The organism is Tolypothrix sp. PCC 7601 (genome assembly GCF_025677855.1).
Classification (GTDB): domain Bacteria; phylum Cyanobacteriota; class Cyanobacteriia; order Cyanobacteriales; family Nostocaceae; genus Aulosira; species Aulosira diplosiphon.
In genome coordinates this window covers 5,824,821-5,882,491 of the sequence record NZ_CP064879.1, presented here as the reverse complement: position 1 = coordinate 5,882,491, position 57,671 = coordinate 5,824,821, and the positions used below count along the sequence as shown (strand labels likewise).

40 protein-coding genes (2 of these 40 cut by a window edge) are annotated in these 57,671 nt (G+C 42.1%); 18 read left to right on the top strand and 22 right to left on the bottom strand.

Going from position 1 to position 57,671, the window contains the following annotated elements:
- Window positions 1-1,871 carry the 5' portion of a transglycosylase SLT domain-containing protein gene (locus HG267_RS24185; protein WP_045868349.1) on the bottom strand. 325 nt of this gene lie to the left of the window's left edge, so 1,871 of the gene's 2,196 nt are visible here — the first part of the coding sequence; it begins with the start codon at window positions 1,869-1,871; its stop codon lies off the left edge, out of view.
- Window positions 1,872-2,763: 892 nt separating this feature from the next.
- Between HG267_RS24185 and HG267_RS24180 the strand changes: the two genes are divergently transcribed.
- Together HG267_RS24180 and HG267_RS24175 are read left to right on the top strand one after the other, a co-directional pair.
- Window positions 2,764-2,952, top strand: a complete 189-nt coding sequence (locus HG267_RS24180; protein ID WP_155538996.1) for a hypothetical protein — start codon at window positions 2,764-2,766, stop codon at window positions 2,950-2,952.
- A gap of 33 nt (window positions 2,953-2,985) precedes the next feature.
- The gene (locus tag HG267_RS24175) at window positions 2,986-6,717 is read left to right on the top strand and encodes a PAS domain S-box protein (protein WP_052335067.1); all 3,732 of its coding nucleotides are present in this window, start codon (window positions 2,986-2,988) and stop codon (window positions 6,715-6,717) included.
- A 111-nt stretch (window positions 6,718-6,828) separates the two neighbouring features.
- On the opposite strand, the gene HG267_RS24170 is transcribed toward HG267_RS24175, so the two are convergent.
- The 3 genes from HG267_RS24170 to HG267_RS24160 form a co-directional block, all read right to left on the bottom strand.
- A complete protein-coding gene (locus tag HG267_RS24170; RefSeq protein WP_045868346.1) occupies window positions 6,829-8,073 on the bottom strand; it encodes an FAD-dependent hydroxylase in 1,245 nt (414 codons plus the stop codon).
- A gap of 449 nt (window positions 8,074-8,522) precedes the next feature.
- Window positions 8,523-8,732, bottom strand: a complete 210-nt coding sequence (locus HG267_RS24165; protein ID WP_045868345.1) for a hypothetical protein — start codon at window positions 8,730-8,732, stop codon at window positions 8,523-8,525.
- A gap of 1,241 nt (window positions 8,733-9,973) precedes the next feature.
- On the bottom strand, window positions 9,974-10,732 hold the full coding sequence (locus tag HG267_RS24160) for a YebC/PmpR family DNA-binding transcriptional regulator (protein WP_045868344.1): 759 nt from the start codon (window positions 10,730-10,732) through the stop codon (window positions 9,974-9,976).
- 56 nt (window positions 10,733-10,788) lie between these two features.
- On the opposite strand from HG267_RS24160, the gene HG267_RS24155 reads away from it, so the two are divergent.
- The 3 genes from HG267_RS24155 (at window position 10,789) to HG267_RS24145 (ending at window position 14,339) form a co-directional block, all read left to right on the top strand.
- Entirely contained in the window at window positions 10,789-10,977 is a 189-nt protein-coding gene (locus HG267_RS24155; RefSeq protein WP_045868343.1) for a hypothetical protein, read from the top strand.
- Window positions 10,978-11,132: 155 nt separating this feature from the next.
- A complete protein-coding gene (locus HG267_RS24150) occupies window positions 11,133-12,395 on the top strand; it encodes an ABC transporter substrate-binding protein (RefSeq protein WP_369792168.1) in 1,263 nt (420 codons plus the stop codon).
- Between the two features lie 483 nt (window positions 12,396-12,878).
- Window positions 12,879-14,339, top strand: a complete 1,461-nt coding sequence (locus HG267_RS24145) for a S8 family serine peptidase (RefSeq protein WP_045868903.1) — start codon at window positions 12,879-12,881, stop codon at window positions 14,337-14,339.
- A gap of 99 nt (window positions 14,340-14,438) precedes the next feature.
- Here HG267_RS24145 and HG267_RS24140 read toward each other — a convergent pair whose 3' ends face one another.
- On the bottom strand, window positions 14,439-15,593 hold the full coding sequence (locus tag HG267_RS24140; RefSeq protein WP_071989345.1) for an RNA-guided endonuclease InsQ/TnpB family protein: 1,155 nt from the start codon (window positions 15,591-15,593) through the stop codon (window positions 14,439-14,441).
- Entirely contained in the window at window positions 15,593-15,976 is a 384-nt protein-coding gene (locus HG267_RS24135; RefSeq protein ID WP_045868341.1) for a hypothetical protein, read from the bottom strand. The genes HG267_RS24140 and HG267_RS24135 overlap by 1 nt, the downstream gene beginning before the upstream one ends.
- A gap of 845 nt (window positions 15,977-16,821) precedes the next feature.
- Between HG267_RS24135 and HG267_RS24130 the strand changes: the two genes are divergently transcribed.
- Window positions 16,822-19,743 (top strand): pre-peptidase C-terminal domain-containing protein, encoded by a 2,922-nt coding sequence (locus HG267_RS24130; RefSeq protein ID WP_052335066.1) that lies wholly within the window; start codon window positions 16,822-16,824, stop codon window positions 19,741-19,743.
- A gap of 239 nt (window positions 19,744-19,982) precedes the next feature.
- Here HG267_RS24130 and HG267_RS24125 read toward each other — a convergent pair whose 3' ends face one another.
- The 4 genes from HG267_RS24125 to HG267_RS24110 form a co-directional block, all read right to left on the bottom strand.
- Window positions 19,983-21,479 (bottom strand): HlyD family efflux transporter periplasmic adaptor subunit, encoded by a 1,497-nt coding sequence (locus HG267_RS24125; RefSeq protein ID WP_045868339.1) that lies wholly within the window; start codon window positions 21,477-21,479, stop codon window positions 19,983-19,985.
- 171 nt (window positions 21,480-21,650) lie between these two features.
- The gene (locus tag HG267_RS24120) at window positions 21,651-22,526 is read right to left on the bottom strand and encodes an SDR family oxidoreductase (RefSeq protein WP_045868338.1); all 876 of its coding nucleotides are present in this window, start codon (window positions 22,524-22,526) and stop codon (window positions 21,651-21,653) included.
- Between the two features lie 289 nt (window positions 22,527-22,815).
- Window positions 22,816-24,048: an RNA-guided endonuclease InsQ/TnpB family protein gene (locus HG267_RS24115; RefSeq protein WP_045868900.1), complete on the bottom strand. Its 1,233-nt coding sequence runs from the start codon at window positions 24,046-24,048 to the stop codon at window positions 22,816-22,818.
- Window positions 24,049-24,191: 143 nt separating this feature from the next.
- Window positions 24,192-25,250 (bottom strand): M20/M25/M40 family metallo-hydrolase, encoded by a 1,059-nt coding sequence (locus tag HG267_RS24110; protein ID WP_045868337.1) that lies wholly within the window; start codon window positions 25,248-25,250, stop codon window positions 24,192-24,194.
- 335 nt (window positions 25,251-25,585) lie between these two features.
- Here HG267_RS24110 and HG267_RS24105 point away from each other — a divergent pair, with 335 nt between their 5' ends.
- The 3 genes from HG267_RS24105 (at window position 25,586) to HG267_RS24095 (ending at window position 27,681) form a co-directional block, all read left to right on the top strand.
- Window positions 25,586-26,812, top strand: a complete 1,227-nt coding sequence (locus HG267_RS24105; RefSeq protein ID WP_045868336.1) for a sulfite exporter TauE/SafE family protein — start codon at window positions 25,586-25,588, stop codon at window positions 26,810-26,812.
- The gene (locus HG267_RS24100) at window positions 26,787-27,398 is read left to right on the top strand and encodes a hypothetical protein (protein WP_045868335.1); all 612 of its coding nucleotides are present in this window, start codon (window positions 26,787-26,789) and stop codon (window positions 27,396-27,398) included. Before HG267_RS24105 ends, HG267_RS24100 begins: the two co-directional genes overlap by 26 nt.
- Window positions 27,399-27,546: 148 nt before the next feature.
- The gene (locus HG267_RS24095; protein ID WP_255325154.1) at window positions 27,547-27,681 is read left to right on the top strand and encodes a hypothetical protein; all 135 of its coding nucleotides are present in this window, start codon (window positions 27,547-27,549) and stop codon (window positions 27,679-27,681) included.
- On the opposite strand, the gene galE is transcribed toward HG267_RS24095, so the two are convergent.
- Window positions 27,663-28,661 carry a UDP-glucose 4-epimerase GalE gene (gene galE, locus HG267_RS24090; protein ID WP_045868334.1) on the bottom strand — a complete coding sequence of 333 codons (999 nt, stop codon included), beginning with the start codon at window positions 28,659-28,661 and terminating at the stop codon, window positions 27,663-27,665. The two genes, HG267_RS24095 and galE, sit on opposite strands and share 19 nt — an antisense overlap.
- Before the next feature lie 309 nt (window positions 28,662-28,970).
- Between galE and HG267_RS24085 the strand changes: the two genes are divergently transcribed.
- Window positions 28,971-29,708, top strand: coding sequence for a hypothetical protein (locus HG267_RS24085; RefSeq protein WP_045868333.1), 738 nt, complete (start codon window positions 28,971-28,973; stop codon window positions 29,706-29,708).
- Between the two features lie 257 nt (window positions 29,709-29,965).
- Window positions 29,966-31,717: an ABC transporter ATP-binding protein gene (locus tag HG267_RS24080; RefSeq protein ID WP_045868332.1), complete on the top strand. Its 1,752-nt coding sequence runs from the start codon at window positions 29,966-29,968 to the stop codon at window positions 31,715-31,717.
- Between the two features lie 287 nt (window positions 31,718-32,004).
- Here the strand turns inward: HG267_RS24080 and miaB are convergent, their stop codons facing one another.
- Together miaB and gndA are read right to left on the bottom strand one after the other, a co-directional pair.
- Window positions 32,005-33,369 carry a tRNA (N6-isopentenyl adenosine(37)-C2)-methylthiotransferase MiaB gene (gene miaB, locus HG267_RS24075; RefSeq protein WP_045868331.1) on the bottom strand — a complete coding sequence of 455 codons (1,365 nt, stop codon included), beginning with the start codon at window positions 33,367-33,369 and terminating at the stop codon, window positions 32,005-32,007.
- A gap of 638 nt (window positions 33,370-34,007) precedes the next feature.
- On the bottom strand, window positions 34,008-35,435 hold the full coding sequence (gene gndA, locus HG267_RS24070) for an NADP-dependent phosphogluconate dehydrogenase (protein WP_045868329.1): 1,428 nt from the start codon (window positions 35,433-35,435) through the stop codon (window positions 34,008-34,010).
- Between the two features lie 450 nt (window positions 35,436-35,885).
- Between gndA and HG267_RS24065 the strand changes: the two genes are divergently transcribed.
- On the top strand, window positions 35,886-36,680 hold the full coding sequence (locus HG267_RS24065) for a Ycf66 family protein (RefSeq protein ID WP_045868327.1): 795 nt from the start codon (window positions 35,886-35,888) through the stop codon (window positions 36,678-36,680).
- Between the two features lie 190 nt (window positions 36,681-36,870).
- On the opposite strand, the gene HG267_RS24060 is transcribed toward HG267_RS24065, so the two are convergent.
- Both HG267_RS24060 and HG267_RS24055 read right to left on the bottom strand, forming a co-directional pair.
- Complete coding sequence (locus tag HG267_RS24060) at window positions 36,871-37,401, bottom strand: CAP domain-containing protein (protein WP_045868326.1); 531 nt, start codon at window positions 37,399-37,401, stop codon at window positions 36,871-36,873.
- A gap of 238 nt (window positions 37,402-37,639) precedes the next feature.
- Window positions 37,640-38,416: an ABC transporter permease gene (locus HG267_RS24055; protein ID WP_045868324.1), complete on the bottom strand. Its 777-nt coding sequence runs from the start codon at window positions 38,414-38,416 to the stop codon at window positions 37,640-37,642.
- A 265-nt stretch (window positions 38,417-38,681) separates the two neighbouring features.
- Between HG267_RS24055 and HG267_RS24050 the strand changes: the two genes are divergently transcribed.
- Window positions 38,682-39,827 (top strand): DegT/DnrJ/EryC1/StrS family aminotransferase, encoded by a 1,146-nt coding sequence (locus tag HG267_RS24050; protein WP_045868323.1) that lies wholly within the window; start codon window positions 38,682-38,684, stop codon window positions 39,825-39,827.
- A 107-nt stretch (window positions 39,828-39,934) separates the two neighbouring features.
- On the opposite strand, the gene HG267_RS24045 is transcribed toward HG267_RS24050, so the two are convergent.
- Together HG267_RS24045 and HG267_RS24040 are read right to left on the bottom strand one after the other, a co-directional pair.
- On the bottom strand, window positions 39,935-40,678 hold the full coding sequence (locus tag HG267_RS24045) for a DUF561 domain-containing protein (RefSeq protein WP_045868322.1): 744 nt from the start codon (window positions 40,676-40,678) through the stop codon (window positions 39,935-39,937).
- A 600-nt stretch (window positions 40,679-41,278) separates the two neighbouring features.
- Entirely contained in the window at window positions 41,279-41,449 is a 171-nt protein-coding gene (locus HG267_RS24040; protein WP_155538994.1) for a hypothetical protein, read from the bottom strand.
- Window positions 41,450-41,558: 109 nt separating this feature from the next.
- Between HG267_RS24040 and HG267_RS24035 the strand changes: the two genes are divergently transcribed.
- Window positions 41,559-42,365 carry a hypothetical protein gene (locus HG267_RS24035; protein WP_052335065.1) on the top strand — a complete coding sequence of 269 codons (807 nt, stop codon included), beginning with the start codon at window positions 41,559-41,561 and terminating at the stop codon, window positions 42,363-42,365.
- 110 nt (window positions 42,366-42,475) lie between these two features.
- A complete protein-coding gene (locus HG267_RS24030) occupies window positions 42,476-42,703 on the top strand; it encodes a hypothetical protein (protein ID WP_155538992.1) in 228 nt (75 codons plus the stop codon).
- A 72-nt stretch (window positions 42,704-42,775) separates the two neighbouring features.
- On the opposite strand, the gene HG267_RS24025 is transcribed toward HG267_RS24030, so the two are convergent.
- Both HG267_RS24025 and HG267_RS24020 read right to left on the bottom strand, forming a co-directional pair.
- Window positions 42,776-43,462, bottom strand: a complete 687-nt coding sequence (locus HG267_RS24025; RefSeq protein WP_045868320.1) for a DUF305 domain-containing protein — start codon at window positions 43,460-43,462, stop codon at window positions 42,776-42,778.
- 167 nt (window positions 43,463-43,629) lie between these two features.
- Window positions 43,630-45,654, bottom strand: coding sequence for a WD40 repeat domain-containing serine/threonine-protein kinase (locus HG267_RS24020; protein ID WP_045868319.1), 2,025 nt, complete (start codon window positions 45,652-45,654; stop codon window positions 43,630-43,632).
- A gap of 389 nt (window positions 45,655-46,043) precedes the next feature.
- Between HG267_RS24020 and HG267_RS24015 the strand changes: the two genes are divergently transcribed.
- The 3 genes from HG267_RS24015 to HG267_RS24005 all read left to right on the top strand — a co-directional run bounded on the left by HG267_RS24015 (window position 46,044) and on the right by HG267_RS24005 (window position 53,739).
- A complete protein-coding gene (locus HG267_RS24015) occupies window positions 46,044-49,445 on the top strand; it encodes an NB-ARC domain-containing protein (RefSeq protein WP_045868318.1) in 3,402 nt (1,133 codons plus the stop codon).
- Window positions 49,446-49,715: 270 nt separating this feature from the next.
- Entirely contained in the window at window positions 49,716-52,880 is a 3,165-nt protein-coding gene (locus HG267_RS24010; protein ID WP_045868317.1) for a CHAT domain-containing protein, read from the top strand.
- A gap of 517 nt (window positions 52,881-53,397) precedes the next feature.
- Entirely contained in the window at window positions 53,398-53,739 is a 342-nt protein-coding gene (locus tag HG267_RS24005) for a helix-turn-helix transcriptional regulator (protein WP_045868899.1), read from the top strand.
- Between the two features lie 590 nt (window positions 53,740-54,329).
- Here the strand turns inward: HG267_RS24005 and HG267_RS24000 are convergent.
- The 3 genes from HG267_RS24000 to HG267_RS23990 all read right to left on the bottom strand — a co-directional run.
- Window positions 54,330-55,004, bottom strand: a complete 675-nt coding sequence (locus tag HG267_RS24000) for a polysaccharide deacetylase family protein (protein WP_045868316.1) — start codon at window positions 55,002-55,004, stop codon at window positions 54,330-54,332.
- Window positions 55,005-55,724: 720 nt separating this feature from the next.
- Window positions 55,725-55,961 (bottom strand): heterocyst-inhibiting protein PatX, encoded by a 237-nt coding sequence (gene patX, locus HG267_RS23995; protein WP_045868315.1) that lies wholly within the window; start codon window positions 55,959-55,961, stop codon window positions 55,725-55,727.
- A 109-nt stretch (window positions 55,962-56,070) separates the two neighbouring features.
- Window positions 56,071-57,671: the 3' portion of an FAD-dependent oxidoreductase gene (locus HG267_RS23990; RefSeq protein ID WP_045868314.1), read on the bottom strand. It continues 166 nt past the right edge of the window; the window shows 1,601 of its 1,767 coding nt (coding positions 167-1,767); its start codon lies off the right edge, out of view; the stop codon is at window positions 56,071-56,073.

The window sequence follows — 57,671 nt, the reverse complement described above, 5'->3', positions numbered from 1 at the left end:
CCATCAACCTTGATTTGTGGGGCGATCCATTGGGCTGTGGAGGGTAATACCTGCATTAAGCCCATAGCGTTGGCTACGGATTTGGCGTTGGCTTCAAAGCGCGACTCTTGGCGAATCAAAGCAGTTACTAGCAAGGGATTGATTTGGCGTTCTTTTGACCACTTTTCAATCTCTTGGACATAGGGAAAGGGATAACGGGCTTGCCAGTAAGTGATCTGTTGGCTAAGAGTTTGATATTCGGCTTTTTCTTCGGGAATTTCTCGGTCTTCTAATTTAGAAATTGTGTCGATTCCTAATTTATTTTCGCCTCTGGCTAGTTGCATTAAGCCTTCGGTGAATTGTTCGGCTACTGTGGGTTGGTCTTTATTGACAAATTCGGTTTCCCATTGCAACCAAGCATCTCTATCTTGTCCTAACAAATACAATTCTTTGAAGGTTTCAGAACCGGCTGGGGGGACGGGACGCTGGGGTGGGACAACTTCGGGCTGCATTTGCCGCAGGTTATTAAAGTTACCGACATTTAGCCCTAAGACTGCTGCCGATCGCCAAGCATAATAAGAGTAAGGAAACTGGCTAATGACGTATTCATAAGCGGTTTTCGCTTCTTGCTGTTTCCCTAACTGAGTTGCCCATTTACCAACCCAAAAACCTGCTCTAGGAGCCAAAATACTGGTAGGGTTGTTGGTGGGAATTGGTTCTGCCCATTGCCATGCACCGATATAATCTTTAGCGTTGGCTTTTTCTTGGGCGATTTTCCAGCGATATTCGGCGGCTTCATCGGAATTTGCGTATTTGCCAATCAGTAATTGCCAGGCTTGGGCAGCTGATTTATTATCTTTGAGGGTTTGGTAGATTTTGGCTTTTTCTACTACTGCTTGACTGGCGACATTAGGAAATTTTGCGATCGCTTGGTCAAGATAAGGTAAGGCATCTTTACGAGTTTTCGCCATTTCTGCTAACCGCAGTAAGGCTGTGCCGCTTTCTGGGGCTTCGGGGAATTGTTGTACTAATTGTTTATAAGTTGCAATCGCTTTATCTCTTTCTTTACCTGCTACTTGCAAACCACGTCCAGCACGGTAAAGGCTGCGGGGTGTCTTGGGTGCTTTGGCGTAAGCTTTTGCGGCTTTCTCAAATTGATTGTTTGCCCAGTAGGCTGTACCAATAATTTCCCAATCTTCAGGTTTAAGAGTTGACTCCTTAGCTAAATCATCCAATACTCCCACGGTTCCAGGTTGGTCAGCTGCATATTGGGCTAACTTTAACTGCAATTGTGGCTGTTGGGGATTTTCGTCTAAGCGTTTGCGAATAATTTCCCAGGTTAAGGGATGAGTGGGAAATTGTGCGATCGCAATATCTTGTTGTTTTGGTTGGGCGATTAAATAGATGGCTTTGACTGTGGCTGCTGTTTTGGGATACTGTTTCAGCACTTTCTGCCGCAAGTCTGAGGCTTTGCCATCTTCACCCAGCAAATCTTGAGCTTGTGCCTGTTTCAGTAATATATAAGGGGCGAGAATAGGATATTCTTTTTCTAACCCTTGGAGTAAAACTAGGGCTTTTTTCCCTTGAGTTCTTTCAACATAGTCACTCGCCAATAAATAACGTGCCCGTTCTCGGTCTGGAGAACGCGAATTTTCGGCGATTTCTGCTAATTTTGCCGCCCGTTCTGGTAGAGATTTGGATACCAGGGGATAAACGGCTGATTTCGCTTTGCTAGCCTCTGATATTTGCTCAGTTTTCTCGTTGCCGTACTTTAGCCATTGCCCTACAGATTTTCCAAGCTGAGGTGCTGAAACCATTGCCCCGGCTAAGAAAGCGCAGAGTCCAGCACCGGCAATTACAGGAATTGGATTTTTTTTAAGCTGCTTCAGCATGAATACCCGCTGAAATTTTCAGATGAAGTCTTTGAAACTTTAACATTAGTAGCGGTCAGTGTTGCCACTTTTCCATTTTTGCTTTTTAATCTGATGCACAAAGCTGTAAAGCCTGTTAATGATAGGTTGATCCCGGATTGTCATGAGTTTTATCTCATCAGCGATCCCATCAAATCTATCTTTCAGTATAGGATAGGCTATTCTAATCGAAAATTTCGCAATTAAATACACTTAATAAAAGTTAAGTTTTATTCTTTGTTCACTCTCAATTTGCTGGTAGTGGGCGATTCTTTTTGCCTGGAGCCTATTTGATAAATTAAATCTCCAACTTTTGATTAATGTTGTATTCACCATAGAGTAGGCAAAGCAGACGCAATCATAAATCTCAGCCAATTTAATAGATAATAGCTATTGACCATATTTTGATTGAGAAAAATTCTCCTGGCTGGTGAGTAATTCTTGAGTAAAATTGCTATCTTAATATGTAGAAATAAATTGTTATTATTTTTAATAAAAATAGCTTCAGCTTTTGGTAAATTATTTGTTTTGAAAATTTTGATAGTCATCAATTAATGCAAATTAAATCAAAATTATCTCAGTAATTTTAGGAATAATTATCTATGAAATGCTGGTAAGTTTATAGATATACAATCTTTATTAAAATATTAAATAATGGTTAAGATTAGAGCTAGAACTAATCTTAATAATTATCAAAACAATCTCTCAAAATACTCATGGCTTTTACTCAGCGATAAGCCTATGGTCTCTTCTGTCATCGGGAATATACATAATTAAGAATGATATTAATCATTAAAATATTTCTTAGGTAAGAGACCAAGAACACGAGATTTGTTTTAATCTTCAATCTATATATAAACATAAAAAACATAAGATGCCTGTAATAAAATATCTGAATTTTTCAGATTTAGGTTGTGTTCTGCGGCAGAAAATTTATCTGTCCACAGAACAGTTAACTACCCAATTAAGAGGTGCTCTCGAAACAGGAAACTGTCGGCAGAAGAGATGGAAACAACCATTACAGTTGCCTTTGAAGCAGATTGAGGAGTTACTGCACTCCTAGTCCAGGTACTTTTAATAATTAGGAGCTGAGACTGTGACTTGGGAAGCAAAGGTAAATACCCCTGCCGCCAAAATTTTCTTGGCTGACAACGGTACAGAAATGCGCCGCTTGCAGCAGCTGTTAAGCCAACGGTATGAGGTGCAGGTAGGAGAGGGACTAGATACCTTAAGTACAATCCAACAACAGCCGCTTCCTGACTTAGTCATCGCGGATGTGATGCTAGCAGGAAGCAATGAATGGGAGTGGATGCGATCGCTGCGTTCCCATCCCCAAACGCAAGATTTAACTGTCTTTTTGTTATCAGCAAAGGCTGAGGAAGAGATTTGTACAGCAGCATTAGCGGCTGGTGCTGATGATTATCTCAGCCAGCCATTTTCTGATTCTCAATTATTGGCAAGGATTGAAGTCAATTTGAAGATGCGTCAAGTGCGCCAGGCTACTTTACTGCACCAACAAGAATTAATAGATGAGCTAGCAGCCACCAAACAGCAAGTTACCAACATTTTAGAAAGCATGACCGATGCTTTCTATGCCTTAGATTGTAATTGGTGTATTACCTACATTAACCGAGGCGGAGAGTCTGTCATAGGTAAGCCTCGCCATGAATTATTGGGTAAAAATCTCTGGGAGTTGTGCCCAGTATTAGTTAATACAGAAGTTTACCAGCAATATCATAGATGTCTCGCCGCCAGAGAGGCGATTCACTTTGAATTTTATTATCAACCTTGTGACTGCTGGTACGATATCCATGTTTATCCCTCTGAGCAGGGAATAACGTCATATTTTCACAATATTAGCGACAAGCAAGTAGCGCTACGCGATCGCCAGCAAGCCGAAGCTGCGCTCAAAATCCAAGAACGGAAATACCGTTACATTTTTGAAGCCGCAGGTGTAGCAATTTTTGAAGAAGATTTTTCCCTCGTCAAAACAGCATTAGATACTTTAAAAGCCCAAGGTATTGAAGATTTTGCCACCTTCTTTGCGGAAAATCCTGATGTTGTGCAACAGTTAATTGGCACAGTGAGAATTGTGAATGCCAATAACGCCGCCGTCAAAATGTTTGGCGCTGAAGGCAAAAATCAACTGTTGGGTTCCCTGCACCGAATATTTGTCCCAGAAACAGTAGAAATATTTGTTCAAGAACTTTTGGTATTAGTTGCTGGGCAAAACTATTTGGAATCAGAAACAATTCTCCAAACCCTGCAAGGAAAGCAACTCAATATCTTATTTACAATTACCTTTCCGCCACCAACTGCTGAATTTGACAGTGTGTTAGTGACGATGATGGATATCACCGCACACAGACAAGCAGAAGCAGCAGTACGCGCTAGCGAAGAACGGCTGCGGAGTTTTTTTGAAGCGAATTTAGTGGGAATTATTTTTGGCGATGAAAACGGTAGTATCCGAGAAGCCAATGATGAGTTTTTAAGAATTATTGGTTATAGTCGCACCGATTTGCAAACTGGACAACTGCGGTGGGTTGATATTACACCACCAGAATACTTTGATTGTGATGAATTAGGAATTGCCGAAGCTCATGTTAAGGGAGCCTGTACTCCCTATGAAAAAGAATTTATTCGTAAAGATGGTTCCCGAGTGCCTGTGGTTGTAGGGTATTCCTTACTACGGGAATCACGTCAGCAGTCAGTGGCGTTTATTTTGGATATTAGTAGCCGTAAACAAACGGAAAGAGCTCTACACCAAAGCGAAGCGAGATTTCAGGCGTTTATGGATAACAGCCCAGCTGCCGCTTGGATTACTGATAGTAAAGGCAGGATAGTTTACCTAAGCCCTACTTACAGTAGCACATTCAAATTATTAACCAACGATGCGATCGGTAGAAGTATTTTCGACCTCTACCCGGTAGAAATTGCAGAAAAATTTCTGAAAAACATTCAAAAGGTAGCCCAGACAAATGAAGTAGTAGAAGCAATTGAGCTAGCCCCCTTGCCAGATGGCTCAACTGGCGACTTTTTAGTATATAAATTTCCCATTGCCGATCCCTCTGGGCAACGTTTAGTGGGAGGAGTCGCAGTTGATATTACTGAACGCGAACGGGCACTACGAGAACGCCAAAAAGCAGAACAAGCACTACAAAAGCATAGCGATCGCCTAAAACTACTCTCAGAAACAGCCAGCGATTTGCTCTCTACTGAGCATCCTCTAGAGTTGATGAGCGATTTATTCGCCAAACTCTCAGCGCAGATGGAATTACAGTTTTACTTCAACTATTTAATTGATACCCAAGAAAATCGGCAAAAACTGCGGTTGAAGTCGTGGAGTGGGATTGATGAGGAAATATTGCCATTGATTGAATCGCTAGAATTTGGGGAAGCAGTTTGTGGATTAGCAGCCCAAACGCGCCGACAAATTATTGTTAACAATGTGCAGCATTCTACCCATCCCAATACTCAAATACTCTGCACATTGAAAATTACAGCTTATGCAGCCCAACCGTTAATTGCGCGCGGTAAGTTACTCGGTGTACTGTCTTTTGGCAGTAGCACTCGCACTCAGTTTACCCCAGAAGAGATAGCGCTGTTGCAAGCCACTTCCGACCAGATTGCGATCGCGCTAGAACGTGCTGAACTGATGGCTTCATTACAGCAGCAAACAGAGCAATTAATTCAAGCTAACCGCGTCAAGGATGAATTTTTAGCAGTTCTCTCCCACGAACTACGTACACCACTCAACCCTATCTTGGGGTGGTCGCAATTACTGCGAACTCAAAAGTATGATGAAGCCACTACAGCCCGGGCTTTAGAAACTATTGAACGTAATGCCAAGCTGCAAACTGAACTGATAGAAGATTTACTAGATGTTTCTCGCATTCTCCAAGGCAAGCTGAGTCTAAATATTACTCAAGTTGATTTAGCAGCAACCATCAACGCTGCGATTGAAACTGTGCGACTAGCAGCAGAAGCCAAATGCATTCAGCTACAGGTTTCAGTGCAACCAAATATGGCTCCTGTGGTTGGTGATTCGGCGCGCTTACAACAAGTCGTCTGGAATTTAGTATCTAACGCCGTTAAGTTCACCCCCAAACATGGACAGATAGAAATTGCTGTAGAATACCAAGCTTCTCAAGTGCAGTTGCAGGTGCGGGATACAGGTAAAGGCATTAGCCCAGAATTTTTACCTTATGTGTTTGACTACTTCCGCCAAGCCGATGGCACCAGTACCCGGAAATTTGGCGGCTTAGGATTGGGGTTAGCTATTGTCCGTCACTTAGTAGAGTTACATGGAGGCACAGTCAAAGCCGAAAGTGCCGGAGAAGGGCAAGGGGCAACCTTTACCGTCACCCTGCCAATCATCCAGCTAAATTTAGCCAGCAATTGCAGCGATCCAGCAATCAACTTCTCGCCAGACTTGCAGGGTGTAAAAGTTCTCGTAGTTGATGATGAAGTTGATACCCGAGAATTAATTAGCTTCATTTTGGAAGAATCGGGAGCAGAAGTCATGCAAGCGCGATCGGCTTTGGAAGCGTTACAGGCTTTAACCCACTTTCAGCCCCATGTGTTATTAAGCGACATTGGAATGCCAGATATGGATGGTTATATGCTGATTCGGCAACTCAGATCCATGCCATCAGAAATAGGCAGACAAATTCCTGCGATCGCCCTGACAGCCTATGCCGGAGAAATCAACCAACAACAAGCCCTTTCCGCCGGTTTTCAAACCCACATTACCAAGCCCATCAACCCATCAGACTTAGCAGCCACAATTGCTCAAGCTGTAGGGCGGAATCAGTGGCGGAGTTGTTGAGGGGTTGGGGATTGGGGACTGGGGAAAGGTAAAGGGGGAAAGGGAAAAGGAGATAAATACCATTACCATGCCCAATGCCCAATGCCCCATGCCCCATGCCCCATAAAAATTTCACCTTTTCGCCAATTCTGGAGTTCTTCCTTTTAACCCAATCATCAATTTGAGAACGTTGATTTTGAGGATTGGGACTCGGCGCATAATCCATAAGCCTAGGCGACGCACTAACAACACGGGGAGGAAGTTATTAGAAAACATCCGATCTAATAAATCGGTGAAACCTAAAATTGTCAGGTTTTCTCGTTGTCGCCAGCGTTCGTAGCGTTTGAGTACCTGAATTTTGCCAATATCTTCGCCAGAGGCGTTGGCTTTCTGGATGACTTGGGCTAAGGCGGCGACATCACGAACCCCGAGATTTAAACCTTGTCCGCCTACAGGATGGCAATTGTGGGCTGCATCACCAACTAAAGCCAATCGGGGTAAGACATAGCGATCGCTTTGCATGAGTTGCACTTGAAAAATAAAGCGATCGCCTAATAGTTTCAATTTACCCATGTGATTGCCAAAGCGACGGCTAAGTTCTGCTAAAAATTGCTCGTCATCTAATTCACATAAGGCTTTAGCTTCGGCGTGGGGGGCTGTCCACACAATGCGGCAACGGTTCCCCGGTAAAGGTAAAATCGCGAATGGCCCGCTAGTCCAGAATTTCTCGTAAGCAGTATTATTGTGGGGTTTTTCTGGTTGAACAAAGGCGACGATACAAGATTGCCAATATTTCCAGCCGTGAGTTTTAATTTGCGCGGCTTGGCGAATTGGCGATCGCGATCCATCTGCGGCTACCACTAATTTACTGCGAACTGTGCGGATTTCTTCGGCTACCTTAATCTCTATAGCTACTATGTCCTTTTGGTACTCTGTTCTTAGTACCTCTGCCGGACATATATAAGTTACATTCGCACAATCTCGCACAAATTCTTGCAACGGCTGTAACAGCGCTTGGTGTTCTGCTACATAACCTAACTCTGGTGTACCTAAATCTGCTGTTTCAAATTCCACTACTTCTGAAAAATCAGCATCAGATAGGCGTACACGCTGATATTTAGCGATTTGAGGCAACATCTTGTCCCAAATCCCAATTCCCTGGTAAATCAGCGCCGAAAGCATGTGAATTGCGTAGGCTTGACCTTTAGCAACTGCGGCTGACGCTACTTTCGCTTCCACCAGCAGTATACTCAAGCCAGAATCTTTTAAAGCAGAGGCTAGGGTTAATCCAATAATCCCGCCGCCTACAATTACCAAATCATAGTCGTATCCCCGTTTGTCTGTGGATATTTGGGGAGGGGTGAGAGTTTGCGGCATTGTTAAGACAAGTTACAGCATCTTAACTATTATTCTTACGCGATCGCGTGGTCTAGAGCAAGTTATACCATTTTAGATTTTAGATTAATTAGATGTTCCACATTTAACTTGCATATATTGGGCGGGCAAGATGCCTACCCCACAAGAAATATATAATTTCAGATTATGCAAACTAGATGTGGTTTAGCTTACCAATGCTCTAAATCAGAGCTACAGATAATTCTCCCCCTGCTCCCTGCCCCTTTAACCCTTCCCCTCTTTCCCCTTCCCCTTCTTCATGCATCTGTTTAAACAAGAAAAAACCTCGCTAATGACTAACGCGGTAGCGAGGTTTAATATTCTGAATTTTGAGCGAAGATAAATAAAGAAAAAATTGGACACAAAGCAACTATAAATATTGGGTAATTGTTCCAATATTTCTGAAATCAACTCTTTAAAAAAGTAATAATTTACTTTTTGTTAATTTTTGTGCTTGTATGTTTCTTTAGATGGTGGTTGAGATGTTTATGCTTCAAAGATTTACCACTTTTAGTTTTAGAACTTACCAGATGATGAGTGGTATTTTGAGTGGCAGCTTCAGCTTGAAAACTTGGCGCAGCAATAGCTACAGGGGTAGCAATTACTAAAGCAAACAATACACCTTTAACGAATTTATTCATGGTAGCTGGAGATTTCCTTGATTCAAATCTGAACAATTTAACTATCCCAAAGGTATATGACTTTGTCTTGTTATTCCTATGAATTTTTGATGTAATTTGTTTGATAAAAAAAACTTATTTACATTATGGATTTACTAGTTTCTCACAATTTGCTTATGGCATAATTTCATATATTGTGTTGGCTTTTACCTAGACATAAAAAAATCTCATTAATTACGATGGATTCTGGAAATAGAAAACTCAGTAAAATTTATCTTCATGTTTAATAACAATGCACCAAAATTTAGCAACATGAGAATTGTCCTCTGATTGAGACTTCTGTAAATCTATCTGTCGCAATCATTTTTTTAATTGGTATCAAAAAGTTGCGATCTGCTGTAATTACTCAATCCAGAACACAAAAAAACCCGCTGCCAGAGGCACCAGGTCTAAATGGTATAGTGTGTAGTTACGGGAAAATCAAAAATTAATATATATCTGCTATCAAACTTCAAGATTAGCTTTAACAGTTTCTTGCTAAAGTCTGCTGCGTAGGAGCCTCAAATGACTTGGTCTTAAACAAGCTTGTGAGTAGCAGCTAAGGCTGAAGCGAGAAATTAAGTTCAAGCTAACGCCTCTCTCTGAGATGTTAATCTCATTCAATAACAGACAATATTAGTATGACAAAATACTGTGCCAATATCTTGTAATTTATATGAATTTTATATGTAGATTTTTATATTATTCTCTGAAGAAATTGTTTTTGCCGATAGCTATGTGACTACGTTTCCCGCAAATGCTATGTCTGGCTATGATTTTATTTATAGAAAAATTTTATACAATTATACCTTCCTTTTTGCTCGACAATAAAAATTACAGCATTTTTAACTTTGAATTCGATTTGAGGAAAAGCTTGCAGGGTAAGGGTTAAATGTTTTTTCTGGGATTTCTCCTTTTTTCCTTATCTTGGCATCAAGCATTGTGTGTTCTCTGTTCTCTTAGAGGTTGTTCATTACTCTGGTGACACTGTTTTAATAGCCATAGCAAATTTTATCTACTAGGTAATACTCTGAGCAAAAAAATCTTGACTAGGGCTGGAAGTGCGAAAACGGCTACAGGATTAGACAAATTTGGTGATGATTCATATATATATGAACAATCAAAGCATCCCATAGCCTTATGTCAAAAGTTTGCAATTTCTATGAAATTTGTATGTCTATTTTTAGCAATGTGATTTAGACAACAAATTAATAAATATTTAACTAAACCATACTCAAAGCCATCAGGTTTTCTGCCATTTCAAAATTAGATGTGACATTTTGTACATCATCCAAACCTTCTAAAGTATCAATTAATTTCAGAAGCGATCGCGCTTGATCGGAATCTGTCACTTCTACAGAATTACTAGGAATCCAGCGCAATTCCGCATCAGTTACTTTAAAGCCTTGATCTTTGAGGGTTTTGTTAAGAGTCTCTAAATTTTCTACTGCACTAAAAACTTCCGCCATTTCGTCCTCAGCCATTTCGTAAGACTCAGCCCCACCTTCTAAGGATGCTTCTAAAAGCTGTTCCTCATCAACTATGCCTTGGACTATACAAACGCCTTTTTGGTCAAACATCCAGCTAACACAACCAGTTTCACCAAGATTGCCACCATTTTTACTAAAAGCCACACGTAAATCCGCAGCAGTACGATTACGATTATCTGTGAGGGCTTCAATTAAAATTGCTACACCACCGGGGCCGTAACCTTCATAGCGAATCGCCTCAAAACTAGAGTTATCACCGCCAAATGTCCCCGCACCCTTAGCGATCGCCCGTTCAATATTATCATTAGGAATACCAGCCGCCTTGGCCTTATCAATCGCAGTCCGCAGTTGAAAATTCCCTGCTGGATCTGGAATACCGCTTCTAACCGCCACAATAATCGCCCGTGAAAGCTGAGTGAAGGTTTTACCCTTTTTGGCATCCACAACCGCCTTCTGACGCTTAATATTTGCCCATTTACTATGTCCCGCCATAACCTAAATTTATCTAGACTCTATCTCCAGATTAAGATATAGCCGGGCATGGGGGATTGGGGGATGAGGGAGATGAGGGAGATGAGGGAGATGAGGGAGATGAGGGAGATGAGGGAGATGAGGGAGATGAGGGGGATGAGGGAGATGAGGAAGTAAGGGGAGAAATTTTCATTACTCATTACTCATTACTCATTACTCATTACTCATTACTCATTACCCAATCCCCAATCCCTAACTTAAGATGATTGTGCAATCTGGGAATAAGGTGTAAAAAGTTGAGGCGATCGCTTTTGATAGTTGATGATTAATCAAGGCTATGTATAACTTTTTTTCGCCTCCTCGCCTTCCCCAGCGACACAGCAAGATATTTTCTCGCCACCTCAAACGCTGGTTGCTGTTGATGCTTGTAGGCGTATTAGTTGTCACAGGATGTCAAGTGATCCAAAGGCGAGTCGCAGATGCACAGGTGGTTCATATAACCTTATGGCAAGGGGTAAATCCACCACCAAATCGAGATGTATTGCAAAAACTGGTAGATAAATTTAACCAAACCCATCCCACAATTCAAGTAGAGTCGCTGTATGTGGGACAGCAGGATCAGCAAATGCCAAAAATTTTGGCGGCTGTAGTAGGTAATGCACCTCCTGATTTATTGTGGTACAACCCAACCATTGCTGGTCAATTAGTAGAACTTGATGCTTTAACTCCTTTGGATGAATTGCTAGAAAATTCCCCGATTAAAGACGAAATTGACCCCACATTATTTACATCAATGGAATATGAGGGCAAGATTTGGTCAGTTCCCTTTGCGACAAATAATGTTGGCGTTTTTTATCGTCCCAGTTTGTTCAAAGCTGCAGGAATTGAAAAATTACCCCGAACTTGGCAAGAGTTAAGACAAGTAGCTAAGAAATTAACTCACGATACCAATGGTGATGGGCAAATTGATAGTTATGGGATGCTGCTACCTTTGGGGAAAGGCGAATTTACTGTATTTACCTGGTTACCCTTTATGTGGAGTGGCGGCGGTGAATTGATTGGTGGAGAATCCCAGCAAGCCGCAAGTGTAAATTTAAAAGATAATCAAGGTGCGATCGCAGCTTTGCAATTTTGGCACGATTTAATTGCCGATGGTTCCGCTATGCTATCCGAACCAGAACGGGGTTATGAAATTAATGCCTTGGTTAGCGGTAAAGTTGCTATGCAAGTTACAGGCCCGTGGAGTTTGGGAGAATTCCAACAAAGTGGTGTAGATTTTGGAGTTTTTCCTATTCCCATTCAACAAAATCCTGCCACTAGTATTGGTGGTGAAAATTTGTTCCTGTTTAAAACCACTCCCCAACGACAAGCAGCCGCCTTTAAGTTTGCTGAGTATGCGGTTAGTGAAGCATTTCAAACAGAACTAGCCTTAGGCACTGGCTATTTACCTGTCAATTTAAAATCCCGCAAAAGTGCTAAATATCAAACATTTACTGGGAAATTCCCGCAACTTAAGGTATTTTTAGACCAAGCAAAATATGGGCGATCGCGTCCTATTTTTCCCAATTACACCAGGATTTCTGATAATCTAGGTCGGGCAATTGAATCTGTATTGTTAGGTAAAAATTCTCCAACAGCAGCCCTAAATATTACCCAGCAACGTTTAGATTTAATTTTTAAATGATACAAAACTGGGGTGTAGTGATACAGATAAGATATAGGACTCGTATTTAATTTTTGCAATTATGTCAGGACTTACGCAAGCAAAATTTGTCATTGCGACCGGAACGAAGTGTAGGGAAGCAATCCCAGAATTTCAGGCGATTACGTCGCTGCGCTCGTAATGACGTAATTAAGTGACTTTTGCGTAAGTCTTATATGTGCGTAATGCGTAAGATGCGTTAGCGATAGCGTAACGCATCTCTGGTCTAAATTTTCGTGCGTTACTGGTAATTGAGATTTTTTCATAACTCGAATCCTCTTCCTATATAATCCCAATTTTTTTACAGTTTTTCACAACTTCTTTGTAATTAAAATATCTTTTTTTTCTTTAATTTCATAGTAATTATTGGCAATACCAATTGTTGTTATTTAAAGCCTCTTAATGACAGAGGTTTTAAAAGTTTTGGCTGTCAAAAATTTTCTTATCTTTGAGGAAAAATTACTTATGCCCCTTGAGTATACTAATCAAAAATCATTAACTGATAACGGGCTAAATGTCACTCCTATCTCCTCAGTAGATACTTTTAATCCTCGAGATAACTACAGCTTAAACAACAGTAGCCGTAGTAGTTTTGACGCAACAATTAATAGTAACGATACTTTTAATACCCAAAGTTATGACTCTGCTACAGGCTATGGTCTGGTAAATGCGTCAGCAGCAGTTGCTAAAGCTATTGGTCAAAATACCTTTGCTGATGTTCCTGATGTTGGTGGCGAAAATTGGGGTGATGACTTTGTCAAAGCACCAGAAGCCTGGGCGAGAGGATATACAGGTCAAGGCGTTGTAGTTGCTGTTCTAGATACTGGGGTTGACTACAACCATATAGATTTAAGAAATAATATTTGGACTAATACTCGAGAAATTGCTGGTAATGGCATAGATGATGATGGCGATGGCTACATTGATGATATTCACGGTTGGAACTTTATAGAAAGCACCAATGAAGTCATCGATAGAAATGGTCATGGTACTCATGTTTCTGGCACCATTGCTGGAGAAAACAATGGTGTTGGTGTGACTGGCGTTGCCTATAATGCCAAAATTATGCCTGTAAAAGTTCTTAATGATGCTGGTTCAGGTTCGGTTAGCTCTATCGCTAATGGTATTTACTATGCTGTCAATCAAGGAGCAAATGTAATTAATCTCAGCCTTGGAAGCAATTTTCCTAACAGCACCCTAGCATCAGCCATAGAATATGCCAGCAAAAAAGGGGTCGTTGTGGTGATGGCTGCTGGTAATAATGGTCTACCCGTCATATCTTACCCCGGCAGCTATGCTGACCAGTGGGGACTAGCAGTTGGAGCTGTAGATCAGAACAATAAAATTGCTGACTTTTCTAACCAACCAGGAATCTCTCAACTCGCCTACGTCACAGCACCAGGAGTAAATATCTACTCATCACTACCTGGCGATCAGTATGGTTATTATAGTGGTACTTCAATGGCAACTCCCCACGTTGCTGGAGTAGTAGCGTTAATGCTGAGTGCTAATCCTCTGCTAACAGATGCTCAAGTCCGGCAAATTCTCACACAGACTGCAGGTAATAATAGCTCAGATCCCAACCTTGGCTTCGGTGCTGGTTCCGTTCTTAGTCAGTTCATTGCAGATATAGCAGCTAATAGTACACAACTGTCTACTTCTAGCTTTAATATTAGTCCCCTCAATGATAATCATCTCTCTGATTTCAGCTTGAATATTACCTCTGAGGCTGAAAGCAATTATAATTTTCAGGCTGCTAACTGGTCACAATTGCGATACTATGAGAGCGATTTCAATAGCAGCAGTTACAACAGCTTGAAAGATCAGCCAAAAAATGATGATGAGCCAGCAACCGATATAGAAAAAATTCTGCGACAATTCCAAGAACAAGTGGATGAATTGCGGAAATGGTTCGTTAACATTTAGCCTACAGCAAACGCTACTGTCCAGCTCCCCGACTTTTTGAGAAAGTCGGGAGCTAAATCTCGGTCAACCGCCCCACCCACAAGGGGATGGGGCTTGTAACTAACCGAAAGAATCGGCTGAAACGTATGGCATATTGACTGATGCCTGCTCCTCTGTCCCTTCTCTTGCAAAGTTCAGATCGGAGGAAACCTCCGCTCCGACTTTGCGCTGGGTAGAGGAGAGAATGTAATCATCCCTGACATTTTTTGCAGCATTGAGATCCGCGTGTGTCCGATGTCCACAGTTTTTGCAATGGAATCTAGACTTGTGGCGGTTCGTCCTGCGAATGTGCTTGCAGATATTGCATTTCTGGGAAGTGTAACGAGGGTCTTGATGAACTACTCGCTTACCCAGTGCTTCTGCCTTGTAAGTCAAGAATTGCTCTTGTTGGTAAAAAGCCCAACTGCCCAACCATTTATTCATTTTCTTGCCCCTTCGCTGTGTGCGAATGCTGGACAAATCCTCTAGCACAAAGACCGCTATTCCTGGTTGGTTGGCTAACTTTTTACTTACACAATGATTCGTATCCTTCATGAACCGCTTCTCACGACCAGACATCGCTTTTAAACGACGCTTGGCACTGCGAGTGCCTTTTTGTTGGAGTTTGCGACGATTGTATAAGTAACGTCTTTGCACTTTTCTAATTTTAGAAGAACTAAAAAATTGACCATTTGAGGTTACAGCTTGATGGTACAAACCTCGGTCAATTCCTTGAATCTGTCCTTCTATTTGTTGCGGGTCTTCTGTCTCAAAAACCAGTCTCACCCAAAATTGATTAGTGTTTTTGGTATAAGTGACAGTTGCCCCACAAAACTCCCAAGTCTCAAAAACCTCCTTGAAATAATCAGGCACATCAAGAATTAAGGTAACTCGCTTACCAATACAACTAAGAGTTAATTGTTTTCCTCTCAGCGTCATGGTGCGCTTATCATACCTTAATCCTGATGTTGGTTTTTTCTTGGGAAAGCTCTTAAACTTGGTTGCCTTAATTGCTTCAAGTGCATTATCTCTGACTGTTTGCAACAAAGCAGAAGGCACACTTGGATACTGAACCCTTAACAGGTGATACAGTTCGTTGTGTGCCTTATTTTTGTTGTAGGTACTGTTAGCGATAGCCCAATCAACGTGTGCGTTAAATATTTCTGCACACTGATTCATCAGAGGCAAAAGCCTTTCTGCTGGTAAGTCAACTGGGATACTAACAGTCCGTTTCATTATGCTGTCTGCCTTTCTTGTTCGATTTCAACAAAAAACTGAGAAGCGACTTGCAAATCTATTAGCTCTGGATTATCTCTGTATTGTCCAAACAGAAACCCAATAGCCAATCTTTCATCCTCTGAGTTCAGTCCATCTTCTTGTAGTTGTCTAAAAATTCGATTCATTGCAACTAGATGGTCTTGAGACTGAGATTGCGAGAAGGTTAGTGCAGGTTTTTTATATTTACGGATGAGTAAATTTGTCTGATAGTCTTTCGCCCATTGCAGTATTTGCTCTACAGCATTATCTGGCAATTCTACAGACTTCAAGAAATTCTTTTCTTGAAACTCTTTTTGACCATCAACTCTTACTTTGTGCCAAGTTCTAACTAATATTCTCATTTCACTCTCCTTCGTATTCTTCTGCCCAAGCGTCAAAATCAAAATTGGATTCACAGATACCAGTTTCAGATCCTTCGGTATCAGGAGTCCAATCGTTTCCATCCCACTTATCTCTACATTCTTCAAAGTGAGTGGTATTGACCCCTACCCATTTCTCGCATTCTTGATTCAAATTGGTATAAGCACACCAGCCTTTCAAAGTGCAGTACTCAAAATCTTTACTATGCGATCGCTTACGTATCCATAAATGAAAGCCATCGACAGATAAATTTCCCCATTTTATCGATTTTTGTATAAAAATTTACATTTATAAATTTTATTTTGATAAATTTTAAGTTTAAGTATCAAAAATATTATTTATTTAAGTAAAAATACCCTAATAAAACCTTATTCCTAATTTAAATTAATACATCAGTTATTTTTGACGAATTTATTAGTGTTCCAATACTACTCGGTTAAGCGTTGTGAACTCAAAATTGATGTTGGGGAAAAGGTTAAAGGTTAAGGGTTAAAGGTTTTTTCTTTTCCTTTTTCCATTCCCCTTGTTACCCGTGATATTTACTGAATACTATTGTTAATTTAAGACTTTGGGTATCAAGTATAAATATTGATTGCCGAATTTTAACATAGAAATAGCGCCATATTTTGGCTTAATTATTATCTACAAATAACGAAAATATACTGATAAATAATCATATTTTTATTTAAAAATGGGCAGGTATACCCAGGCTATTTTGTATTACTACAGCGCAGAATCAAATCAATTCTGTCTTTTTTTCCTGATGAAACCTTTAGCTAGCAAGGTCTTCAAGGGGGTAATTTAGCCCAATAATATAGGTATATTTATGCCTTCTGACAATGCAGGTAATACATTAAATACAGCTTTAGGTTTTAATCTTAATTCCGGCACCCAAAGCTTCACCGATTGGGTGGGAGTTGGAGATAATAACGATTACTATGGTTTGAATTTTACTAGTCGCAGTGCCTTAAGTCTTTGCCTCAATAATTTGACTGCCGATGCGAATTTAGAACTACTCAACAGTAGTGGTGAATTGATTGCTATTTCGGCAAATTCCAACAGTATATCTGAATCAATTAATAGTATTCTGGATGCTGGAAGTTATTACATTCGAGTTTACCAAGGTACTAATAATTCTGAGACTAATTACAGTCTTTCTGTATCAACTCAAAATCATCAAACAGACTTAGTGTGGCGCAACTCTGCTACAGGGCAAAATGCCTTGTGGTACATGAATAATGATACACTTCTCAACGGCGTGTTCTTTAATGGTGTGGCCGATACTAGTTGGAAAATTGAGGGAAGTGGTGATTTCAATAATGACGGTCATTCAGATATTGTGTGGCGTAACTCTGCTAACGGGCAAAATGCCTTGTGGTATATGAATGGCGAACAACTCCTCAGCGGTGTGTTCTTTAATAGCGTTTCTGATACTAACTGGAAAATTCAGGGAACGGCTGATTTTAATAATGATGGTTACTCAGACATCGTGTGGCGCAATTCTGCTACAGGGCAAAATGCTTTGTGGTACATGAAGGGCGATCAACTTCTCAACGGTGTGTTCTTTAATAGCGTTACTGATACTAACTGGAAAATTGAAGGAACGGGTGATTTCAATAAGGATGGCTATTCAGACATCGTGTGGCGCAATTCTGCTACAGGGCAAAATGCCTTGTGGTATATGAAGAGCGATCAACTTCTTAACGGTGTATTCTTTAATAGCGTTACTGATACTAGCTGGAAAATTGAGGGAACGGCTGATTTCAATAATGATGGTTACTCAGACATCGTATGGCGTAACTCTGCTAATGGGCAAAATGCCTTATGGTACATGAGTAGCGCTCAACTCCTCAACGGTGTATTCTTTGATGGCGTTTCCGATGCTAACTGGCAAATTACTGGCGTTAGTACTAACTGGAGCGAACCAACTGCTATTGATATTGCTGGTAATACCACTGCTAATGCTTTTAAGATGGGTACAGTGAGTGGTAGTGGTAATTTCCGCGATCGCCTCAGTGCTGTTGACTTGAATGATTATTATGAGTTCAACTTATCGACTTATAGCGACTTTAACCTCTCACTGAACGAATTAACTGCAGATGCTAATGTGCAACTGCTTAACAGTAATGGAGCAGTGATTCAAACTAGCTCTAATGCTGGCTCGACAGCAGAATCTATGAGCCTGAAATTAGGTGCGGGTAACTATTATATTCAAGTTTATCAATCGGGTAGTACTGCCACTAACTATAATTTGACTGTTTCTGCTACTCCTTCAACAGATCCAGGTAATTCTTTAGGTAATGCTGAAGTAGAAAACTCAGCCGTTTTCTCGCGGAGTGAACAAGTCAGTGCTACAGATATTAATGATTTTTACCGTTTTAGTGTGAATCAGTCTGGTGTGTTTACAGCCAATTTAACTGGTTTAACTAGCGATGCTGATGTTCGCTTAATTAAAGATATTAATGGCAGTGGTGCGATTGATACTGCTCAACTCTACAACTCTACAACTGGAGTTTTAGATACTGGAGAGATTCTCGCTTGGCAATGGGAACGTGGTACTATTAGCGAATCTATTCGTCGGTTTCTGGATGCAGGTAATTATTATCTGCAAGTGATGAGCTATAACAATCAAACTGCTAACTATAATCTCAGCACGGACTTTACCCCTACTGCTAGCGATAATTTGAGTTTTTCTCTTAGTCCTTCCTTTGGTAGCAACATCAACGCCACTGCACAAGCTACGATTCAAAAGGCAATTAACTTCTGGAAGGGTGCGATCGCTTATAGCAGTTTCAATACTGCTCAAACTTTTGCATTAACAGTTGTTGAAGACACTTCCATCACTGGCAGTACTTTAGCTCAAGGTAACTATTTAACCACAGCCACAGATGCTAAAGGTCATATCATACCGACTTCTGGGAAATTAACACTCAGTAGTGGCTATCTCAATACCTTAAATACGGTTGCTAATTATACTCCAGATATAATTATTCACGAGATTGGTCACGCTTTAGGACTTGTCGGCTTACTCAACAGTTCAGCTGTTGATCCAGCTACGGGAACTTATAAAGCCAATACTTATGCAGGCTGGGTTTATGGGGAATTAAGAGGAACATTTAGCCAAACAGCCATCCCCATGACAACGGGTATCGGCGAAGGTTCTGACTATATCCATTGGAAAGAGGAAGTCTTTGGTAGCGAAACCATGACTCATATCACCAAAGGCGCAACCTCGTCCTTTAGCCAATTGTCTCTAGCGGCGCTGCGAGATATTGGTTGGAATGTTAACTTTGGTGCAGCCCAACCTTATAGTTTGCCTTTAGGTGGAACTCCAAGTTCCCTGGCTAACGTGGTTTATAACTATAACAACGGCAATGTCGTAGCCGCAGGGACTAGTTTCACAGGCGGATATTATTCCTATGTCGTCAATAGCGAATTTACTGACCAACTCCACCGCATTCAACTAGGTGGTACAGGTACGATATCAGCAACTCTCGATAACTTGACTGCGAATGCAGATATGAGGTTAATTTACGATGCCAATAATAATGGCTTGATTGATACAGGAGAAGTCATCGCCACTTCTGCTAATACTGGTACCACATCAGAATCGTTTAATCTCTCTAATCTAGCTGCAGGTAATTACTATATCGATGTTTATGCCACCAACTATCTAGATTCTCTTGGCAACAAGCTGTCAGTGGATAGTAGTTACAAGTTGAATTTTAACAAGATAGCATCAGCATAAAGCTGTAAGATATTTGGTTAAGGGGAAAAGGGGAAAGGGTAATCAAACCTTTCCCCTTTTTACCAAATACAAGGAATATCAAAACTTAGCCAAAACCTATTGAATTCTCATCCAATACAACTCGGTTAAGCGTTTTGAATACAAAATTAGTTACGGTAAAAAGGTTAAAGGTTAAAAGTTTTTCTTTCCCTTTTCCCATTACCCTTTTTACCCTTAACCGACAATTATTAATTCTCATCCTACCTCACAGAAAAGGCCTCGCTAAAGCGTCGGGTTACTGGTTCCATAATGAATGTTAAAACCGACTTTTTACGAGTGACAATTTCACCATTAGCAGCCATCCCTGGGGTAAATGCAACTTCTTGACCCCGGACAGTAATTGAATGTTTATTGAGTTTAATTCTGGTGGGGAATACTAAACCTAATTTTTCATCAGTAACTGCATTGGGGCTAACTTGCACCACTTCACCTTCAATCACACCAAATTCTTGAAAGGGAAAAGTTGCCATTTTTACCTTTGCCTTCATCCCCTCGCGGATAAATCCGATATCGCGGTTGAGGACTTTGACTTCTAATAACATCTCTTCACCTTCTGGCAAAATTGAAAGTAACTCTTCACCAACTTGTACTGGCCCTTTAGTGGCTTTAATTTTGTAAATTGTGCCTGCAAAGGGGGCTTTAATTGTTTCATCGTCTTCTTGCTTTTTAGCTTGTTCTAATTGCCCAGCAACATTGGTGAGTTCTTCTTTGCGCTTGTTAATTTGGGAGAGAATTTCACTTTGGCGTTCTGAAGCTAAACGCTGTGCTTGATTGCGTGCGGCTTGATAAGCTTCTTCGGCTTGGCGAATTTCTTGGGCTTGGGCGGCGATATCTTTTTCTAAGGATGTAACTCTATCTTGTGCCTCGATAATTTTATTTTGAGCGTTAGTTACTTCATCTTTAGACCTGGTAATTTCTGTAGTAGCCCGATTTAATCTTTCTTGCGCCTCTAGGTAATCAACTCTGGGTACAGCACCAGGAGTCATCAAAGTGCGTAGGCTTTGTTCTCGTTTTTGCGCGATCGCCAAATTATTTTCTGTTTTCAAACTGATAGTTTTCGCGTTAATTAAGTTAGTTTTGGCATTACCTAAACTAGTTTTGGCATTAACGAGGTTTTCTTGTAACCGATTGAGTCGCACTTTAGCCTGAGCCATAATTGCTTGCTGGCGATTGGCTTCCGCTTCCGCAGTTGCTTGACGCGCTTGGAAGTCTGTAAGCCGCGAGTTTAACAACTCATCTTGGATTTTTGTCCCAGTACTTTTAACTCCCACACGTTCAGCATCCAAACGCTGTAAGTCTTCTTGAATCAACTGAGTAGACTTAGCCAGGCGATTCACATCACTTTGTTGTAAATCTGGATCGCGTTGAATTAAAACTTGATCCTTATTAACGCGATCGCCTTCTCTAACTTTAATTTTAATAATTGTGCCACCACCTAAAGAGGTGATGGGCCTGACTTGTGTAGATGCAATTAATTCCCCTGACGCGATCGCTACTTCATCAATTTCCGAGAAATGTGCCCATGCGATCGCCCCAAATACAATCAGGCTAACCGTTCCCGCCAACAATCTAGTGTATAACGGTGGCAATTCCTGTACTGCCTTACCCAATTCATAAGACAATTGTTCATCTGGTTTAGCAAATCGCTCTTTTGTCTGACGCGCTTGAGTAGCATTCGCAACTAGGGAATATTTCATAGAAGTTTTGTTATTTGTCCTTTGTCATTGGGAATGGGGCATTGGGCATGGGGCAAGGGGTAAACTTGGTAATTGGTAATGGGATTTGTCGTTTATTGTTTCTCCCACCCTGCGGGAAGCCGCAAAGCGTCTACATCTCCCTCATCTCCCTCATCCCCAATCCCTTATTCCTCAAACAGCTAAATAGCGCCGCACAAAATTTTCTAAAGTTTCCAATTGAAAGTTAAAAATCTTTTCTAAATTGGTTATTTCGTCTTTTGTGCAGAAAAATTCATTGGCGAGTAAAGTCCGATAGGTTCCCAAAGCTTGTTGTGTTTGGGGATTAAATAAACCCAAAGCACTGCGTAATCCATCAATAGCAAATAGGGGCGCATTAATTACTATTGGCTGTTTGTTGAAGATGCGACCAAAAATTTGCGGGATATCACCACGGGTTAAAATCTCAGGCCCTCCTACTGCTAAAGTTTGGTTACGAGCGCCTTCCACTGTCAAAGAATCGACCGCTATTTTAGCTAAATCATCTGTACTGACAATCGAAGTCCGATTTTTGGGATCGCCAATTAGCAGATACAACCCTGTTTCACGAAACCGTTCTGCTAATGGTAGCAAGTTTGATGCTAATCCGGCCGGACGTAAAATAGTGTAGTTCACGCCACTAGCTTCTAGATATTTCTCTACAGCGCGTTTAGCTTTGAACACAGGCGCATCTTCATAGCCTCTGTCAGCACCCAATACGGAAATCAAAACAAAATGCTTGACTCCATTAGCTTTTGCTTGGTCAATTAGCTCAATATTGGCGCGGTAGTCTAAGGATAAAGCATCACTACCGGAACCGTGAGCGCTGATAATATAGTCAACACCTTTACAAGCTTGTTGAATATCCTTATCTTGCCGTAAATCACCAATGAAGATTTCGGCTCCTCGGTGTTCTAATTCGCTGTAACGAGAACTCAGACGCACAAATGCTCGCACTGATTTCTCTTGTTGGCGTAATAGTCGCACGACTCTGCGACCAATTCCCCCGGTGGCTCCAGTGACTAGAATCATAGAATGACCTTATATCAATATTTGCAGTTTTGATAGTTGTCGGAAAGCTTGGTATGCGATCGATCAATGCTGGCACATGAAATCAGCTATTCCATATCGCTATTACATCAATTAGTTGGGTAAAATGCCCATCTTCATAAGATTTTGACGGCATAGATATATGCAAATTAGATGTTTTTTAGCCCATGAGCATATTTATTCAGTTAATCATCATGCTCAAGATATCCTCACACTAACTATAGAAATAGAAATAAGTCGCACTTTATCTATCTTATTGACACTCCCCTGCCTAAAGGTGAGGGGATTCTTGGTTCATCGACTCGCCGTTAGACAGCAGGCTTGCGCCAACCGCCCAAGAGGGCAAATCTCCCCTAGCGTAAGTTCCCGTGTGTCCCACGGTACTGAGTCCTAGCCTCAAAATGTTGATTGCTGCGTTGATATCTCTGTCTTCTGTGTATCCACAATGAGGGCAAACGTGAGTCCTAGTAGACAAAGACTTTTTCACTTTCTTGCCACAGTTAGAGCAATTCTGGCTTGTGTTGTAGGGAGGAACTGCAACACTCACCTTTCCATATTTGTGTCCAAAATATTCTAACCAACTGCGAAAAGTGTACCAGCCAGCATCAGAAATAGATTTAGCTAGATGTCGATTTTTAACCAACCCTTTCACATTTAAATCTTCGTAGGCTACCAAATCGTTAGATTGGATGACGGAGTACGCCAATCTCTTGCAATACTCTTTTCGCTGCCTACTTACTTTTAAATGCTTCCGGGCATATCTATTTCTAGCCTTGTGGTAATTGTTTGATTGCCGTTGTTTGGCTTTTTTCCTATCCTTGCTGAACTTCTTGGATTTTTGGCGATTGGCGCGGTTTAATTGCTTTTGTGACTTGCGGTAAAACTGGGGAGATGGTTCAACATTACCTTTGTTGTCAGCAATGAAGTACTTCAACCCCAAGTCGATACCCACTACTTGATTTGTAGGTTGAGTTGCGATTTTGACGTTAACATCAATCGCAAATTGGGCATAATATCCATCAGCACGACGCATTAAGCGCACCCGTTTAATTTGCTTGATGTCATAGTAATTAAGGTCATAGGTTCCCTTTAATTTCAGAGTTCCAATACCTTTATTGTCTGAAAAGGTGATGGCTTTCCTGCTTGATGAAAGCTTCCATCCAGTTGATTTATATTCCACTGAACGGCAGTTTTTCTTGAACTTTGGAAACCCCTTTTTACCTTTAACCTTTTTCTTGCAGTTATCGTAAAACCTAGCTATCGCACTCCAAGAACGTTCAGCCGCAGACTGCCTAGCCATTGAATTGAGTTCATCAGCAAAGGGGAATTCTGCAGCTAATACAGCGCAGTATTTATTCAATGCGTACTTATCTACTTTTGAATCTTTGTTGTCCATCCAGTAGCGTAAGCACTTATTTTGAATGAACTGGCTAGTACGAATTGCTTCGTCTATCGCCTGATATTGTTTGTCTTTTCCCTTGACTTTGAACTCGTAAACAATCATGGGCATCGACCAATTTACCACATGCTTATGCTAACATAAATAGCATAAGTATACCAAGGCATAGAAAGAGTGAATGAGGCGTAAACAGGGCTAAAGCCACAAGGTTTTCAACGAGTCTCCTTATAAATGTAGGTTGCAAAAATTTATGATGGTTGAGTCGCTAAATCCTGTTCACTCTCTAACAATGTATTAGTAGCATTCAAGACGATTTGCGCTGCACCTGTGAAAAACGATCGCTCGATATTTGCTGGTATATCAGTAGGCTCATGGTAGTGAGGAGTACGCAGATTAGCTGTATCCGTTACCAATACAGCACCGATTCCTTGATACCAAAACGGCGCATGATCGCTGCGTAGGGTGTCTGGTGCAACCAAGCCTTTAAGCGGAATAGGCAATTTCAGCACTGCTGGGAGATTGGTATCTGCTTTATTTACAGCAGTTGGGGAGATTGTTTGCGAGTTTTGAAAGGCATTTAATAAAGGTAAATGTTCTGTATCGCCAATTACTGCTAAAAAGTCGCCCTGATCGCTAGGTGGCGTAACTGGTAACCCTGTAGGATATTGCTGACATCCGGCAGTATAGCAAGCATAACCCACCATATCCATAACGATGACACCTCGGAGGTTTTGCAAGCGTTCTGCTTTGCTCACAAAAGCCTTACTGCCTAAAAGTCCGCCTTCTTCGCGATCAAAAAAAGCTAGTTGCAATGTTCTGGGTGTGGGACGTGAACCAAGAATTCTGGCAACTTCCAGCATTACAGCCACACCACTAGCATTGTCATCAGCCCCAGGAGAGACAGCAACTGTATCATAATGCGCTCCCACTAAAATTACACCAGCCGCTTTTTTAGTTCCTGGGCGTTCAGCAACAATATTTATCCCCTCAGAGAATTTTTCTAACTTAGGTGTCCAGCCTAATTTTCTCAGTTCAGTTGTAATATAAGTGCGAGTGCGCGATCGCGCTGCGATCGTGTAACGGGGAAAATTCAAATTTTGAATATGTTTCAATAGCTTGTCAGCAGACACTTGCAAATCATTAGCTACTGGCAAAGACTTCTGTGTGGGAATCTTTTCGGCTGGGATGCGCTCAACAATTACCGATGATGAAGGTCTATCAACTAACTGATTTTTCGCAGTACCTTTACTACTTACAATTACAACTACCACCAAAAGCAACAGCACCAGCCAAATCCATTTTTTCATGTGGGTTTATCCTTGCTTCTCAGACTCTTAAGGTAGCGCAAACAGCAAGTTTGACAGCTCGTCTTTTGACAGAGTCAACAATTTCCCCTAAATTTCCGCAGTAGGTAGTGCTGAGTTGGAGAGACACGATTAATCGCGTCTGTACAAGATTACTTCTTCCCTTACCCAGTCCCCATTACCCCTTATCCCCAGAGGGGGCCCCGAGTTCCCCAATCCCCATTACCCCTTATCCCCAGAGGGGGCCCCGAGTTCCCCAATCCCCATTACCCCTTATCCCCAGAGGGGGCCCCGAGTTCCCCAGTCCCCAGTCCCCAGTCCCCAGTCCCCAATCCCCAATGCTAGATTTATCACTCATCATCATCCTGGGTTTTTTGGGCAGTTTCGGACATTGTTTTGGGATGTGTGGCCCCTTAACAATGGCATTCTCTTTATCACATCAGCAAGAAAATTCTGATTGGCGACAGCAGTTAAAATTTCATCTTTTGCTGAATCTAGGGCGAATGTTGAGTTATACCCTAGTAGGCGCGGGGATTGGGGCGCTGGGTTCAGTGTTACTAGAGGGGGGACAGGTAGCTGGCGTTGGTAGCGATTTACGTCGCTGGATGGCCATTATCACTGGTTTGATGCTGATTTGGTTTGGTTTAGGGCAAATCAAACCAGATTTGCTGCCAAAAATTCCTGTTTTACATCCTTTATTACAAGGAGGCTTACATAATCATCTCAGTAAAGGAATGTTCAACCTTTCCTTACAAACCAAATGGTGGACACCAGCACTTTTGGGCATGACTTGGGGTTTAATGCCTTGTGGTTTTCTCTATGCTGCCCAAATCAAAGCTGCCGAAACTAGCAATTTATGGATGGGTGCAGCAACTATGCTGGCTTTTGGCTTGGGAACCCTACCGATGATGTTAGGCGCAGGAATTTCTGCGTCGTTGGTAAGCCAAGACAAGCGTAGTCAGTTATTTCGCCTCGGTGGTTGGGTAACTCTGGCAATTGGGGCAATTACTTTGCTGCGAACCGGCGACACAATGGCCGATTACACCGGACACGCTGCTTTATTTTGCTTGATTTTAGCCCTAATTGCTCGTCCCATTAGTGGAATTTGGGCATCACCCCTACGTTATCGCCGTGCTTTAGGAGTAGGAGCATTTGTGCTGTCTGTGGTTCACACTTTCCACATGATGGAACATTTATTGCAATGGAATCTTGCTGCCTTTTGGTTTTTACAACCAGATTTTCAGTGGAGCATAATTGCTGGTGCTGTCGCTTTGGTATTGATGACTCCAGCAGCCTTGACAAGTTTTGATTGGGTACAAAAATCTTTAGGCAAGCGTTGGCGACAAATTCATCTATTAAGTGTGCCAGCTTTGCTGTTAAGCGTAATTCATGCAGTTATAATTGGTTCCCATTATTTGGGTTCCTCACAATCAACTGGGGGAAATAAACTAGCAGTAGCTACAGTTGGGTTTGTTACCCTTTGTGTGTTGCTGCTGCGTTCACGTTGTTTTTGGTCAAAGTTAACCTTAGCAAAATTTTATGTTCCCCCAACTAAGTCACGCTAAATCTTCTATTCCTTTAATTTTCTTATTACTGCTATCCTTAACTCCCCTTAACGCCGCTTCTGCTCATTCAGTGAAAATCTCCGCAGATGTTGGTGGCACTCTACATATTGAACCGAATGATAATCCCCAAGCGGGACAACCTGCAAAAGCTTGGTTTGCACTCACTCGCAAAGGTGGAAAAGCGATCGCACTTAAAGATTGTGATTGTCGGTTGGCTATTTATGCTGAACCCCATACACCACAAGAGCCACCTCTGTTAGAACCTCCTTTAAAACCTGTGTCTGCTGAACGTTACAAAGATACGCCAGGTACAGAAATTACCTTTCCCAAGCCAGGGGCTTATCAGCTGGCACTTACTGGTAAACCGACTTCTGGGGAAAGCTTCAAACCTTTTGAGTTAAAGTTTCAAGTTACTGTGGCATCAGGTTCGCAAACTATACCACAAGCTCCCCAGAATGTCAATCAACCTGTCAATAATCAAGCCATAGAAACTCAATCTCCACCCTTACCCTTGTGGGCGATCGCCGCCGCTGTGTTTGCCACGTTAGGTATTGTCCTGGCTGTCATGCAGAAGCGGCGGAGGTGATTGGGGACTGGGGATTAGGGATTGGGGATTGGGGAACTCGGGGCCCCCTCTGGGGATAAGGGGTAATGGGGATTGGGGACTGGGGAAAAGGTAAAAAGGAAAAAAGGGACAAGGGGGATGAGGAAGGAGGATGAGGGAGATGAGGGAGATGAGGAAGCAGGGGAGAAATTACTATTACCCATTACCCATTACCCATTACCCATTACCCATTACCCATTACCCATTACCCATTACCCATTCCCCATGCCCCATGCCCCATGCCCATTATTTATGCCTCTTTTGATGCCATTGCCAGGCGTGGAGGACGATATCTTTGATGGCTGGATACTGGGGTTGCCAATCGAGGATTTTGCGGGCTTTTTCGCTACTGCCGATTAAGGATGGTGGATCTCCGGGACGGCGATCGCATTCTTTGACTGGGATGGTTAATCCGGTTACATCTTCGGCTGCGGAAATTACTTCCTTTACTGAGAAGCCTAGACCATTGCCTAAATTAAAGACTTCGCTGTCGTTGCCTTGTAATAAATATTCCAATCCTAAAACATGAGCGTCTGCTAAGTCGCTCACGTGAATGTAGTCTCTAATACAAGTACCATCTGGTGTGGGATAATCTGTACCGAAAATAGAAATCGATTCCCGCTTACCTAAAGCTGTCAGCAATACCAAGGGTATCAAATGGGTTTCGGGGTTGTGGTCTTCTCCTAGTAGTCCGGTAGGATCGGCACCAGCAGCGTTAAAGTAGCGGAAACGCACCGATTTTAAACCATAGGCAGTATCAAAGTCAGAAAGAATCCGCTCTACCATTAACTTGGTAGCGCCATAGGGATTAATCGGATTTTGGGGATGATTTTCGGGAATTGGTACAACTTCTGGCACTCCATAGGTTGCACAAGTAGAAGAAAATACAAATTTCTTAACAGATGCCGCTAGCATCGCTTCTAGCAACACCAGGGTACCTAAAACATTGTTGCGATAGTATTTTGCTGGGTCTGTAACTGATTCTCCCACGTAGGCGTAGGCAGAAAAATGCATCACTGCCGTAATATTGTGGGTTTGAAATAATTTATCAAGTAAAGGGCGATCGGCAGTATCACCAGCTACAAGCTCTACTTGCAACACCTGCTCTACTAAGTCACGATGTCCATACACGAGGTTATCAAGTATTACCACTTCATAACCTGCTCGCTTCAGGGCCAACACGGTATGGGAACCGATATATCCTGCTCCTCCTGTCACTAAAATAGTGGGCTTTTCCGGTGACATAGTTTATCCTTTTGAGTTACAGTTACTCAACTAATCTAATGTACTGGTGCCTCATTACTCATTGGGAAAATTTTAAATAATAGACGCAGTGTCAAAAAATTGCACTAAAATCACTACGACGGTAGTCTTTGGGTGTGAGGTGTGAGGTATTTTAAGTCAGGTAACAGTGCGTTTACAATTTGACGAGAAAATAAATCCGCTGCCCGAAACCTTGAGGCTGTCCCTTAAAGGAATGCTATTTGCTATATGTCGGGAACCCCGTCTACCGCAATGGCTCACTGCATCGGAAAATTTGAGAGTTAATCTACTATGTTTCTACTGTTAAGCCGAGTACTACTTTGGCTATTAATTGGCACTGTTGTATACTCTTTGTTCCAAAGATTCTATCCTGCGGGGAATTTTGTGGGACGATTAGTCATAGTCATCCTGTTGATTGTTGTAGCCCTGGCGTTTCTGAACCCTAACGAACCAGCTGTAGCATCTTTGTGGAGGATGGTATCATTTCCACTAAAACCTCTAGGTGCATCGGTCTTGATGTTGATTTTCGCGGCACAGAGAATCAAGGGGGGTGGAATCGATAAACCAGGAGGATATTTACTAGGTTGGGCGCTGACAATTTTACTGTTAGCAAGTACACCCGCTATTGCTTACTTTTTAGTCAGGACACCTGTTGCAACGGTGGGTAATCCTCAGTTAGCAGCGCTCGAAAGAGTTGAGTATATGAGGTTAGCGTCTGCGGCTTCCCAACTAACTCCTGATTCAGAAACTCTGGTGGCTTTAGGCCCAGCAAATACCATCGGTAATGTCTCTGATGTGGCAGCGAATGGTATTCTACCTCCAGCTGATATGAGTCAGTCAACCATAGCTTTAAATCAATTTGGTGTGAAAGTCCCGCCTTATTTGTTGCAGAATCCTCAGGACATCAGAAACCGTGGTTTACGCATTGAAGACTTTGTACCAAGTGCCGAAACCCTGCAAGTAACAACCCAAGTCTGGGAAAGTTATCTTAACCAGATTTATATTTTCTTGCGTGGTCGTCAAGGATAAGCCTAAAAGGTCATTAATCGCAAGGCCAAAGCACTATGTCTTGGTGGCTGGCCTTATTTAAATTGTTATTTCTGTCAGAATAGGAGGAGGGTGAGTAGTGTTGCTTGCAATAAGAGCCAGCGCTATGGGGGGGTTTCCCGACTTGTTCGCGTAGCGTCTCCCTTTGGGAGAAGTGACTGGCGTTCAAAATTTCTCAATTTTGAATTTTGAGTTGCTCATCTTCTGCTCCCCACTTCCCTGCTCTGTGCTAGTTCTGAATGTTACAATCTCGACGACTTGCTAAACTCAGTGCTTACCTGCGTCCCCATTGGCGGGAGGCAATTTTAGGCATTATAGCTTTGCTGACTGTCAATGGATTAGGCGTTTATATACCTTGGTTGATTCGCGGTTGCGTTGACAGACTTTCAACAAATTTCGACTGGTATGAAATTCTCAATTACGTAGTCGTCATTTTCTTGCTCAGTTCAGCAATGTGGTTAATTCGGATGTCTTCCCGCATTTGGCTGTTCGGAGTGGGAAGAGAGGTAGAATTTGATTTAAAACAACGGATTTTTGAACATTTACTGAAGCTAGAGCCTTCTTACTTCGCCACACATACTATCGGTGATTTAATTAGTAGGGCTACTAGTGATGTCGAAAATATCAAGCGGTTGTTGGGTTTTGCCGTCCTGAGTTTAGCAAATACATTTTTTGCCTACGTTCTAACATTGCCTGTGATGTTGGCAATTAGCGTAGATTTGACATTAGCCTCGCTGGCAGTATACCCCTTAATGTTCTTGTTGGTGCATTTGTTTAGCGATCGCCTACGTAAACAACAAACTGTAGTTCAAGAACAACTATCTGACATTAGCGAACTCATTCAAGAAGATATTAGTGGTATTGCCTTAATTAAAATTTATGCTCAAGAAGAAAACGAACGTCGCGCCTTCGCCGAGAAAAATCAGCAGCTATTGACGGCTAACTTGGAACTCGCAAAAAGCCGCAATACACTGTTTCCCCTGATTGGGGGTTTAGCCAATATTAGTTCACTGATAATTCTCTGGTTGGGAGCATCCCGCATTGCGGCGGGAAACCTAGCTGTGGGGGATTTTTTAGCACTCCTAATTTATGTCGAGCGTTTAGTTTTTCCCACTGCTTTGTTAGGGTTTACCATTACCGCCTACCAACGAGGTGAGGTGAGTATTGATCGCTTAGAATCAATTCTCAGCGTTACACCCAAAATTCAAGATGCAGATGATGTTGTTCATCTACCAAAAACCCAAGTTAAAGGGAAACTGAGAGCCAAAAATTTCACCTATACATATCCAGGCGCTACCACCCCAGCTTTAGATAATATCAACTTCACGATTAATCCTGGGGAAACCGTGGCAATTGTTGGTGCTATTGGTTCTGGGAAATCTACCTTAGCCAACGCCTTACCTCGCTTATTAGAAATTGAGCCAGGACAGTTATTTCTAGATGGAACGGACATTACCAAAATAGCCTTAGCCGATTTAAGAGCTGCGATCGCCTATGTCCCCCAAGATAGTTTTCTGTTCAGCACCACCATTAGAAATAATATCCGCTACGGCGACCCACTTAGCGAGCAAGAAAATGTAGAATACGTAGCGAAGATGGCGCAAATTGAATCAGAAATTAACAATTTTACCCAAAAGTATGACACTATAGTTGGTGAGCGGGGGATTACTCTTTCTGGAGGTCAAAGACAACGTACTGCTTTATCTAGAGCTATGTTAGTTGATGCCCCAGTGTTAATTTTGGATGATGCTCTTTCTAGCGTCGATAATCAAACAGCTACCCAAATCCTCAAAAATCTTTCGACTGGTACAGTCAAGAAAACTGTCGTTTTTATTACGCATCAACTATCGGCGGCGGCTGCTGCTGACCGAATTTTTGTGATGGAAAAGGGGAAAATAGTCCAAATAGGTACTCACTTAACTCTTGTGCAAAAAGAAGGCCTTTACAGAACTTTGTGGAGTCAACATCAAATAGAGGAATTACTACGTTAGTTTTTTGGTGTTTGATGTTTGGAATCCAAAGATGCAGCACGTAAATTCGATGCTATGAAGCTAGTTTAAGTCGGCTTTACCAGAAGCGATCGCATTTATATCAATACTTGTCGGTTAACGGGAAAAAGGGTAATAGGAAAAAGTAAGGAAAAAACCTTTAACCCTTAACCTTAATTTGAATTCGTAATTACGAATTACGTAGATGAGCAAAACCTACTCTCCGAGTTCTCCGTTGGGCGTAGCCCTTCTCGTAGAGTAGGAGTACCGCAGGGTATTACGAACTATGCCTAAACTGAAACAGCTTGGCGCACTTCTATAGGTTCGCCAGTTAAGCTAAAGGCGCGAACTTCAGTAATTTTGACTTTCACTAATTGTCCTTTGAGTTCTTTAATATCGCCAGTAAAGAAAGTCAGACGATTACCGCCTGTGCGTCCCATTACTTGAGTTGGATCTTTGGGGTTTTGGTCTTCTACTAAAACTTCCTCAATGCGTCCAAAGTAACGTTGCGATCGCTCGGCTGCTTTGATGCCCACTAAATGATTTAATCTTTGTAGGCGATCGCTTTTGACTTCTTCGCTCAACTGATTTTCCCATAAAGCCGCTGGTGTACCAGGACGGGGAGAATAGGCGGCTGTATTCAATTGGTCAAAGCCAATATCTTCTACCAGTTTCAAGGTATTCTCAAACTGTGCTTCTGTCTCTCCAGGGAAAGCGACAATTGCATCTGCACTAATCGATGCATCTGGCATATATTGGCGAATGGTGTCAATTATGCGGCGATATTTCTCATGGGTATAACCACGCCCCATCGCTTTTAATAATTCGTTATCCCCAGATTGAAAGGGAATATGGAAGTGTTCGCAAACCTTGGGTAATTCCGCACAAGCTTTAATTAATCGCTCAGTAAAATAACGAGGGTGACTAGTAGCAAAACGTATTCTTTCAACTCCTGGCACATCATGCACGTAATACAGTAAATCTGTGAAGGTATGCAGATGTCGTCCTTCTGGTGTCACCCCTGGTAAATCACGACCATAAGCATCAATATTTTGACCCAGTAAAGTAATTTCCTTGTAACCTTGCTTTCCTAGCTCTACCATTTCAGCACGAATGGCTTCCGGCGTGCGGGATTGTTCTACACCACGCACATTAGGAACTACACAATAAGTGCAGCGTTCGTTACAGCCATAAATCACATTCACCCAAGCGGTAACTTTACTATCCCGTCGCGGCTGGGTGATGTCTTCCATAATATGAACTGGCTCAGTAGCCACAACTTGATTACCTTCAAATACCGATTCCAGCAAATCTTTGAGGCGGTTAGCGTGTTGCGGCCCCATCACTAAATCTAATTCGGGGACACGCCGCAACAGGCTCTCACCTTCTTGTTGAGCAACACAACCAGCAACAACCAAAGTTAAATCAGGTTGCTCGTGTTTGCGCTTGGCTTGTCTACCCAAGTAAGAATATACTTTTTGCTCGGCATTATCCCGAATTGTGCAGGTATTGTAGAGAATCAGATCTGCATTATTGGCATCTTCAGCAAACTCAAAGCCCATGTCTTCTAAAATGCCAGCCATGCGCTCTGAGTCGGCTTTATTCATTTGGCAACCAAAAGTAGTAATGTGATAGCGGCGTTTAGAAGTTGTCATGGGAAATTATGATAAGTCAGCGTAAATTATATAAGCTTTCTTTCTAATCTATCAAAAACAATACGGAAGGATGATTATAAAGTTTATAGCGGTTCTCAATTGCTGAGAATACAGATCATTATTAGGGCACAGCATTGTTCCCTATGATGTGATGCATAAACGAAAACAGCCATACATACAAAAATAAACAATACACTTCAGTTAAAAAAATTTAGGACTTACGCAAAAGTCACGTAATTACGTCATTACGAGCGCAGCGACGTAATCGCCTGAGATTCTGGGATTGCTTCCCTACACTTTGTTTCGGTCGCAATGACAAATTTTGCTTGCGTAAGTCTTGAAATTAATCGACAACAAACCTCAAAAACTAGTTACTCAACAAAAAAACACAAAAAACAGCAGCCTAATTTTGGAGGGGGTTTGGGGGACGCAACCGTCACCCAATCGGGGGTTTGGGGGAGAATCCCCCAAGTCTTTGCCTTTCAACCAACTAACAAATCAATCTCTAAATACCTGAACCCAAGCGTATTAAGCTATGGAATATTCCGCCTGAAACACAAGGCAAAAAAGTGGCTCTGAAAATCAGAACCACTTACCAAGTAAATATTGAAGCTTTCTACACCATCACAGAATGTAGTTTACTTTTTCTCATCAATGGGAACCCACTCAGTGTGGAAGCTTCCAGGCTTATCGGTACGCAGGTAGGTATGTGCGCCGAAGTAGTCGCGTTGTGCTTGAGTGAGGTTTTGAGGCAAGCGATCGCGGCGATAGCTGTCAAAATAATCTAAAGAAGCGCTAAACGCTGGAACTGGAATCCCCAATTTAGCTGCTGTCATGATTACTTCCCGCCAAGCTGCTTGTCTGTCGAGAATTGTTTGCTTAAATTCGGGAGCTAATAGCAAGTTAGGCAATGCTGGATTTTCGTTAAAAGCCTTCTTAATCTTATTCAAGAAGCCAGCGCGAATAATACAGCCACCTTTCCAAATCCGCGCCATTTCGCTCAGATTCAGATCCCATTTATAAGTGGCGGAAGCTGTAGATAGCAGCGCCATCCCTTGAGCGTAAGAACAGATTTTTGAGCAATACAGCGCATCACGAACTTTGTTGATAAAGTCTTTGACTTGCCCATCATACTTACCGCTAGGGCCTGTCAAAATTTTCGAGGCTGCTACCCGTTCTTCTTTAATAGAAGAGATAATCCGAGCATTAACGGCGGCGGTGATGGTGGGAATCGAAACGCCCAATTCCAATGCAGTCTGCACAGTCCAACGTCCAGTTCCCTTTTGCCCTGCTGCGTCAACAATCAAATCTACTAGAGGTAGATTTGTTTCTGGGTCAATGTAAGGGAAAATATTCTTCGTAATCTCAATCAAAAATGAATCGAGTTCATCGGTGGTGTTCCATTGAGCGAAGACTTCATGCAGCTGATTATGGTCAAGTCCAGCCGCATTCTTCAGCAAATCGTAGGCTTCAGCAATTAGCTGCATGTCACCATACTCAATGCCGTTGTGCACCATTTTGACGTAGTGACCAGAACCACCAGGCCCAATATAAGTTACACAAGGGCCATCATCGACTTGAGCCGCAATTTTGTTAAAAATTGGTGACAGATACTCATAAGAGCTTTTTGTACCACCAGGCATTAGGGATGGGCCATTGAGTGCGCCTTCTTCGCCACCACTCACACCCATACCCAGATATCGCAAACCTGTAGGCTCTAATTCCTGGGTGCGTCGTTCTGTATCTTCAAACCAAGAGTTGCCACCGTCGATAATGATATCGCCTTCGTCTAGCAAAGGTCTGAGTTGAGAAATAACTGCGTCTACTGGCTTACCAGCTTGCACCATCACCAAGATTTTGCGGGGACGTTCTAGTGCAGCTACGAATTCTTCCAGGGTAAAGGCGGCTTTAACATTCCTTCCTGTCGCGCGTTGAGCCATGAAGGCATCGGTCTTTTCTCTGGAGCGGTTATAAACTGCAATTGGGAAGCCATTACGCTCGACGTTTAGAGCGATATTTTCGCCCATAACGGCTAAACCAATCACACCAAAGCTTTGTAGGGTCATAAACTATGTTTGGCTAACTCTTGCAGATCCTTTTATCTTTAAGGGTAGTCCGAGATATTAGCTTCTCTCCTAAAGAAGATCTTAAGAAAGGATTAATCTCAGCGAGATTAATCCGCAGCTAACATAGGTGATTAATTTTAATTTGTATCTAAATCAACAATTAGGTTGCAAAATTTGCAAAATTAAAATATCTGATCAAAGGGGCGAGGAACTTAGAGAATGGGGCCTAGTACTGCTGCGACAAAGTCAAAAGCAGCCAGCACGTTACGCGGGGAACCCCGTTGTAGCAAAACTCAAAAGTCAAACGTCAAACATTTTGCCTATCAAGGCTTTGGCCTAATTCCAATGGTTGCTTGATTGGCGCTGTTTTGTACTAGGGAATAGAGTGATGTTTCACCCCTCAGCCCTAAACCCTAACCCCTAACCCCTAGTAAAAGGAGAAACCAAATAATGCTGGCATTTGTCCTAGCTTTGGCGGTGGGCCTTGGTAGCTTAACCATTTATTTAGCAGCTTTCTTTTTTCCAGAAATCCATCGGAAGAATGACTTTATCTGGAGTGGCGTAGGGCTATTCTACGCCTTAATGTTATGGGTTTTTGCACCACGTATTAATGGCGGTCTTTTACTGGGTCATGTAGCTAGTGTCGCGCTTTTAGGCTGGTTTGGTTGGCAAACTTTCTCATTACGCCGACAAGTGACACCAAAGGCCCAACAAACACCTGTTCCCAGTTCCGACGCTGTGAAAACTTCTATTCAGCAGCAGGTTACTAAGTTGTCACTCACAGAACGCTTGGCGCAGTTGCAACAGGGTGTTGGTAACACCTTGAGCGGTGTGAAAAATCGATTCCAAAAAACTGATAAAAAAACCTCACCAGTTGCGAAAACTCCAACAACTACCCCTACACCCAAAGTTCCGCCTACTGTAGAAATTATTGACAACACCACAGCTACACCAGAAACACCACAAGAGGATGTGAACGCAACTAGTGAAGCTCCCACTTTGATACTAGAAACACCAGTAGATGAGGTAGTCACAACTAACGAAACCACCACAACCAGCGAGACAATACCAGAAGTAATTCCTCCAAATCCCCCATCTCCCGAATTAGTGGAAGCTGCACAACCACATACTGAGGCTGAGGATAAAGAACCGATTCCCGTCGAAGAAGTTGCACCGGATGCTGTACTGGCTCCCCCAGCCGAAGCACCACCAGAACAACTACCGCCTAATAATCCAGCTAGTTAAATCTAGTGGGCGATCGCAAAAGTGATGAGAATTGGTGAGGGGTCAGATCCCCGACTTCTTTAAGAAGTCGGGGATCTTGCAGTCCAGCAAAGTTGGGTAAAGGGGAAAGGTTTTTGTCCATTACCCTTTTCCCTTTAACCTTTACCCAACCTCCACCTAACATTTTTGGTTTGGCAGACTACTAGTAGTTTTAACCCCGTAAAAATAATTGGGTAATGATGTAGGTATTACCCTTACGCCACACTCCTACACCTGTTTCTCTAAAGACTGGACGGAGAATATTTTCTCTGTGTCCTGGACTTTTTAACCAACCATCAACGGCAGGTTGTACAGGCTGAGAAATATTTTTGCTTCTAAATAAGTTTTCTCCTACCATCCAATAGGAGATTCCGCCAGCGCTGACTCTATCGCTGAGGGTACTACCATCAATTCCGGTGTGGCTGAAGAAGTTTTTTTCTGCCATCTGCTGACTGTAATTGCGGGCTACTTGCGCTAATTTTTCATTATTTTTTAAAGGCTGAAGCCCATTTTTTTGGCGTACTTGGTTAATTTGTTGGCGAACTTGTGACTCAATTTCGGCAGTTTGGGGAGTTTGTGCTGGCTGTGGCGGTTGTGGTGGTTTGTTGGATGGGATTTCAATGTGTGGTAAGGGTGGCAAATACTCGATCGCTTGCTCACATCCTGTTAAACAAAGTGCGATCGCAATCCATCCTGCTCCCATTATTTTCGATAAATGGCTTTGGCGCTGCAATATCCTGCGGTATATTTGCTTAGTCACGGAATACTTCTTGCTGCTTGATTTCCACTTTCACAAACAAATGTAACAAAAATGGGAGGTTGGCATTTGGTAATGGGTAATGGGTAATGGGTAATTGGGTGTTTGTTATTTCCCTTCATCTCCCTCATCCCCCTCATCCCCCTCATCTCCCTCATCTTCTTCATCTCCCTCATCCCCCTCATCACCTTACCAATTGGGCGGTGGAGTTGAAAAACTGACGACATAAACCTCTGGTGACTAACAGTGTTGTGAGCAAGTTCGCAAAAGCAACCATGAATAACAATAAAATTTCGTAGGATACAGCGTCGGGGGGTTGTACGCCACCGAGTAATTGTCCGGTGGTGATTCCTGGGAGTGCAACCATACCGATGAGCATCATTTGATTTAAGGTAGGCATTAAGCCAGCGCGAATGGCTTCTTTGCGGTACTGGGTAATAGCTTGCTGGGGAGTTGCGCCTAAGCTTAAGTGAGTTTCGATTTCTAAATGGGAAGAGTTGATGGTATTTACCAGACGTTCCCCTGCGATCGCAGCTGCATTCATGGCATTACCTAAAACTACCCCAGCTAGCGGAATTATATACCTTGGTTCGTACCATCTTTCTGGTTGAATAATCAAAAAGATGCTATAAAGCACAGTCAATGCTGTACTAACAAAAATTGACCCCCACACCCAAGGCAACACAAGGGGAAGTTTTTGACTGATGCGGTTTCGTGCGACAATCGCCGTAATCGTCAGCATGATTACTAAAATTGCCAAAACCCCCCAAACGTTGTTTACAGCAAAGATGAAGTCCAAAACGTATCCCAAGACGAGTAGCTGGAGAATAGTTCTTCCAGTAGCGAAAACCAAGCTCAACTCTAGCCCTAACTTTTCCCAAGCAGATAAACCAACTGCGATCGCCATCAAGCCAATTGCGATCGCTAAATCAGCTAAATCTAATTTGATCAAATCTGGCATTAGTTACCTCCTGGGGATTGGGGACTAGGGATTGGGGACTGGGGAACTCGGGGCCCCCTCTGGGGATAAGGGGTAATGGGGACAAGGAGAATAGGGGAAATAACAAACACCAAACACCAAACACCAAATTACCAAATGCCCAGTATAAACCCTCAATAATAAGTATTTTCAACGACAGTCTGCTGTGATTTTCTAATTGACAATTTAATCAGCAACAATTGGCTGTCGAAGTGCATCTTTTGTATTTCCAGATTCATAAAAACTCATGATCCAAAGTTTAAATTCCGTTCCTGCCTTTGATATTAAACAGCAATACTCGACTATAGAAGCAGAAGTGAGTGCTGCTGTTTTAGAAGTTTTGGCTTCTGGTCGTTATATTGGCGGGCCTGTAGTAGAAGGTTTTGAAAAACAGTTTGCTGCTTATCATGGCGTAACTGAATGTGTAGCTTGTAATTCTGGTACTGATGCACTTTTTCTCGCGCTACGTGCTTTAAATATTGGTGCAGGTGATGAAGTAATTACGACAACTTTCACTTTTATTGCTACGGCTGAGGTAATTAGTGCTGTAGGTGCCAAGCCGGTTTTTGTTGATATTGATGATACTTTTAATTTTGATTTACAACAGGTAGCAGCGGCAATTACACCCAAAACTAAAGCTATTATCCCAGTTCACCTGTTTGGGCAACCTGTAGATATGACGGCGCTAATGGCGATCGCACAATCTCATAATTTGGTGGTAATTGAAGATTGTGCCCAAGCTACAGGCGCAAGTTGGGGCAATCAAAAAGTAGGTAGTATTGGACATATTGGTTGCTTTAGTTTTTACCCCACAAAAAACCTTGGCGGTTGCGGTGATGGGGGTGCAATCACTACTAACGACCCAGCTATTGCTAGTCAACTGCGGGTATTACGTGAGCATGGTAGCAAAGTTCGCTACCTTCATGAAGAAATTGGCGTAAATAGCCGCTTGGATGCAATACAAGCAGTGATTTTGGGAATTAAACTGCGTTATTTAGATAATTGGAATGAAAGACGGCGGGCGATCGCAGCTTATTATCACGAATTCCTCAGCCAAGTTCCCGGTTTAATCGCGCCTCAAGAATTAGCCGGGGGCGCTGGGGTATGGAATCAATATACAATACGCGTCTCTGGTAAAGGGCGCAATGGTGCTACTGCCCAATATCGAGACTCAGTGCGCCAGCAATTACAGGAACGGGGCGTAGGTTCAATGGTTTATTATCCCCTGCCTTTACATTTGCAGCCAGTTTATCAAGACCTCGGCTATCAACCAGGATACTTACCAGTATCAGAGCAAATCTCTCATGAAGTGATTGCTTTACCCATGTATCCAGAACTCACGCAAGAACAACAAGACCAAGTGATTTACGCCCTGAAAGATTGTTTGGGATAGAAGAGTGCTGAGTGCTGAGTGCTGAGTAGAAGAGAAGGGAGTAAGGAGTGCAGGGACAAGGGAAACAAGGGAAAATAATTAATGCCCCATGCCCCATGCCCCATGCCCTATTTAACCTCTACTTTAGCGGTTGCTAAGGCTTCAACGATGCTGCGAACGGCGGCAATCATGGCTACTTCGCTGTTGAGTTGGTTAATGGCGGAACCAACACCAACACCAGCTGCACCAGCAGCGATCGCAAGTGGTGCTGTGACGCTAGAAATGCCGGAAGCGCACAATACTGGTACGGAAACTGCACGGGAAATTTCAAAGGCTGCTGCCAAGGTGGGAGCAGCTTTTTCAATTAAGCCTAAGGTTCCGGGGTGGGCAGGGTTGCTGCTAGTGCCGCCTTCGGTTTGGATAATATCAGCGCCAGCTTTGACTAGTTCTTCTGCTAGTTGTACCTGTTGATCTAGTGTCAGGATGTGGGGAACAGTAACAGATAAGGTGATTTCTGGCAGTAAGGCGCGGGTTTGGTGAGTTAGTGCGAGAACTTCCTCAGCTTCAAATCTACGTCCTTGAGCATAGAAAGAATCAAAATTTCCGATTTCAATTAAATCTGCACCAGCTGCCACAGCTTGCAAAAATTTTTCTGGCTCTACTGCTGACACACAGATTGGTAAATTGGTCAATGTTTTCGCTAATTTAACTAAATCAGCATCGGCAGCGATATCGACAAATGTAGCACCGCCTAAATCGGCGGCTTTGATAGTAGCGGCGACGCGATCGCTATCAAAGTTATTTAAACCGCTGATCGCCTTCAGGACACAGCGGTTAGCAAAAGCACGTTGAAGAGAAGAATGCATTGTCATACTTCGTTGTTTGAAGCTACGAAAATTAGGTATATTCTACCGTTAGTCCTCATCGTTCGCGTAATCGATTCTGAAAATAAAGAATTCATCAAAATGGTTAAAAGGCTTACAAAAAAAGGATTAATCGCATCAAACTTTTATCCATATACCCTTTAGAGGCGTGGTTAGTTCACAGTGCGATGACGGTGCGATCGCACCGATACATTCAGATTCCTACTGAAATCTTTGAGGGAAATCGGGTAAGTGTAAGCTTTCTATTCTGATTACCAAAACCAAAGCTATATATAGTAGGAATTTCATGGTTTTTTGGGAATTAATTATTTCCGATTTGGATTACGCGAATGGTGAGGGGAGCAACGTGATTTGGTAATGGGTAATGGGTAATGGGAATTTCTTCTATGCTTTTGCATCTCTCACCCTACGGATTCGCCGTTAGCGTTCTCGTACCCCTACGGGGAAGCAAGCGACGCGAACACTACTACGCGTCTACATACCCTTTATCGCTACTTCCTGCTGACATTGTTAATGTAGCGAGTTCACTTAGGGACTTCCAAGAAATAAATTATTCCATCTTGTGGGGCGGGCATCTTGCCATAGGTGTCAAGTTAAGGCAGAAGCCCAAATGTCAAGCGACCTGGCGGCGTTGCGTCGGTGTCGCTGACGAACAGCTTTGACTAAGCCCATAGAACGCTGATGCTCAACCAACCAAGGAATGAGCTGTAGTTGTGAGTTGTGCGATCGCAAAACGATTGACTTTGTTTTAATGATCAATTTATTTGAATTTGTGGCTGTAATTAATATTTAGTATTAATTCGGGTGCTGATAATTTTTACGAATGTTATATATGTCTGTATATTTACTATATACAACGTCATCTATAATGGCAGAATATTGTACAGTCTTAGGTTGCAACCAGTTAGTTTCAAAGCCAGGTTATAAACTTTGCTACAAGCATTGGAAAGTCAATAATTCAAAAGCAAATAACTCTATAGATTCTCAAGCTGCTTCTACATCTCATGCTCATAGTCTGGCTTCTACTGCTACATTAATATCAGCTACCAAAATCAGTGAGCGGCTTGGTGTATCGCGGAATGCTATTAATCCTATCCTGGCTGAACTCGGATTATTAGATAAAGTTCAGAATGGTTGGATAGCTACAAATTTAGGGTTGAACTTTGGAGGAGTACAAAAGTATGATGACAAAGGCAAAAAACCTTACGTTGTTTGGACAGAGGAAATCTTCAATAATCAAATTTTTCTGGATACATTTCGCAAAATTAGCGAATATGATGTGGAAGCAAACTTAACTGTTGATAACGGTAAGTCAGACTTTCGCGAGAAGTTTCATGCTGGTAATTATCGCGCTACAGATGGACATTGGGTTCGTTCCAAAGCTGAATTGTCAATTGATAACTGGCTTTACATGGCTGGTTTAGTTCATGCTTATGAGCGAAAACTTCCTGTTGCAGAAGAAGTTTACTGTGATTTTTATATTCCTGCTGGTAGAGTTTATATTGAGTATTGGGGCTACGATAATGACCCACAATATGTATCACGTAAAAGAGAAAAACAGGATATTTATCAGAAATATGATTTGAATTTGATTGAACTTACGGATGAACATATTAAGAATCTTGATGATTATTTACCCACAATGCTAAGAGGATTTGGCATTATTGTGAGCTAGAAGCTTAGTATTGATTTATGAAATTCAAACGATGGCACTACCTAAATCTTCTTCATCTTCTACTAAGAGAACTCGCATAGGTTACTGGGGATTGAAGACTAGGGAAGTTAATGTATAGAGTCACAATCACAATGCATCGCCTCGCATTGTTAATGTATGGGGTAACAATGGCAATGTATCGCCCTGCATTGTTAATGTATCGAGTCACAATCGCAATGTATCGTCTTGCATTGTTAATGTATCGAGTCACAATCGCAATGTATCGCCTTGCATTGTTAATGTATCGAGTCACAATCGCAATGCATCGCCTTACACAAATTCATAAGCAACTTTTGTAGGCTAAAGACTTACATAATTACCCATTCCCCCTTCCCCAATCCCCAATCCCCAATCCCCAATCCCCATTCCCCTCACTTGTTATACCAAGCCTTTCGCCACTGTTTCATTTGGTTAATTTCAGCGTCTTGTGCTTTGATAATTGCTTGCGCTAATTTCTTCATCTCAGGACGCTTGGTTTTTTGCAAAGCATCTTTAGCCATTGTCACAGCGCCTTCATGATGGGGAATCATCGCATCAATAAAGCGGAGGTCGAATTCTTTATCGGCTGCACCTAAGTCCATGCTCATCATCATGGCTTGCATTTGCTCTGATGACATCTCCATCATCTTACCTTGTTGAGCATCATAAGCCATTGGTTTAGCCTCCGCTTTGGGATACCAAGCTGTGCGCCAGGTTTGCATCTGGCTAATTTCTTGATTTTGGGCTTTGATAATGTCGTCTGCTAGCTTTTTGATTTCTGGGCGTTTTGATTTTTGCTGTGCTTCTTTCGCCATCACAATCGCGCCTTGATGGTGGGCAATCATGCCATCAATAAAGCGTAAATCATAATTAGCATCGGCTGGCCCTAAATCCATTGCCATGCTGTGATTCATCCCACCACCGTGATGCATCATACCCCCGTGATCCATCTGGTGATCGTTATTGGTATGGTTTTGGGCGGTACTTTGGGAACAAGCTGTTACCAAGTTACTAGATACAGATGCGATCGCAATTAAGCTTAATGACAAAAAACTATTTTTCCAGTGAGAGAATCGCATAGGGATTATGTTTATGAGTAATTTTGTGTATTACTCATAGTTTGGCAATTCAAAATGAAATTACGATGAAATTCAACCAGATTTCAGATTGTACAACACACCCTTGTAGAGACGCGATTAATCGCGTCTCTAATTAATCGCGTCTCTACAATTTGCGCTTGCTATCATCAGGGCAAATGCCAAATTTTAATCGTCTTATCCTTGCTACCACTGACTAAAGTTTTACCATTGGGACTAAAAGCCACAGCGTACACTTCGGCTGTATGTCCTTGAAAAGTCTTGATGACTTCTCCTGTGGTTTTTTGCCAGACTTTTACAGTTTTGTCATCGCTAGCACTAGCAATATACTCGCCGTTGGGACTAAAGGCGATCGCATTCACATCGGCTGTGTGTCCGTCAAAGGTACGAATTAGCTTGCCTGTATTTAGATTCCAGAGTTTAATGGTTTTATCATCGCTGGCGCTGGCTAATAACTGTCCATTGGGACTGATGGCTAAAGCGTTGACATCGAGGGAATGTCCTTTGAGTGTGTGTATTTCTTTCCCTGTTTTTAGCTGCCAAATTTTGATAGTTCTATCAGCGCTAGCACTAGCAATTTTCTCACCGTCGGGACTGATAGCTACAGCTAAAACTTCTCTTGTATGTTCTTTGAGGGTGCGAATTTCCTTTCCTGTCGCCAAATCCCAGATTTTAATAGTTTTATCGTAACTACCACTGACTACAGTTTGCCCATCTGGGGTAATCGCCACAGAATTAACTAAATCGCGATGTCCCTTGAGAGTGCGAATTTCCTTACCAGTATTGAGATTCCAAATTTTGATGGTGTGGTTTTTATAACCTGCGATCGCAGTTTGACTATCTGGGGTAATTGCCACAGCATACACCCAACCAGAATCCGCTTTCAGGGTACGAATTACTTGTTTTTGCTGCAAGTTCCAAATTTTAACTGTTTGATCGTCGCTACCGCTAGCTAATATGCCTTCTTTTGCTGTGGCTATTTGCTGTAAGGGTAACAGCGCCACATTTGGTTGTTGACGTTGAGATCTAGAAGATGGGGAAATTGGCACAAAAGCCAGGGTATTAACTTCTCCACCATGTCCAGTTAGCGGTAAACTTTGCCAATATCCATATCCTGCCCATCCTAGCAGCACAATTGCGCCACCCATCAGCAGTTGATATGGTAACTGGGTTTTACCTAGCAGCTTTTGCAGATGAGTTGCAGCTTTGAGGTTCAAGCCTGAAACCTTGATTTTACCCGTACTATCCTGTAGTAAAGTTTTTTGTTGCGTTTGCTGTGGTAAATCTTGCAAAACTGCATTTGCTGATTGGTAGCGATGCTCAACTTCTTTTTGTAATAGCTTGTCTAATATCTGTTCTAATTGTGCAGATATGGGATGTTTCAGATGTTCTCGCCAACTCTTTACCCAGTTATAGCCAGCTTCCATATACAGATGCGATGGCTGAATTCCCGTCAACAGCGAAAAGCAAGTTACTCCCAAACTAAATAAATCGCTAGCTGGCGATGCTAAACCATACTTCATCTGTTCCATTGGCGCATAGCCATAAGAACCAATGCTAGTACCTGTCAATTCCATCGAGGTAGCAGTTACTTGCTTGGATACACCAAAATCAATCAACACTAAATTCCCCCCGGTGCTTTGAGACTGGGGGGAACGACGCATAATATTATCTGGCTTAATATCGCGGTGAATTACCTGATTTTCATGGACAAAATCGAGTACAGGTAATAATTCACCTAAAAGTTGCCAAATTTTGGCTTCGCTAAAAGTACCTTGTTGTTTTAGTTCCTGTCGTAAACTTTGTCCTTGGATAAACTGCTGTACTAAGTAGAGGTAGCTATCTTCACCAAAGTAAGCATACAAAGTAGGAATTTGAGGATGTTCTCCTAGCTGCTGCAAACGTCTTGCTTCTTCTTTAAACAGTTCTGTAGCTTTACGTAGCGCATTAGTGCCTTTTACTTGCGGTGATAGCTGCTTCACCACGCAATGTTCTTTTAGCTTATCTTCATCTGCTGCTAAAAAAGTCCTGCCAAATCCACCGCCTCCCAATGGTTGAATAATGCAATAGCGATTCCGCAATAGTGGTGTCAATTTTATCCCACAACCTTGGCAAAAATTGCTATCTTGTGGGTTTACAGGTTGATCGCAGTTGGGATTCAGGCAGTAGGTCATTGTTCAGTATCTATCAGCCCTCGTAAGTATATGATAAATACTCTTGTGCATTTATTCCTAATTGCGATCGCGTTTCTCTACAATTTCCCCTCACAGTTCGTAAGTAGGTGCGATTTATCCGAAATATGTCAAGCTTTATAGGGGAAAGGTGAAAGGGGAAAGGGTAAGGGTAAAAAGGGAAAAGGTTTTTATCCCCTTCTCCTTTCCCCCGCTTTCCTGGGCGAATGTTAAATTTAAATCAGAAATTTCCTCAGTAGGGAAATGAATACCTCAACATAATTAATTACCAAAACTTCTTTTCCGTTCCCCATTCCCCAGTCCCCAGTCCCTAGTCCCCAGTCCCCATTCCCCCTTCCCTCTCTCCACCTTTTGCACAACTACTTAAAAAGATGGATCCTATCTCCGCGACAATCGGCTTTATTGTGGGCTTAATTGGCTTTATTGCTAGCACCGTGCAAGTTTTAGATTATATAGATAAACGGCGCGAAAGGCAGCCAGCAATTGCATCAGTAGAGAATCCACGCCCTATCCCCCAGCTAAAGCCTCAAACTGCACATCGCGTTGATTGGGGTGAGGCGGTGGATGTACTAGCATTTTATGGGCGCGCTGAAGAACTTAGTAAGTTAACACAGTGGGTTGTGCAAGAACGCTGTCGTGTGGTAGCGCTGTTGGGAATCGGGGGAATTGGCAAAACTTCTCTGGCTATTAAGCTGGTACAGCAGATTCAGGATGAATTTGATTATGTGATTTGGCGTAGTCTGCAAAATGCGCCACCGATACAAGAAATTTTGGCGGAGTTAATCAAATTTCTTTCGCATCAGCAGCAACTTGATATCCCAAAAGATAGTAATGATGGTATTTCTTTATTAATTGATTATCTCCGCTCCTCACGCTGTTTATTAATCCTAGATAATGCCGAATCAATTTTGCAGACTGGTGCTTTAGCATATCGCGCAGGTTATGAGGCTTATGGAGAATTAATCAGACGCATTGGTGGTATATCTCATCAAAGTTGCTTAATTTTAACGAGTAGAGAAAACCCTCCAGAAATCGCCGCGTCATCTGGAGAAAATCTACCAGTCCGCGCTTTGCAATTAACTGGATTAAAAGCCGTAGATGGCGAAGAAATTTTCCAGACTCAAGGACTTTCAGGTACAGATGCAGAACAAATTAAACTCATCGAATTTTATAAAGGGCATCCTCTAGCTTTAAAAATTATTGCCACAACCATTAAAGAACTATTTGATGGCAGAATTGCCGAATTTTTATCACAAAATACCGTAGTGTTTGGTGGTATCCGCGAACTGTTAAATCAGCAATTTCATCGCCTATCAGATTTAGAAACAGAGGTGATGTATTGGCTGGCGATAAATCGTGAGCCTGTAGGGATTAGCGAATTACGAGAAGATATAGTTGCTTTACCATCACAATCAAATTTGATGGAAGCTTTGCAGTCATTAGCTAGACGTTCGTTAATTGAGAAAAGTAACGCCCTCTTTACCCTGCAACCTGTGGTGATGGAATATTTAAGCGATCGCCTGATTGCAGAAGTGTCAGAAAATCTCATTAGCGGCGAAGTTACTTTTGCTAATCGCTATGCTTTAATGAAGGCGACGGCGAAAGATTATATCCGCGAAGCGCAAATTCGATTAATTGTTAAACCTCTAGCAGAAAGACTACTCGATAGGCTGGGAAGTCAGAAAAAACTGGAAGCGCAGCTAAATCAAATTATCGCTACATTACAATCAAAATCTCCCCAACATCCAGGGTATATTGGTGGGAATATTTTAAATTTATTTTGTTACTTAGAAACAGATTTAGGCAATTATGATTTTTCGCATTTAGCACTGTGGCAAGCATATCTCAAAGGTGCTAACTTGCAGAAACTCAAATTAAACAATGCTGCCATAGAAAGGTCAGTTTTTACCGATATTTTGACAACTATTTTCTCCGTTGCCTTCAGTCCTAATGGTAAAATTATCGCTACAGGTGATGCTAATGGTGAAATTCGGCTATGGCAAATAGATGATGGTCAACAAATTTTAATTTGTAAAGGTCATACAGGATTTGTGCGGTCAGTCGCATTTAGTCCCGACGGTCAGACTTTAGCTAGTGCTAGTGTGGATAAAACCGTTAAACTCTGGTCAATCAGCGATGGTAAATGCATCAAAACTTTACAAGGACATAGCGATCGCATAGAGTCATTAGCAGTCAGTCCCGATGGTCAATTGTTAGTGACTGGCAGTATTGACAAGACTTTGAGAATCTGGTCAGTTAATAATGGTCAATGCTTGCAAGTTCTCGCAGGACATACTCATCACATTTGGTCAGTCGCCTTTAGTCCTGATAGCCAAACTGTCGCCAGTGGTAGTTTTGACCAAACCGTGAGACTGTGGTCAGTTAACGACGGTAGCTGTTTGCAAGTCTTCCACGGACATACTGATGGTTTACGGTCAGTCGCATTTAGCCCTGATGGTAAACTGCTTGCTAGCGGTAGTCACGATGAGACAGTTAGGCTTTGGTCGCTGAGTGATGGTCAATGCTTACAAGTGCTAGAGGGACATAGTGACAGAGTTTTATCAGTCGCCTTTAGTCCCGATAGCCAAACTGTCGCCAGTGGTAGTTACGACCAAACTGTGAGACTGTGGTCAGTGAGTGATGGACAACGCTACCAAATTTTTCAAGGACATGGCGATCGCGTTTGGTCAGTGGCATTTAGTCCTGATGGTAAAATTCTCGCTAGTGGTGGTTATGACCAAACTGTAAGGCTGTGGTCTGTGAGCGATGGTCATTGCCTGAAAGTTTTTCAAGGATACCTCAATGGTGTAGAGTCAGTAGCCTTTAGTCCTGACGGTCAAACCTTAGCTAGTGGTAGTTTCGACCAAAAAGTCAGGCTATGGTCACTGAGTAATCACCAATGTCGCACCACTCTCACTGGACATACTCAGCAAGTCAGGTCAGTGGCTTTTAGCCCGAATGGAGAGATTTTAGCTAGTTGCAGCCATGACCGCACAATCAGATTATGGTCAGTGAAAAATTGCGAGTTTCTCAAAATCTTAGCGGAATATACCCATCGAGTCGGGTCAATCGCCTTTAGTCCCGATGGTGAAATCTTAGCCAGTGGTAATTATGACAGCACAATCAGGCTATGGTCTCTTAGTACAGGTAAATGTCTGCAAGTTTTACACGAAAATACTAATCAGGTTTGGTCAGTAGCCTTTAGCCCAGATGGACAAATTTTAGCTAGTGCTGGTTATGACCTCACAGTCAGATTATGGTCAATCAACGATGGTACAATAGTTAAAATCTTGCAAGGGCATACAGGGCCAGTTGGGCCAGTAGCATTTAGTCCCGATGGGCAAATTTTAGCTAGTGGTGGTAACGACCAAACAGTCAGACTGTGGTCACTCAATGATGGCAAATGTTTGCAAGTTCTCCCAGGACATACAAATTGGATTTGGTCAGTCGCATTTAGTCCCGATGGGCAAACCTTAGCCAGTAGCGGCGATGACCAAACAATCAAGTTATGGTCAGTCAGTGACGGTAAATGCATCCGGACTTTATCAGGACATATCAACAGAGTTTGGTCAGTAGCATTTCATCCTGATGGACAAACCTTAGCTAGCGGTAGCGGCGATGGCACAATTAAACTCTGGAATATCAACACAGGCGAATGCTGGGAAAATCTCAGAGTAGAAAGACCTTATGAAGGTATGAATATCGCTGGAGTAACAGGTTTAACCCAAGCGCAGAAAGCCACACTCAAAGCCTTGGGTGCGGTGGAAAAATAATTGTAATTCGTAATTCGTAATTCGTAATTACAAGAGGGTAAAGGTTAAGGGGGAAGGGGGAAAGGTGAAAGGTTAAGGGTTCAAGGTTTTTTCTTTCCCTTTTCCCATTCCCCTTTTTCCCCTTAACCGAAAAGTATTGAAGAGGGGGAAAGGTTTTTTATCCCTTAACCAATCCCCAATCCCCAATTTCCTAATCAAAGTTTTCTAACTTTTTGATTTTCCACGGAAGTACTAGAGTTATCTTAAGTAGTAAATATAAAAATATTACTTATGCGACTACGTCTAATTACTGTCAGCATTTTGCTGGCATTAGCTTACCCTACCTTACCCCTTAAGACTTCCACACAGGTTCTCGCCCAAGCACCAACACCAACTGCAGAAGAAAAGATTACAGAGGCGATTACCCTGAATAATAACGGTGAAGGTATTGTATATAAAGATTTAGTCGGTTTAAGTGACTTGCAAGCCGGGTTAGAAATGTTTCAGCAAGCCTTGGCTATTTTCAAAAAATACAATGCCAAAGCTGGAGAAGCTAACAGTCTTACCAATATTGGCTATGTTTATTTGCGGAAAGGGGAATATTCTAAAGCCTTGGACTTTTTGCAACAGTCTTTAGCAATTCGCAAACAAACACGCGATCGCCAAAATGAATGGATACCTCTGTCCTATATAGGTGAAGCATACATCAATCTGGGTCAATATCCAAAAGCATTAGATGCTTATCAAGAAACTTTAACTATTCTCAAAGAACTCCGCACAGCTAACCCCAAGGATTCCAGCTACTCTACCAGTCAAAAAGGAATGCTGGCTAATACGGGGGCATTATATTTTAGGATGGGTCAATATCAAAAGGCGTTGGAGCTTTATCAACAAACCTTAGCAATCCAAAAAGCTGATAATGACCGAATTGGTAGCGCAGATACTCTGAATAATATAGGAGTCGTTTACATTAATTTAGGCAGCTACACTCAAGCGCTAGATTCCTACCAACAAGCTTTAACCACTGTTCAAGACTTCTGCTATAAAGAAAAATTAACTTGCTATTACGGTAGCGAAGCCGCAATTTTAAATAATTTTTCCAGCGCTTACTTTAGTTTAGGGCAATATCAAAAATCCTTAGAGTTAGCAGAGAAATCTGCGAATATTTACAAGAAATTCCGCACTGGTGAATATCAGGGAACCAATAAGCAAGATATCCAGTTACTCTACGATGCTTTGGGACAAAATCCCCAAGCTTTGCAACAAATTACCAGTCGGGCAGTTGTAGGTGATGCATTTGGTAAGGATTCTTTTCAATTTCAAGGCGAAGCACTTAACCTCAATAACATTGGGCAAATTTACTTTAGCCAAAGTAAATATGACCAAGCACTGAAACTATATCAACAAGCTTTAGATATTTACAAACAAAACAATTATCCCGCAGGTATTGCTGTCACGCAAAATAATATTGCTAATATTTACGCCAATACAGGCAAATATGCCCCAGCAATCGAATCTAATCAACAGGCTTTGACTAATTATAGAGCAGTAGGCGATCGCACTGGTGAAGGGGTGACATTCAGCAATCTCGGACAGATTTACCAAAAACAGAATCAATACGATAAGGCTTTAGGACTTTATCAGCAAGCGTTAGCCATCCACCGAGAAGTTAGCGATAAAGCCAGTGAAACCGCCACTCTCAAATATCTCGGTGATGTACTCGCAAACCAAAATCAACCACAATTAGCGATCGCATTCTACAAACAATCAGTCAATCTTACCGAAACTATTCGCCAAAGTCTGCGTGTCGTTCCTACAGATATCCAAAAATCTTACACCGAAACTGTTGCTGACAGATATCGCCGTTTAGCCGATTTACTACTCAAGCAAAATCGTCCATCGGAAGCACAACAAGTTTTGGATTTATTAAAAATCCAGGAAGTTAAAGATTTTATTGGCAATAGCCCAGTAAACACCCCAAAAAATGCCAATAATCCCCCTAAAATAGCCAATCCTCAACGCGGAATAGCTAATAACGATTTGCAGACAGCGCAAAACTTACCTTTCAAACCCCAAGAACAAGAAATCTCGCAAAAATATAGCGCTATTCAAGATAAAGTCATTCTTTTAGGTAAAGAACTCACAAGTCTGCGGAAAATTCATCCTAAAGAACGCACATCTGCACAAGAAAAACGGATGGCTGAACTTGTGAAATTTGAACAGGATAGTAATGCGGAGTTTAATAAGTTTATCAAAAGTCCGGCTGTGGTAGCGCTGGTGCAGCAATTATCTGTAACTTCTAACCAAGAAAATCTCAATTTACGACAACTCAATTCCATTCGGGATAATTTGCGTCAGTTACGTCATAAAGCTGTATTACTGTATCCCTTGGTTTTAGAAGACAGATTAGAGTTAGTTATTGTCACCGCAGATTCACCACCCATACACCGCACAGTTAAAGTTACACAAGCAGAGTTAAATCAAACAATTCAAGAGTACAGAAAAACAATAGTAGTTCCCCGTAGAAGTATTAAAGAACCAGCACTGAAATTGTATAACTGGTTAATTAAGCCGATAGAAAACGACTTAAAGCAAGCCGATGCTAAATCAATTATTTATGCTCCTGATGGACAACTGAGATATATCCCTTTAGCAGCATTATATGATGGTAAAGATTGGCTAGTACAACGTTTTGTGGTTAATCATATCACATCAGCTAGTCTAACGAAATTTGACAATAAAGTAGAGAAGAATATCAACGTTTTAGCTGCGGCTTTTACCAAAGGCGATTACACAGTCAAAATTGCCAGTCGTGACGAAGTTTTTAGCGGCTTGCAGTTTGCCAAAGTAGAAGTAGAAAACTTAGCTAAGACCATTCCCGGTACTAAAATATTACTAGATAATCTGTTTAGTCCAGCCACCACAGTTCCCCAAATGAACGATTACAAAATTGTGCATTTGGCAACTCATGGGCTATTAGTTAAAGGTCATCCCGAAGATTCATTTATTCTCTTTGGTAATGGACAATATGTAACTCTACGGGATATCGAAAATTGGTCTTTACCGAATGTTGATTTAGTCGTTTTGAGCGCTTGTCAAACAGGCTTGGGCGATAAATTAGGTAACGGTCAAGAAATTCTAGGATTAGGATATCAAATTCAACTGACGGGCGCAAAAGCTGCCATTGCTTCATTATGGTCTGTGTCTGATGGTGGTACACAAGCGTTAATGAATGTTTTCTATCAAGTTTTGCGATCGGGTAATCTGACAAAAGCTGAAGCTTTGCAAAAAGCCCAAATTGCTTTAATTACAGGTAATTATGCTGGAGTGAATAAAACCGCAGAAATAGCTAGAGTACGAAATAAAAGTAGTCGTATTATCAGTGCAGGTTCCGCAAATGAATTCAGCCATCCCTTTTATTGGGCACCCTTTATTTTAATTGGTAATGGACTGTAATCATAGCCATAGAATGAATTAGTTAAGTGTAGTGCGGCTATGTTAAAAAAATAGATGAAAATACGTTATAATCTCCTTTTAGGAACTGCACATCAACCATACATGTATCTGAATAGCAGTACAAATATTAGGTGATACATGGGGTTATATCATGGAATTTAGATTTCGCAATTATCCCTTGTAGCGCCGTAACACACCTGACTGTAAATCAGATAAATTTGTGATAAATGGCTCTAAAAAGTGTTATTTATTACAAAACTTATCCTTGTAATACCAATTCAAATAATGTTGGTTACACAACAATATATTCTAGAAGGCACGGCATTGCCGTGCTCCTACAATCTGTCACATTCTTTTTTCTAATTGGTATAACTTGTTAACAAATGTATCAATAGCGAAGTTAATAGATATCTCACTAAAAATGTAGAACCAAATTTTTTCTGGTGTTTTTTTAGAGTTGCTTTTCTTTAATGCTAGGATCTACGACAATAAATATTTGGAGAAAAGTGCTATAGCTGTGAAACAAAAAGCAAAACCAAGGATCGCTTTGCTTCGTGAAAAGGCAGGGCTAACCCAGCTTGAGTTGTCGCGTCTTGTTGGCGTGACGGAAAGCACTATCCAGAACTGGGAAAGTGGCAGGACTGGAACGGATCATATTGAAAGAATTGTTAGGTTTTGTAAGGCGCTTAATTGCCGAGTAGAAGACCTAATTGAGTATATGAGCGAGTCACCAGAAACACCAGGCACTCCACCAAGTTCGTTAAGTCAAATACACAATCTCTTAGGAACTGAGAACCCTGCCCCTAACCTCAGTCCTAATGCCGAAGTTGCGCCAACGCAACACGCCACAAGTAGCTGAAATCTATCTTCAGCTAACTGACATCAGCTGGTGTGCATTTAAGTTGCACATTATCTGTTTGAGACTGTCATTAGTCATTAGTCATTAGTCATTAGTCCTTTGCCCTTTGCAAACACAAATGACTAATGATTACTTCTAGCTGTGTTGGTAAAATTCTCGTGCCACATACAGCTATTTACCCTACGCTCACTCTTTCACTTTGTCATCAAAGCTTGAAAAAAGCGTAGGCAAGTTAATCGTAGGGTGGACACTATTTTAGGACTTACGCAAAAGTCACGTAATTACGTCATTACGAGCGCAGCGACGTAATCGCCTGAGATTCTGGGATTGCTTCCCTACACTTCGTTCCGGTCGCAATGACAAATTTTGCTTGCGTAAGTCCTGTATTTATCATCAGGGTTTGCACAGAATATCTCACAGTGTCTACCCTACAACCTTATCGGTAGGTTAATTAATTTTGAATTTTGTTAGCGCAGCGTAAAGCCTTCTCTGCGAGAGGCTGCGCCAACGGCATAGCTTCCCTTAGAGCGAGTCCTCTCCCAAGGGGAGACGCTACGCGAACGAGCATCATTTTGAATTTTGAATTCCCGTTAGAGATTGACTTGCTGCCACAAAGTATCCACAGTCACAAATTTATAGCCTTGTTGTAATAATTGGGGAATCAAAATTTGGATTGTTGCAGCAACATCTTGACCGCCATCATAACCATCATGCAAGACAATCAGCGAGCCGTTTTGTACTTGCTCTAGAACTCGTTGCACTACGGTATTAACGCCAGGTCTTACCCAATCTTCTGGGACAACACTCCACATAACTGGACGATAATTCCACTCAAAAAATAAATTTAAAGTTTGCGGTGTAAAAAAACCGTTAGGAGGCCGGACATCCCTGACTTGTTCGGGTGGGAGATTGCACGCACTGTAAATAGCAGCTTGGGTTTTAGCCAAACTTTCTCTCAACGCCGTTGGGGATAGCATGGGGAAAGAACGATGATCATACCCATGCAATCCAATCCAGTGTCCGCGATCGCATACTGCTTTAGCTATCTGTGGTGAACAATTGACACAAGCACCTAACCAAAAAAAACTCGCTGGAATCTGATAACGGTCTAAAACTGCCAATACTTCAGGTGTATATTGGGGATGAGGCCCGTCATCAAACGTGAGTGCGATCGTTTTGCGTTTGCGATCGCCATTCCACAGACATTTAGGAAATGTCGGTTGCAGAAGGCGATAGATAATTGGAAACAAGGGAGCAAATTGCATTTTGATTCATTGAGTGCTGAGGAGCCACTGCGTTGCGGGGGTTCCCCCCGTTGTAGCAAGTGGCGTTGCTGAGTCCTGAGTTCTGAGTAAAAAATACTCGTCTCTAGCCTCTAGCCCTAGCCTAGCCCCTATGACTCTCTTGTGAAGGACTCCATAGCACAAGTTAAACAGCCTTGTTTGCCCACTAGAAATTGGCAGACAAGGGTGAACTTAAACCAAGTCTTTCCTTTTATCTTGGCGCATGGCAAAAACGCCTCTACACAGATTGAAAATACTCTATGAAAAGTCAGCTTATAGATTTCTACAAAATTTATAATTCAAAAACCAATGAATATAAGCTTTTAAGCCATTTTCATCTAGGTTTCGGTATATGAGTATGGATGGGCCTGGTAAATGACTGGAACAGAATTAGCAACCCTTGATCTCAACCGATAACCTTTATCAAATTCTGGCGATTACAGGAGTTAGAAGCAGTAAGCGTAGCTTTTGAGGAGTTGGTGATGCGATTAATACAGGAGCCTGGTTAGCGTACATTCTGAACCTCAGGGTTGAATCAGATTATGTATACACACCATACGGAGCAAATACTGGGCAAATGCTGAGTTGATATATGTATGCACTGTGCTATCTTTACTAAGAAATTTGTGTAAAGTATGTGAAGCACGACACCTTATTTGTCTGTAATTTAACTCCCCGAAGACAAAAAAAATTGCTGGATTTTCAAACGGCAGGATGAACATTTTTGTAGGATTCTATCAGTTCTCTACGCCCACTACCGCGATGCGGTACAGGTTTTTCTGGCTGGTTAGGCTTGGGCTTGGGTCTGGCTGAGAGCAACTGTTCTGAGCCAGATGAGGATGGTAACAAACGTGAGAATTGATTGATCGTAGCTTGACAGTTGATAGCGAAGGAAACAGCTACCAAACTGGAGGCTAAAAGTGAAACTACAGCACGCATAGCAGATGTTTATTTTAGAACTCTCTTTCCCACCTTACTTAGTTTTTATTACTGCATCCGGACAAATCCCTAAAACGTGTTTTTTTTTACTGAATAAAAATCAAATTTATTAAATCACAAAATGTTCCACTAGTATCCAATTACCAGCCGAGTTTAAGCGACCGTAAACTGTTACCAATTGCCCATCTAGACAAGCTTTTAGTTGGTGATCAATGTGCGATCGCAAGGTTACAAGCTGCCAAATCTGCTTTTGATGCGTTGTTGGTGTCATAATGCGGAATCTGTAATCTTGCTGATGCAAGCGATGAAATACACCTGTAACGCAATTACTCAACCGTGAGAGTACTGGATTTTCAGTCTCGTAATTACACGTAGATGATATTAAGCCTGGACAGTTACCATCAAGCGGATAGCTGGCAGGATTGTGGAGATAATTTATTTGCGACCGTATCCACTGAGGATGAGCCAGTGTTGAATTGAACAACGGGATAATTGCCGTAGGCGATCGCTTGTCTTGTAATAAAGCCATTTGTAGCGCCCTCACTGGTAAATTGCGCGGTTGACAGTTCAACTCAATGCACATCGCCGCAGCCATTCCCGCAGCTTGACCAATACCCATCACCACAGGTTGCAGTCGAGTTGCACCATTAGCAATATGGGAAACAGAAATATTCTTTTCGCAGGCTAAAAAGCCGTCTGTAGTTGCAGGAATCAGACTGTTGTAGGGAATTGTGAAGGGTGTCCCTGTCCAGCGTCCTCCCCAGCGAATAGATTTCGGTTGCAGGGGAAAGTTAAAGCCTGGGTAATGGTGGTCGTTAGGATAATTTGCGATCGCGATTGCATCTATATTTAATGATGCTACCTGACCCCCAGACACAGGTAAGATATGCTGTTCGGTAATCGTTGTCATTCCCACCAAGCGCCGACTTTCGCGGTAATAGGGATGCAAAGCAAAAGCTGTGGGTGAATGGGGAAATACCTGTGTTGCTAAACCATAGCGCCTACCAAGCTGATTTTGGATATAATGGGCAAAATTTTGGCTATGCCACCGAGATTCTTGGATATACTCATCTCTACTAGCTTTTGACCCTAGAAGCCGTCCTAAACCTTCGCCATAGTCATTACCGCAGATAGGCCAATTGAGCATCAATAGACCTCCTGGTAAGCGCCCATAATTTAAAAATTGTTCTGCACCATAACCATCCCAAGCACCTGCAAATTTGGATGGATCATAATTAGGCGCTGGGGGAATTTCTGGGGCGATATCTGTACCAAAATCTTGCATTAGCACCACTCCTGTTGGCGCTTGTACAGGGTATTTTTCCGTGAGAGAATTAGGAGATTCTGGGGCGCTAGGTTCTCCCCATTGCGATCGCCATTCCCAACCCCAACGAAAAGGTATTTCCGCCAAAGCCAATAAATCGCCTAATTCTGTGCCATCGAGAGTAATTTTGGCTTTAACAATAAAATCGCTAAACCGAACCCCAGTTACACAACTTCCCTCACGCAATACCTCTAAGGGAACTTCCCCCGCAATCCAATGCAGATTTGCTAATTCCTGCACCCAATCTGCAAAAATCTGCGCCCCAACTCGGGGATCGAAACTAAAAAAGCTTACCCAGCTGTGATCCAAACCTTCTGGCTGACGGTGCTGTAATTCTCGTAAAAACTCACCCCACAACCCCGTCTGAAAAGCTTCTAATTCATTTC

What these genes read in the sequence shown, in the direction of transcription:
- HG267_RS24015 (WP_045868318.1), top strand. Translation starts at nt 46,044, where the DNA reads ATGGATCCTATCTCCGCGACAATCGGCTTTATTGTGGGCTTAATTGGC.
- HG267_RS24165 (WP_045868345.1), bottom strand. Translation starts at nt 8,732, where the DNA reads ATGAATAAATTCGTTAAAGGTGTATTGTTTGCTTTAGTAATTGCTACC.
- HG267_RS24150 (WP_369792168.1), top strand. Translation starts at nt 11,133, where the DNA reads ATGCTTGTAGGCGTATTAGTTGTCACAGGATGTCAAGTGATCCAAAGG.
- HG267_RS24085 (WP_045868333.1), top strand. Translation starts at nt 28,971, where the DNA reads ATGTTTCTACTGTTAAGCCGAGTACTACTTTGGCTATTAATTGGCACT.
- patX (WP_045868315.1), bottom strand. Translation starts at nt 55,961, where the DNA reads ATGCGTGCTGTAGTTTCACTTTTAGCCTCCAGTTTGGTAGCTGTTTCC.
- HG267_RS24095 (WP_255325154.1), top strand. Translation starts at nt 27,547, where the DNA reads ATGAGGAAGCAGGGGAGAAATTACTATTACCCATTACCCATTACCCAT.
- HG267_RS24170 (WP_045868346.1), bottom strand. Translation starts at nt 8,073, where the DNA reads ATGCCGCAAACTCTCACCCCTCCCCAAATATCCACAGACAAACGGGGA.
- HG267_RS24010 (WP_045868317.1), top strand. Translation starts at nt 49,716, where the DNA reads ATGCGACTACGTCTAATTACTGTCAGCATTTTGCTGGCATTAGCTTAC.
- HG267_RS24065 (WP_045868327.1), top strand. Translation starts at nt 35,886, where the DNA reads ATGCTGGCATTTGTCCTAGCTTTGGCGGTGGGCCTTGGTAGCTTAACC.
- galE (WP_045868334.1), bottom strand. Translation starts at nt 28,661, where the DNA reads ATGTCACCGGAAAAGCCCACTATTTTAGTGACAGGAGGAGCAGGATAT.
- HG267_RS24045 (WP_045868322.1), bottom strand. Translation starts at nt 40,678, where the DNA reads ATGACAATGCATTCTTCTCTTCAACGTGCTTTTGCTAACCGCTGTGTC.
- HG267_RS24055 (WP_045868324.1), bottom strand. Translation starts at nt 38,416, where the DNA reads ATGCCAGATTTGATCAAATTAGATTTAGCTGATTTAGCGATCGCAATT.
- HG267_RS24020 (WP_045868319.1), bottom strand. Translation starts at nt 45,654, where the DNA reads ATGACCTACTGCCTGAATCCCAACTGCGATCAACCTGTAAACCCACAA.
- HG267_RS24130 (WP_052335066.1), top strand. Translation starts at nt 16,822, where the DNA reads ATGCCTTCTGACAATGCAGGTAATACATTAAATACAGCTTTAGGTTTT.
- HG267_RS24180 (WP_155538996.1), top strand. Translation starts at nt 2,764, where the DNA reads ATGCCTGTAATAAAATATCTGAATTTTTCAGATTTAGGTTGTGTTCTG.
- HG267_RS24035 (WP_052335065.1), top strand. Translation starts at nt 41,559, where the DNA reads ATGGCAGAATATTGTACAGTCTTAGGTTGCAACCAGTTAGTTTCAAAG.
- HG267_RS24125 (WP_045868339.1), bottom strand. Translation starts at nt 21,479, where the DNA reads ATGAAATATTCCCTAGTTGCGAATGCTACTCAAGCGCGTCAGACAAAA.
- gndA (WP_045868329.1), bottom strand. Translation starts at nt 35,435, where the DNA reads ATGACCCTACAAAGCTTTGGTGTGATTGGTTTAGCCGTTATGGGCGAA.
- HG267_RS24110 (WP_045868337.1), bottom strand. Translation starts at nt 25,250, where the DNA reads ATGAAAAAATGGATTTGGCTGGTGCTGTTGCTTTTGGTGGTAGTTGTA.
- HG267_RS24025 (WP_045868320.1), bottom strand. Translation starts at nt 43,462, where the DNA reads ATGCGATTCTCTCACTGGAAAAATAGTTTTTTGTCATTAAGCTTAATT.
- HG267_RS24160 (WP_045868344.1), bottom strand. Translation starts at nt 10,732, where the DNA reads ATGGCGGGACATAGTAAATGGGCAAATATTAAGCGTCAGAAGGCGGTT.
- HG267_RS24060 (WP_045868326.1), bottom strand. Translation starts at nt 37,401, where the DNA reads ATGGGAGCAGGATGGATTGCGATCGCACTTTGTTTAACAGGATGTGAG.
- HG267_RS24105 (WP_045868336.1), top strand. Translation starts at nt 25,586, where the DNA reads ATGCTAGATTTATCACTCATCATCATCCTGGGTTTTTTGGGCAGTTTC.
- HG267_RS24000 (WP_045868316.1), bottom strand. Translation starts at nt 55,004, where the DNA reads ATGCAATTTGCTCCCTTGTTTCCAATTATCTATCGCCTTCTGCAACCG.
- miaB (WP_045868331.1), bottom strand. Translation starts at nt 33,369, where the DNA reads ATGACAACTTCTAAACGCCGCTATCACATTACTACTTTTGGTTGCCAA.
- HG267_RS24050 (WP_045868323.1), top strand. Translation starts at nt 38,682, where the DNA reads ATGATCCAAAGTTTAAATTCCGTTCCTGCCTTTGATATTAAACAGCAA.
- HG267_RS24120 (WP_045868338.1), bottom strand. Translation starts at nt 22,526, where the DNA reads ATGATTCTAGTCACTGGAGCCACCGGGGGAATTGGTCGCAGAGTCGTG.
- HG267_RS24140 (WP_071989345.1), bottom strand. Translation starts at nt 15,593, where the DNA reads ATGAAACGGACTGTTAGTATCCCAGTTGACTTACCAGCAGAAAGGCTT.
- HG267_RS24100 (WP_045868335.1), top strand. Translation starts at nt 26,787, where the DNA reads ATGTTCCCCCAACTAAGTCACGCTAAATCTTCTATTCCTTTAATTTTC.
- HG267_RS24030 (WP_155538992.1), top strand. Translation starts at nt 42,476, where the DNA reads ATGTATAGAGTCACAATCACAATGCATCGCCTCGCATTGTTAATGTAT.
- HG267_RS24135 (WP_045868341.1), bottom strand. Translation starts at nt 15,976, where the DNA reads ATGAGAATATTAGTTAGAACTTGGCACAAAGTAAGAGTTGATGGTCAA.
- HG267_RS24080 (WP_045868332.1), top strand. Translation starts at nt 29,966, where the DNA reads ATGTTACAATCTCGACGACTTGCTAAACTCAGTGCTTACCTGCGTCCC.
- HG267_RS24115 (WP_045868900.1), bottom strand. Translation starts at nt 24,048, where the DNA reads ATGATTGTTTACGAGTTCAAAGTCAAGGGAAAAGACAAACAATATCAG.
- HG267_RS24145 (WP_045868903.1), top strand. Translation starts at nt 12,879, where the DNA reads ATGCCCCTTGAGTATACTAATCAAAAATCATTAACTGATAACGGGCTA.